Annotated in this window: 65 protein-coding genes and 2 tRNA genes (1 of these 67 running past the window's edge); 45 read left to right on the top strand and 22 right to left on the bottom strand. The window is 60.4% G+C overall.

Translation table 11 applies throughout. The features are described from left to right. Positions 1-40: 40 nt before the first annotated feature. Positions 41-418: a 30S ribosomal protein S8e gene (locus BW974_RS10305; protein WP_076430338.1), complete on the bottom strand. Its 378-nt coding sequence runs from the start codon at positions 416-418 to the stop codon at positions 41-43. Between the two features lie 91 nt (positions 419-509). Here BW974_RS10305 and BW974_RS10300 point away from each other — a divergent pair, with 91 nt between their 5' ends. Together BW974_RS10300 and BW974_RS10295 are read left to right on the top strand one after the other, a co-directional pair. Next, positions 510-956, top strand: coding sequence for a DUF2240 family protein (locus tag BW974_RS10300; protein WP_076430031.1), 447 nt, complete (start codon positions 510-512; stop codon positions 954-956). A 25-nt stretch (positions 957-981) separates the two neighbouring features. Beyond that, positions 982-1371, top strand: coding sequence for a DUF7993 family protein (locus BW974_RS10295; RefSeq protein ID WP_076430030.1), 390 nt, complete (start codon positions 982-984; stop codon positions 1369-1371). A 4-nt stretch (positions 1372-1375) separates the two neighbouring features. Here the strand turns inward: BW974_RS10295 and BW974_RS10290 are convergent, their stop codons facing one another. Then, entirely contained in the window at positions 1376-2032 is a 657-nt protein-coding gene (locus tag BW974_RS10290) for an HAD family hydrolase (RefSeq protein ID WP_076430029.1), read from the bottom strand. Positions 2033-2104: 72 nt separating this feature from the next. Here BW974_RS10290 and pyrF point away from each other — a divergent pair, with 72 nt between their 5' ends. Beyond that, positions 2105-2902 (top strand): orotidine-5'-phosphate decarboxylase, encoded by a 798-nt coding sequence (pyrF, locus tag BW974_RS10285; RefSeq protein WP_076430028.1) that lies wholly within the window; start codon positions 2105-2107, stop codon positions 2900-2902. 31 nt (positions 2903-2933) lie between these two features. Here the strand turns inward: pyrF and BW974_RS10280 are convergent, their stop codons facing one another. Continuing rightward, the gene (locus BW974_RS10280; RefSeq protein ID WP_076430027.1) at positions 2934-3164 is read right to left on the bottom strand and encodes a hypothetical protein; all 231 of its coding nucleotides are present in this window, start codon (positions 3162-3164) and stop codon (positions 2934-2936) included. A 78-nt stretch (positions 3165-3242) separates the two neighbouring features. On the opposite strand from BW974_RS10280, the gene BW974_RS10275 reads away from it, so the two are divergent. From BW974_RS10275 to BW974_RS10255, 5 genes are all read left to right on the top strand, one after another. Beyond that, positions 3243-3806: a J domain-containing protein gene (locus BW974_RS10275; protein ID WP_245799990.1), complete on the top strand. Its 564-nt coding sequence runs from the start codon at positions 3243-3245 to the stop codon at positions 3804-3806. Between the two features lie 183 nt (positions 3807-3989). After that, on the top strand, positions 3990-5423 hold the full coding sequence (locus BW974_RS10270) for a BGTF surface domain-containing protein (RefSeq protein WP_076430026.1): 1434 nt from the start codon (positions 3990-3992) through the stop codon (positions 5421-5423). 85 nt (positions 5424-5508) lie between these two features. Beyond that, positions 5509-6522: a restriction endonuclease gene (locus BW974_RS10265; protein WP_245799988.1), complete on the top strand. Its 1014-nt coding sequence runs from the start codon at positions 5509-5511 to the stop codon at positions 6520-6522. 90 nt (positions 6523-6612) lie between these two features. Next, positions 6613-8256 (top strand): GTPBP1 family GTP-binding protein, encoded by a 1644-nt coding sequence (locus BW974_RS10260; protein WP_076430024.1) that lies wholly within the window; start codon positions 6613-6615, stop codon positions 8254-8256. 31 nt (positions 8257-8287) lie between these two features. Continuing rightward, positions 8288-8632, top strand: a complete 345-nt coding sequence (locus tag BW974_RS10255) for a hypothetical protein (protein ID WP_076430023.1) — start codon at positions 8288-8290, stop codon at positions 8630-8632. Between the two features lie 87 nt (positions 8633-8719). Here BW974_RS10255 and BW974_RS10250 read toward each other — a convergent pair whose 3' ends face one another. The 3 genes from BW974_RS10250 to mch form a co-directional block, all read right to left on the bottom strand. Next, positions 8720-9397 (bottom strand): HAD family hydrolase, encoded by a 678-nt coding sequence (locus BW974_RS10250; protein ID WP_076430022.1) that lies wholly within the window; start codon positions 9395-9397, stop codon positions 8720-8722. A 136-nt stretch (positions 9398-9533) separates the two neighbouring features. Next, positions 9534-10019 (bottom strand): double winged helix-containing putative transcriptional regulator, encoded by a 486-nt coding sequence (locus tag BW974_RS10245; RefSeq protein WP_076430021.1) that lies wholly within the window; start codon positions 10017-10019, stop codon positions 9534-9536. Further along, positions 10016-10948: a methenyltetrahydromethanopterin cyclohydrolase gene (mch, locus tag BW974_RS10240; protein ID WP_076430020.1), complete on the bottom strand. Its 933-nt coding sequence runs from the start codon at positions 10946-10948 to the stop codon at positions 10016-10018. The genes BW974_RS10245 and mch overlap by 4 nt, the downstream gene beginning before the upstream one ends. 105 nt (positions 10949-11053) lie before the next feature. Here mch and BW974_RS10235 point away from each other — a divergent pair, with 105 nt between their 5' ends. Beyond that, positions 11054-12553, top strand: coding sequence for a TrkH family potassium uptake protein (locus tag BW974_RS10235; RefSeq protein WP_076430019.1), 1500 nt, complete (start codon positions 11054-11056; stop codon positions 12551-12553). A 103-nt stretch (positions 12554-12656) separates the two neighbouring features. On the opposite strand, the gene BW974_RS10230 is transcribed toward BW974_RS10235, so the two are convergent. The 6 genes from BW974_RS10230 to BW974_RS10205 all read right to left on the bottom strand — a co-directional run bounded on the left by BW974_RS10230 (position 12657) and on the right by BW974_RS10205 (position 16249). Further along, a complete protein-coding gene (locus BW974_RS10230) occupies positions 12657-12968 on the bottom strand; it encodes an MTH1187 family thiamine-binding protein (RefSeq protein ID WP_076430018.1) in 312 nt (103 codons plus the stop codon). A 54-nt stretch (positions 12969-13022) separates the two neighbouring features. Next, positions 13023-13691, bottom strand: a complete 669-nt coding sequence (gene dps, locus BW974_RS10225) for a DNA starvation/stationary phase protection protein Dps (protein WP_084186228.1) — start codon at positions 13689-13691, stop codon at positions 13023-13025. A 91-nt stretch (positions 13692-13782) separates the two neighbouring features. After that, positions 13783-14790, bottom strand: coding sequence for an alpha/beta hydrolase (locus tag BW974_RS10220; protein WP_076430017.1), 1008 nt, complete (start codon positions 14788-14790; stop codon positions 13783-13785). A 56-nt stretch (positions 14791-14846) separates the two neighbouring features. Next, positions 14847-15296 carry a pyridoxamine 5'-phosphate oxidase family protein gene (locus BW974_RS10215; RefSeq protein WP_076430016.1) on the bottom strand — a complete coding sequence of 150 codons (450 nt, stop codon included), beginning with the start codon at positions 15294-15296 and terminating at the stop codon, positions 14847-14849. A 306-nt stretch (positions 15297-15602) separates the two neighbouring features. Next, positions 15603-15673, bottom strand: a tRNA-Gly gene (locus BW974_RS10210). A 505-nt stretch (positions 15674-16178) separates the two neighbouring features. Continuing rightward, positions 16179-16249 (bottom strand) — tRNA-Gly (locus BW974_RS10205). 212 nt (positions 16250-16461) lie between these two features. Between BW974_RS10205 and BW974_RS10200 the strand changes: the two genes are divergently transcribed. From BW974_RS10200 to BW974_RS10070, 27 genes are all read left to right on the top strand, one after another. After that, the gene (locus tag BW974_RS10200; protein WP_076430015.1) at positions 16462-17304 is read left to right on the top strand and encodes a putative RNA uridine N3 methyltransferase; all 843 of its coding nucleotides are present in this window, start codon (positions 16462-16464) and stop codon (positions 17302-17304) included. Between the two features lie 4 nt (positions 17305-17308). After that, positions 17309-18325: a 50S ribosomal protein L3 gene (locus tag BW974_RS10195; RefSeq protein ID WP_076430014.1), complete on the top strand. Its 1017-nt coding sequence runs from the start codon at positions 17309-17311 to the stop codon at positions 18323-18325. A 3-nt stretch (positions 18326-18328) separates the two neighbouring features. Continuing rightward, the gene (rpl4p, locus tag BW974_RS10190; RefSeq protein ID WP_076430013.1) at positions 18329-19075 is read left to right on the top strand and encodes a 50S ribosomal protein L4; all 747 of its coding nucleotides are present in this window, start codon (positions 18329-18331) and stop codon (positions 19073-19075) included. Continuing rightward, positions 19072-19323: a 50S ribosomal protein L23 gene (locus BW974_RS10185; protein ID WP_076430012.1), complete on the top strand. Its 252-nt coding sequence runs from the start codon at positions 19072-19074 to the stop codon at positions 19321-19323. Before rpl4p ends, BW974_RS10185 begins: the two co-directional genes overlap by 4 nt. A 2-nt stretch (positions 19324-19325) precedes the next feature. Next, positions 19326-20048 (top strand): 50S ribosomal protein L2, encoded by a 723-nt coding sequence (locus tag BW974_RS10180; RefSeq protein ID WP_049969842.1) that lies wholly within the window; start codon positions 19326-19328, stop codon positions 20046-20048. Beyond that, positions 20045-20470, top strand: coding sequence for a 30S ribosomal protein S19 (locus BW974_RS10175; RefSeq protein ID WP_049969843.1), 426 nt, complete (start codon positions 20045-20047; stop codon positions 20468-20470). The genes BW974_RS10180 and BW974_RS10175 overlap by 4 nt, the downstream gene beginning before the upstream one ends. A gap of 3 nt (positions 20471-20473) precedes the next feature. Beyond that, on the top strand, positions 20474-20935 hold the full coding sequence (locus BW974_RS10170; RefSeq protein WP_076430011.1) for a 50S ribosomal protein L22: 462 nt from the start codon (positions 20474-20476) through the stop codon (positions 20933-20935). Next, positions 20935-21825: a 30S ribosomal protein S3 gene (locus BW974_RS10165; protein ID WP_076430010.1), complete on the top strand. Its 891-nt coding sequence runs from the start codon at positions 20935-20937 to the stop codon at positions 21823-21825. The genes BW974_RS10170 and BW974_RS10165 overlap by 1 nt, the downstream gene beginning before the upstream one ends. Continuing rightward, positions 21825-22037, top strand: coding sequence for a 50S ribosomal protein L29 (gene rpmC / locus BW974_RS10160; RefSeq protein ID WP_076430009.1), 213 nt, complete (start codon positions 21825-21827; stop codon positions 22035-22037). Before BW974_RS10165 ends, rpmC begins: the two co-directional genes overlap by 1 nt. Positions 22038-22039: 2 nt before the next feature. Beyond that, a complete protein-coding gene (locus tag BW974_RS10155; protein WP_076430008.1) occupies positions 22040-22423 on the top strand; it encodes a ribonuclease P protein component 1 in 384 nt (127 codons plus the stop codon). Further along, positions 22414-22758: a 30S ribosomal protein S17 gene (locus BW974_RS10150; protein ID WP_076430007.1), complete on the top strand. Its 345-nt coding sequence runs from the start codon at positions 22414-22416 to the stop codon at positions 22756-22758. The genes BW974_RS10155 and BW974_RS10150 overlap by 10 nt, the downstream gene beginning before the upstream one ends. Next, on the top strand, positions 22758-23156 hold the full coding sequence (locus BW974_RS10145; RefSeq protein WP_049969849.1) for a 50S ribosomal protein L14: 399 nt from the start codon (positions 22758-22760) through the stop codon (positions 23154-23156). Before BW974_RS10150 ends, BW974_RS10145 begins: the two co-directional genes overlap by 1 nt. Further along, positions 23153-23509: a 50S ribosomal protein L24 gene (gene rplX / locus BW974_RS10140; RefSeq protein WP_076430006.1), complete on the top strand. Its 357-nt coding sequence runs from the start codon at positions 23153-23155 to the stop codon at positions 23507-23509. The genes BW974_RS10145 and rplX overlap by 4 nt, the downstream gene beginning before the upstream one ends. Further along, a complete protein-coding gene (locus BW974_RS10135; protein ID WP_076430005.1) occupies positions 23506-24210 on the top strand; it encodes a 30S ribosomal protein S4e in 705 nt (234 codons plus the stop codon). Before rplX ends, BW974_RS10135 begins: the two co-directional genes overlap by 4 nt. Then, positions 24207-24731, top strand: coding sequence for a 50S ribosomal protein L5 (locus tag BW974_RS10130; protein WP_076430004.1), 525 nt, complete (start codon positions 24207-24209; stop codon positions 24729-24731). Before BW974_RS10135 ends, BW974_RS10130 begins: the two co-directional genes overlap by 4 nt. Beyond that, the gene (locus BW974_RS10125) at positions 24728-24904 is read left to right on the top strand and encodes a 30S ribosomal protein S14 (protein ID WP_049969853.1); all 177 of its coding nucleotides are present in this window, start codon (positions 24728-24730) and stop codon (positions 24902-24904) included. The genes BW974_RS10130 and BW974_RS10125 overlap by 4 nt, the downstream gene beginning before the upstream one ends. A gap of 2 nt (positions 24905-24906) precedes the next feature. Beyond that, complete coding sequence (locus BW974_RS10120) at positions 24907-25299, top strand: 30S ribosomal protein S8 (protein WP_076430003.1); 393 nt, start codon at positions 24907-24909, stop codon at positions 25297-25299. Positions 25300-25303: 4 nt separating this feature from the next. Further along, complete coding sequence (locus tag BW974_RS10115; RefSeq protein WP_076430002.1) at positions 25304-25840, top strand: 50S ribosomal protein L6; 537 nt, start codon at positions 25304-25306, stop codon at positions 25838-25840. A gap of 3 nt (positions 25841-25843) precedes the next feature. Next, positions 25844-26545, top strand: coding sequence for a 50S ribosomal protein L32e (locus BW974_RS10110; protein WP_076430001.1), 702 nt, complete (start codon positions 25844-25846; stop codon positions 26543-26545). Continuing rightward, positions 26542-26982, top strand: coding sequence for a 50S ribosomal protein L19e (locus BW974_RS10105; RefSeq protein WP_076430000.1), 441 nt, complete (start codon positions 26542-26544; stop codon positions 26980-26982). Before BW974_RS10110 ends, BW974_RS10105 begins: the two co-directional genes overlap by 4 nt. Before the next feature lie 2 nt (positions 26983-26984). Further along, the gene (locus tag BW974_RS10100) at positions 26985-27539 is read left to right on the top strand and encodes a 50S ribosomal protein L18 (RefSeq protein ID WP_076429999.1); all 555 of its coding nucleotides are present in this window, start codon (positions 26985-26987) and stop codon (positions 27537-27539) included. A gap of 1 nt (position 27540) precedes the next feature. After that, the gene (locus BW974_RS10095) at positions 27541-28188 is read left to right on the top strand and encodes a 30S ribosomal protein S5 (protein ID WP_076429998.1); all 648 of its coding nucleotides are present in this window, start codon (positions 27541-27543) and stop codon (positions 28186-28188) included. Next, positions 28188-28652 (top strand): 50S ribosomal protein L30, encoded by a 465-nt coding sequence (gene rpmD, locus BW974_RS10090; protein WP_076429997.1) that lies wholly within the window; start codon positions 28188-28190, stop codon positions 28650-28652. Before BW974_RS10095 ends, rpmD begins: the two co-directional genes overlap by 1 nt. 2 nt (positions 28653-28654) lie before the next feature. Then, a complete protein-coding gene (locus BW974_RS10085; protein WP_076429996.1) occupies positions 28655-29140 on the top strand; it encodes an uL15m family ribosomal protein in 486 nt (161 codons plus the stop codon). A 313-nt stretch (positions 29141-29453) separates the two neighbouring features. Next, positions 29454-30917 carry a preprotein translocase subunit SecY gene (gene secY / locus BW974_RS10080; protein WP_076429995.1) on the top strand — a complete coding sequence of 488 codons (1464 nt, stop codon included), beginning with the start codon at positions 29454-29456 and terminating at the stop codon, positions 30915-30917. 86 nt (positions 30918-31003) lie between these two features. Next, positions 31004-33874, top strand: a complete 2871-nt coding sequence (locus BW974_RS10075; RefSeq protein ID WP_076429994.1) for an HsdM family class I SAM-dependent methyltransferase — start codon at positions 31004-31006, stop codon at positions 33872-33874. A gap of 55 nt (positions 33875-33929) precedes the next feature. Further along, a complete protein-coding gene (locus BW974_RS10070; RefSeq protein WP_076429993.1) occupies positions 33930-34931 on the top strand; it encodes an AI-2E family transporter in 1002 nt (333 codons plus the stop codon). Positions 34932-34950: 19 nt separating this feature from the next. On the opposite strand, the gene BW974_RS10065 is transcribed toward BW974_RS10070, so the two are convergent. Together BW974_RS10065 and BW974_RS10060 are read right to left on the bottom strand one after the other, a co-directional pair. After that, positions 34951-36006 (bottom strand): right-handed parallel beta-helix repeat-containing protein, encoded by a 1056-nt coding sequence (locus BW974_RS10065; RefSeq protein WP_084186226.1) that lies wholly within the window; start codon positions 36004-36006, stop codon positions 34951-34953. Between the two features lie 118 nt (positions 36007-36124). Beyond that, entirely contained in the window at positions 36125-36829 is a 705-nt protein-coding gene (locus BW974_RS10060) for a 5-formyltetrahydrofolate cyclo-ligase (protein ID WP_076429992.1), read from the bottom strand. Between the two features lie 108 nt (positions 36830-36937). Here BW974_RS10060 and BW974_RS10055 point away from each other — a divergent pair, with 108 nt between their 5' ends. Further along, complete coding sequence (locus tag BW974_RS10055; RefSeq protein ID WP_076429991.1) at positions 36938-37219, top strand: GYD domain-containing protein; 282 nt, start codon at positions 36938-36940, stop codon at positions 37217-37219. Between the two features lie 834 nt (positions 37220-38053). Here the strand turns inward: BW974_RS10055 and BW974_RS10045 are convergent. Further along, entirely contained in the window at positions 38054-39019 is a 966-nt protein-coding gene (locus BW974_RS10045; protein WP_076429990.1) for a succinylglutamate desuccinylase/aspartoacylase family protein, read from the bottom strand. 205 nt (positions 39020-39224) lie between these two features. On the opposite strand from BW974_RS10045, the gene BW974_RS10040 reads away from it, so the two are divergent. Further along, a complete protein-coding gene (locus tag BW974_RS10040; RefSeq protein WP_076429989.1) occupies positions 39225-39638 on the top strand; it encodes a hypothetical protein in 414 nt (137 codons plus the stop codon). A gap of 90 nt (positions 39639-39728) precedes the next feature. Here the strand turns inward: BW974_RS10040 and BW974_RS10035 are convergent, their stop codons facing one another. Next, positions 39729-39977: a hypothetical protein gene (locus BW974_RS10035; protein WP_076429988.1), complete on the bottom strand. Its 249-nt coding sequence runs from the start codon at positions 39975-39977 to the stop codon at positions 39729-39731. A gap of 101 nt (positions 39978-40078) precedes the next feature. On the opposite strand from BW974_RS10035, the gene BW974_RS10030 reads away from it, so the two are divergent. Then, positions 40079-40285 carry a hypothetical protein gene (locus BW974_RS10030; protein ID WP_076430334.1) on the top strand — a complete coding sequence of 69 codons (207 nt, stop codon included), beginning with the start codon at positions 40079-40081 and terminating at the stop codon, positions 40283-40285. 74 nt (positions 40286-40359) lie between these two features. Here BW974_RS10030 and BW974_RS10025 read toward each other — a convergent pair whose 3' ends face one another. Further along, the gene (locus BW974_RS10025) at positions 40360-42720 is read right to left on the bottom strand and encodes an amino acid permease (RefSeq protein ID WP_076429987.1); all 2361 of its coding nucleotides are present in this window, start codon (positions 42718-42720) and stop codon (positions 40360-40362) included. A gap of 211 nt (positions 42721-42931) precedes the next feature. Between BW974_RS10025 and trkA the strand changes: the two genes are divergently transcribed. After that, entirely contained in the window at positions 42932-44272 is a 1341-nt protein-coding gene (trkA, locus tag BW974_RS10020) for a Trk system potassium transporter TrkA (protein WP_076429986.1), read from the top strand. Continuing rightward, positions 44269-45876 carry a TrkH family potassium uptake protein gene (locus BW974_RS10015; RefSeq protein ID WP_076429985.1) on the top strand — a complete coding sequence of 536 codons (1608 nt, stop codon included), beginning with the start codon at positions 44269-44271 and terminating at the stop codon, positions 45874-45876. Before trkA ends, BW974_RS10015 begins: the two co-directional genes overlap by 4 nt. 35 nt (positions 45877-45911) lie before the next feature. Here BW974_RS10015 and BW974_RS10010 read toward each other — a convergent pair whose 3' ends face one another. The 3 genes from BW974_RS10010 to BW974_RS10000 form a co-directional block, all read right to left on the bottom strand. Continuing rightward, positions 45912-48146, bottom strand: a complete 2235-nt coding sequence (locus BW974_RS10010; RefSeq protein ID WP_076429984.1) for an amino acid permease — start codon at positions 48144-48146, stop codon at positions 45912-45914. Then, positions 48146-48577, bottom strand: coding sequence for a universal stress protein (locus BW974_RS10005; RefSeq protein ID WP_076429983.1), 432 nt, complete (start codon positions 48575-48577; stop codon positions 48146-48148). The genes BW974_RS10010 and BW974_RS10005 overlap by 1 nt, the downstream gene beginning before the upstream one ends. 160 nt (positions 48578-48737) lie before the next feature. Beyond that, entirely contained in the window at positions 48738-49187 is a 450-nt protein-coding gene (locus BW974_RS10000) for a DUF7975 family protein (protein WP_076429982.1), read from the bottom strand. An 87-nt stretch (positions 49188-49274) separates the two neighbouring features. Between BW974_RS10000 and BW974_RS09995 the strand changes: the two genes are divergently transcribed. Then, positions 49275-49892, top strand: a complete 618-nt coding sequence (locus BW974_RS09995; protein WP_076429981.1) for an adenylate kinase — start codon at positions 49275-49277, stop codon at positions 49890-49892. A 16-nt stretch (positions 49893-49908) separates the two neighbouring features. Here BW974_RS09995 and BW974_RS09990 read toward each other — a convergent pair whose 3' ends face one another. Beyond that, positions 49909-50262 (bottom strand): SHOCT domain-containing protein, encoded by a 354-nt coding sequence (locus BW974_RS09990; RefSeq protein ID WP_076429980.1) that lies wholly within the window; start codon positions 50260-50262, stop codon positions 49909-49911. Positions 50263-50387: 125 nt separating this feature from the next. Beyond that, positions 50388-50936, bottom strand: coding sequence for a hypothetical protein (locus BW974_RS09985; RefSeq protein WP_076429979.1), 549 nt, complete (start codon positions 50934-50936; stop codon positions 50388-50390). Between the two features lie 310 nt (positions 50937-51246). Here BW974_RS09985 and BW974_RS09980 point away from each other — a divergent pair, with 310 nt between their 5' ends. The 3 genes in view from BW974_RS09980 to BW974_RS09970 are tightly spaced (at most 39 nt apart) and all read left to right on the top strand, a layout consistent with a single transcriptional unit that may run on beyond the window. Further along, the gene (locus BW974_RS09980) at positions 51247-52158 is read left to right on the top strand and encodes a DUF106 domain-containing protein (protein WP_076430333.1); all 912 of its coding nucleotides are present in this window, start codon (positions 51247-51249) and stop codon (positions 52156-52158) included. 39 nt (positions 52159-52197) lie between these two features. Then, a complete protein-coding gene (gene cmk / locus BW974_RS09975) occupies positions 52198-52776 on the top strand; it encodes a (d)CMP kinase (RefSeq protein WP_076429978.1) in 579 nt (192 codons plus the stop codon). Continuing rightward, positions 52776-52914, top strand: the beginning of a protein-coding gene (locus tag BW974_RS09970; protein ID WP_076429977.1) for an RNA-guided pseudouridylation complex pseudouridine synthase subunit Cbf5. Its footprint extends 734 nt past the window's final position; only the first 139 of its 873 coding nucleotides appear in the window; the start codon lies at positions 52776-52778; the stop codon falls past the right edge of the window. The genes cmk and BW974_RS09970 overlap by 1 nt, the downstream gene beginning before the upstream one ends.

Genomic DNA, 52914 nt, shown 5'->3' with positions numbered 1-52914 from the left:
GTCGCTCCGCAAAATCGGCGAATCGAAAAGTGAGATTCGATTACTCGTCGTCCACGAGGACGGCGTTGACCTGACCGGTCTGGCCCGGACGCGAGGTCACGCGCGCTTTGCCTTCGGTCGTGACGATGACCGCGCCCTTCGTGATGATGTTTCGGCGGGCGTAGTTCGGGTTCGCGCCGTTTTCGAGCACGTCCTGAATCGTCGCGCTGACGGTTTCGTCGCCCGTCGTCACGTTGGCGGCGTCGGTGGTGAGCGCGCGAATCTTCGTGTTGCGGCCACGGGCGTCCGTGGTGCGGAAGCGCGGTTCGCCGACCTGCGTTTCGGTCGGTTGACGGCCGAGTTCGTGCTTCTTCTTCTTTCGGAGGGGCTTCAGTCGGCCACCGGTTCGCTTTCGGGTGGAGCGTCCTTGGTCTTTCATATCGTGAGGGTCGCCCACGAAATACTTCAATGGCTCGATTCGTGGCTCGACATCGGCAGATTTAGGCCGCAATATCCAGTTCTGCTTGACCATGAGTTTGCGGATAGCCGTCGCCGCGCCGTTCCAGCAAAACGGGCGCGAGCGGATGCGTGAAAGCGAGTTCGTCGTCGCGCTGTCGCTCGACCGAGACTGGTTTTCCCCCGACCAAGCGAAGCGTCTCGTCGATGTCGCCAGCGGACAGGGACTTCTCTCGCACGAAGACGAAACGCTCGTCGCGGAGTTCGACCCCGCCGACATCGAGATTCCGGACGAGTTCCAACCGGACGAAAGTCTGCTACAGGAGCAATCGACGTTCGAGAAGGTGCTCGACAAACTTGTCGCGCACGGAACAACGAAACAGACCGCGGTCGCCGAAATCAACGAACTGCAACAGGAAGTGGGCATCTCCGTCGAAGCCGCCGCTATCGTCTACGCGCGCCGGAAGGGAATCGACGTCAGCGGTGAAGCGGACGAAGCACTCGAAGACCTCAAAGCGTAAACCCGCGCTTCGCCAAAATCCGGATATGGTCGAGGACAGAACCACCGACGGCGTGCGCATCGCACAACTTCTCTCTTCGGAACTCGACGGGCGAGAAGACCCGCCGCTCGATTCGCTTGTCGTGGTAAACGCGAACCGCGACGTGGAACCGAGCGAAGACGGGACACTGGCCTACGAAGTCGAACAAAATAGTGGACCGAACGGCAAGCATGTGGTGAGCGTGTTCGTCCACCCCGACAGGATTCGGATGGAACTGACGGAGGGAATCGAATCGGCGGAGAAAACCGCACGCGAAGCTGACTTGCTGGTTCGCCCGAAAGCGGTCGAACCGCCGCGGGTGCTGATTTTCGTGGAACAAGGCGCGCACGTCAAACGCGCCGTTGACGCACTGATTGCCGGACTCGACGCTAATTAGACGGTTAGAGCGAGGAAAGCAAATCGGGGAGTCCCAGCACGAGTTCGTCGCGGTCGATGTGCGCGTCGGCAGCCGGTTCGGCTTCCGGGCCGCCGGGATACAGTACTTGAACGGTCATCATTCCGGCATCGTTCGCACCCAAAACGTCCATTTTGGGATTGTCGCCGACGTAGACGGTTTCTTCCGGTGACGATTCGAGTTCGGAACAGAGCGCGTCGAACGCCCGACTGTCGGGTTTTCCCGCGTCGAGTTCCCCCGTGACGATGGTCGTATCGAAGTACGGCTCCCAGCCGAGTTGCGCGATTTTCCCGCGTTGAGCGACGACCGGGCCGTTCGTGAGCAGGCCGACGCGGTAGTTCTGCCGGAGCGTATCGAGCATGTTCGGGATGCCAGTGAGCGGCGTGAGCGCGTCGAGAATCGCGTTTCGGTAGGCCTCCGTGAGCGTCTCGGACGAAATTTTGCTTTCCTCCGGAAGCAGGTCGGCGAAAATCGGCTCCCGCGTTTCGGTCGCGAGATGCCGACTGTGGGCATCGAGGTAGTCATCGCGCGAGAGCGACGGGGCGCTCACTGCTTCTGTCGCGTCCGAGAGAAGCGTCGCTCGCGGTCGGTCGGTTACCGCAAGCGTATCATCGAGGTCAAAACCCACAGCGGTCACGCGCATTTGATACGTCTACGAGCCGAGTGCTCTTTATCAGTTCGATACATCCATGACCCATCGCGAAAAGTTCGGAGTATGAACTTCTTCGACCGCCTCGGGGAACGAATTTCGGCCATCGACAGCATCGTCTCGGTCGGACTGGACGCCGACGTAGACCGAATCCCCGACCACCTCCACGACCACGACCTGCCGCGCTGGGCGTTCAATCGCCGAATCATCGACGCGACCCACGAGCACGCCGCGGCGTACAAGCCGAACGTCGCGTTTTACGAGGATAGGAATGGCTGGGCCGCACTCGAAGAAACCATCGCGTATGCGCGCGGAAAAAACGTTCCCGTTCTGCTGGACGCAAAGCGCGGCGACATCGGCAACACGGCTCGGAAGTACGCGAACCTACTCGACATGGCCGACGCGATTACGGTCAATCCGTACATGGGCCGCGATTCGCTCGACCCATTCCTCTCGCGCCAAGACAAGGGCGTGTTCGTGCTCTGTCGAACCTCGAACCCCGGCGGCACGGACATCCAAGACCTCGAACTGGCCTCCGGTGAATCGCTGTACGAGTGGGTCGCTTCGCTTGCAGACCTCTGGAATGCGAACGGAAACGTCGGACTCGTCGTCGGCGCGACGACGCCCGACGAACTGGAGGAAGTTCGTGAACGCGTTCCCGACCTCCCGTTCCTCGTCCCCGGCGTCGGCGCGCAGGGCGGCGACGCGGAAGCGGCGGCGACCTACGCCACCGCACGCGGTGCCGGACTGGTGAACTCCTCGCGGGGAATCATCTTCGCGGGCGAGGATGCTGGCGAGGATTTCCACAAAGCCTCCGGACAGGCGGCGAAGCAACTCAAAAAGCAGTTGAATCAGTATCGGTAGGGCGAAATCGTTTCCGGACAGCAGTTGTGGCCTACAACTGATGCGTCTCGTCGTCGGTGTCCGGCGGCCGAATATCCTCGCTTCCCGGGCCCTCCGGCGTTCGTTTTCCGCCGCCGCTCCCGCCACCGATTTCCGCCGCACATTCGACGCAGAAACCGGTGTCCCGATTCCAGTCGTCGTCGCAGACGAGGGCACCACAGCGGTCGCAGTCGTGCGTCGCTTTCGCCGTCTCACAGATTTGACACAGACCAGTGACGCTCATGTCTTCTCGTTTATCGCCGACGGCTATCAGTCTGTGGGCGGCGAGAGGCTTAACACCCATCCTCCCGTACCGCAGAACGTGCTCAGGTCGCGCCTCTTGCTCGGTCTTTCCGCGGTTTTCGCTGGGATTACGGTTTCCCTCACCATTCTCGGGCTCTGGTACAACCTGTTTCTGGTGATTTTCGCGATACCGTTCGGTATCACGACGGCTATCCTCTGGTACCACGCGACGGGCAGACTCCAGAAGAAAGTCGAGCGAGAGGCCGCCTACCGCGACCCGAATCGTGGATTCGGGTCGCCTCGCGGCGGGGGCCGACGGCGGACGCGACAGCGAACCCGTGGTCAGTCGCGCGCGCGAACGAGTTCACGTGCCCGAGAGCGAGCGCGATGGCAGGCGCGCGAACAGGCCCGGTGGGAAGCCCGAGAGGGCGACCGCAGACGAGCGACCGTCAACGGTTCGTCCGGCCCGAGTCCGGCGGAGGCATACCGAATCCTCGGCCTCGATGTCGATGCTGACGACGAGGCGGTTCGGGAGGCGTACCGCGAGAAGGTGAAAGACGTTCACCCAGACCGGGCCAACGGAAACGAAGAGGCGTTCAAACGCGTCAATCGCGCATACGAACGGGTTCGGAGCGACCGCTGAGAAGCAGTTCCAACTCCGATTATCAACTCCGGTACTGACGGACGAATTTATTACAGTCGGTTCATAACATTCTTCTTAGTAACTCATGCCGACAGTATCGTCCCCGGCTATCGACGCCCAGATAGCGGGGAATATTCGTTTTCAGGAATTGGGCCTCCAATACTATCAGAGATGTGTCAGTAAATGAGCAGTGGAAGGAAATCGACCGTGGTGTTCGTTGCGGTTCTCCTCTGTTCGGCCGTTGCCACGCCGATTATTTCGGGAGGTATCGCAAGTGGAAAGAGCGCTACGTTCGAGGACGCGACGGTGAGCGACCACCGCGGCGACGTTATCGAGATAACGGTGAAGACGAACGACGCCGCGACGGTCAACATCGGGTCGGAAGCCAACGGATTCTGGGTGCAGGCGAACGTGACGAAAGGAACGACGACCCTCGCCGTCAACACCTACCGGGCCGACGAGAACGACTCGGTTTCGCTGGTCGGGGGAAGTCTCAGAGGAACTCCAAACGCAATCGTTCCGTCGAGCACTGGCCCGCTCCAAACCGGCGAGTACGAAATGAACGTCACGGTCGATGGCGTCAGGCAGGACGTAGGGACGTTCACGGTGAAAGAGCGCGAGACGCGCGATGCACGCACGATGGTTCTCCCGGCCAACACTGACCTCTCGGAAATCCAATCGGCGGACAACCCGGCGGCCGACCTGCGGGAGGCCGCGTCGATGACCGACGCTAACGGAACGATTGCGCACGGCGACCAGTTCGTCTTCGCACTCAACGCCTCCGGACTCGGCGGTTTCGTCGAAAGCGCAAATCTGGCAGGTGATGCCGAGGGGGTATCCGTCACGTTCCGGGAGTCGAACAACGGCCGGAACACGACCCCGAAAGAGTTCACCGGTGAGGACGTAACTGCGGGCGACGAAGACCGTCTACTGCTCGACGAAGAGACGGACACGCTCTACCTGATTGCCGATACGGCGAGCCACGACATCGAAGTCGGCGAGGAGTACGACGCGACGTTCGAAGTCGGCGCAGACAATCCGATGGTTGCGGAATCCGAAGTCGCGGAAACGAGCGTTTCGGTGGTCGAACGCCGGGTGTCAGTCGATTACACCGGCGACGTGATGGTCGTGGCGAACGAGACGACTATCGGCGGCGACACGACGCTCGCGCCGGGAACGACCATCAACGTGAGCGTGTTCGACAAGGGAACGAATCCGTTCATCTGGCACGCAGACCCCGCGCCGGTCGTCACGGACAACCGAACGTTCGGCGCAACGTTCGATTTCAGCGACCTCGCGTCGGGCACCGAGTTCATGGTCGAACTCCGTGACCAAGAAAAGGAAATTCGCGGTATCGTCGCACCGACGCTCGAACCGGAAACGCCGGAGACGACGACCACCACTACGACTACGACGACAACCACAACCACGATCACAACAACCACCACGACAACAACGACGACAACGACCACGACAGCGCCGCCGACACCGATTCCGACCGAACAGCCGATTTCAGCGCAGACCGTCTCGGAGGGCGGTCTGCCCGGATTCAACGTAATCGTCTCGCTCGTGGCGCTTCTCGCCACCGCGCTCCTCGTCGCCCGCCGCTCACGATGAACATGTGTGATAATTTTTATAGGATGAGTGAAGATACCAGCACGAACGGATTGCCCTCTCCCCCACACAGACCATGATACGAAAAATGGAACAGTCCCAGTTCGCCGAGTTCGTCGCCGCCCTCTGGACGAAACAGGGCTGGCAAACACAGGTGACGACGAAGAAAGGAAAATCGTTCGTCACGCTTCAGCGAGAGGGCGCTGAGGGGTTAATTTGGGCGCGACCAGCGACGGGTGAGGGCGTCAGTGGCAAGGAACTCCAGCAGTTCGTCATGCTGTGCAAGCAGTACGGCGTCGGCGAGGGTGCCGTCGTCACCTCGGGGACGTTTTCGGAGGACGCGGCAAAAATCGGCTCGCAGGCGGGCGTGCAGTTGGTCGATGGCGAGAAACTGAAAACCATCATCGAAGCGCGCGAACTCCACGACCTCGTCGGACAGTACGCGAATGGCGACGGCGATGGAGATGGAACAGCCGCGTCGGAACCGGGTGATTCCGACGACGGCGTTTCCCTCCCGTTTTCGCTTTCGGATTCGGTGCCGGATTCACTGCCCGTCCAGCCGAAACTCGTGGCCGGTGTCGTCGTGCTCCTCCTCGGACTCGTCGGGGCGACCGTGGTCGCCCCGATGATTCTCGGAACCGGCGGGCAGGTCGAAACGCAGGACTGGAACGTGACCGCACAGTCCACGGCCGCGAACAACTCCACCGACTCGCTTTCCGTGCAGTGGAACGCAAAGCGCGTCTCTGAACTCGATTCGGATTCGCTCGACTCCGGCGACCCCGGCGTCTACAAACCGGACGAGGGCAAACAGTTCCTCCTCGTTACGATGAACGTCACGAACGAGGGCAGCGACTCGGTCGGACTCAGACCAGGCAATTTCGGCGTCCTCTCGAATGGAACGCTCTACGGCTATCAACCGCTGACAAACGTGACTGATTTCAGCCCGATGGTCATCGAAGAGGGTCAGACGGAAACCTTCAGTACGCTGGTTTCGGTCGATGCTGACGCCACCGACGCAACTCTCGTCGTGAGTGACCGGGCGAAACACGGCGGGATTTCGATTACGTTCCAGAAGGATTCAAATTTGGCCGTAGAACCGTAAATAGTAGTCCGGAGATCACTATATCTGACCGCTGTCAACGGTCTTGTAACGCGGGCAAACCTTTTGACTGACCGTCCCTAACTCGCGTTTATGAGCGCTGACCGCGCCGCCTTACAGCGGGCTCTCGACCGGGGAGAGCAGGAAGGCGGTAGCGTGGAGTTCAAGGAACGACTGACGAGGGAAATCCACCTTGCCGAAGGGCGAATGGAGAGTCTGGCCGCGCAGTTACGCCACCGTGTCCTCTCGGGGGATGGGGAAGCGACATACGTAGTCGGCGTCACCGACGACGGCGGACTGGCGGGAATCAACCCCGAACTCTTTTCGGAGTCGATGGACGTGCTTTCGTTCCTCGCCGAGGAAGCGGGTGCGCACATCGAAGACGTACAAACGTGGGGTATCGACGCCACAGAGACGAGCACACGCGCTTCGACCCGAAACGGAAACGGCGGCATCGTCGGCGTCGCCACCATCCGCGAAGGTGCCGTCCTCGAAACCGACAGCGAACACATCGTGGTCGGAACCGCAGGACACGTAGACCACGGGAAGAGCACGCTCGTCGGCAGTCTCGTCACCGGCCAGTCCGACGACGGCGAGGGCGGAACGCGGGGCTATCTGGACGTGCAACCACACGAGGTTCAGCGCGGACTCAGTGCCGACCTTTCCTACGCGGTGTACGGATTCGACGACGACGGCCCGGTTCACATGGACAATCCACACCGGAAATCTGACCGGGCGCGAATCGTGGAGGAGAGCGACCGACTCGTCTCGTTCGTGGACACCGTCGGCCACGAACCGTGGCTTCGGACGACGATTCGCGGCCTCGTCGGGCAGAAACTCGACTACGGCCTGCTGACCGTCGCCGCGGACGACGGCCCGACGAGGACGACGCGCGAACACCTGGGCATCCTGCTCGCGACCGAACTGCCGACCATCGTCGCCATCACGAAAACCGACATGGTGGACGAAGCGCGCGCCATGGAGGTCGAACGCGAAGTCGAACAACTGCTCCGCGAAGTCGGCAAAACGCCGCTCCGGGTCGAACGCCACGGCGTCGAAGTCGCAATCGAGGAAGTGGACACGAACGTCGTTCCCATCCTCATGACCAGCGCGGTCACCATGGAAGGGTTGGACGCCTTGGATACGATGTTCGAGCAGTTGCCGAAAACCACCGCCGACAGCGGCGAGTTCCGGATGTACATCGATCGGAGTTACAGCGTGACCGGCGTCGGCCCGGTCGCCAGCGGGACGATAAATTCGGGCGAGGTGGAGGCTGGCGACGAACTTCTCCTCGGGCCGATGCCGGACGGCGAGTTCCGCGAGGTGGAAGTCCGCTCCATCGAGATGCACTACCACCGCGTCGATGAGGCGAAGGCGGGGCGAATCGTCGGTATCGCGCTGAAAGGCGTCCGAGAAGCGGACATCGAACGCGGTATGGTTCTGGTTCCACCGGAAGCGGAACCGAACGCGGTCTGGGAGTTCGACGCCGAAGTGATGGTGCTGAACCATCCGACCAACATCGGCACCGGCTACGAACCCGTCGTCCACCTCGAAACGATGAGCGAAACTGCCATCTTCGAACCCGAAGGTGGCCGTCTCCTGCCCGGCGACAAAGGGACGACGAGTGTCCGATTCAAGTTTCGGCCATACCTCGTCGAAGAAGGCCAGCGATTCGTCTTCCGCGAGGGCCAGAGCAAAGGCGTGGGCACCGTCACCGACGTAACGTCAGTCGAGTAGGTTTATTTTCCCCTCGCCCGCAGTTTCGCCCATGTCGAAACTGCGATTCGATGCGACCACCGCGACGAAAGCGTTCACCGCGATTCTCCTGGTGGTTGCACTCGTCTCGGTCGTTGGGCTGGTTTCCGAACAGGGCGTGGGTGGGATGTTGGAAGGCCTTGCTATCCTATACCTCGTCGGTGTCCTCTTTATTGGCGTCTTCCGCGATATTACGCAGATTGCTCGGTGGCGGGCGGCCTTTTTCGGCGGCGTCGTCGTCTGGTCGCTGACCAACTACTTTGTTGCTGGCGGCGACCAGTTTTCCCTGCTGCTGGGCGTGGCGGGGTCGGTGATGCTCGTTCTGCTCGGCTATCGGTACATGCAGGCAGGAAAGTGAGCGGAAACACAGGTTGAAAGCCAAGCGAACAATCGAGGCGACGAGTTCACGCATCGCACCGAACTGGTTTCTCTTCGACGTATAAACCTACGCGCTCCGCCACGGATGCTCGGCGAGCGGATGGAGCGTTTCGAAGGCGAAATCCGGGGTCGGGTCGGGCGTGATTTCGGGATTTGCGGGCACCCACACCGCACCGAGTCCCGCGGCCTTCGCACCGGGAACGTCGGTGCTGAGCGAATTACCGACGTGAATCGCTCGTTCAGGTGTCGAGTCGAGTTCCGCCAACGCCGATTCGAACAGTTCCGGGTGTGGTTTGGCGCGCGCGTCGTGGCCCGCGAAGACGATTGCATCGACGTACTCGTCGATTCCGAGCGCCGTCATCTTCGTTCGCTGCATCTCCGGCGACCCATTCGTGACGATTCCGAGCGCGTAGTCGCGCGCGAGGGTTTCGAGCATCACGGGTGCGCCCAGCAGGTAGCGCACCCGCGACTGGTCACGAATATCGGCGAACGCCTCTGCGACCGTCCGACCTACGTTTGGGTCGTACTCCGCGTCGCGCGCAATCGCCGCGAAGCAGTTCGACCGCTGTTCGTCCACGCTTTTCCCCCGCTCCAGAAACTCGTCGTATCGGGCGTGGTACGCCGGGATGTCGAAGAACGGTTCGACGCCGACCCGGTCGAACGACGAGGAAAGCACGTCTCGCGAATCCTGTTCGTACTCCAAGAGTGTGTCGTCCAAATCGAAGAGAACCGTGTCGATGTCCATCACGCGAAAAAGAGGAGTTGTGCTGACAAAAATCATGCGTCGGCGAACATTTATATTCGAAGACGGAACCAGTTCGGTTCGATGCGCTCTGCCACTCCGATCGGTCGGTTTCGCCGACCAGTCGTACCTGACAGTACTACACCCGCCGATAATTCCCATCCACCCGCTCTGCCAGTCCCAACAGCACCGCCCAGTCCAGCATATTTCCGACTCGTTCGCGCCACACTTCCTCGACCCTACTCGGGTCTTTGTGGCGCTCCCACGTCGGAATCTCCTCGCGGAACTTCTCGAACACGGCCCGCTCGGAAAGTGGGCCGTGTTCGTCCAGTACGGACAGGACAATCGAAACGCCGTACACCCGCGATTGGAACGATTCGGCCAGTTTCTCCCGATCCGGGTCACGACGCAGTCGGGCGAACCCCGACTGCGTCTCTTCGGCCAGTTCGAGCGCCCGAAGGAAGGTGAGCCACGTCCGGGCCACGTCCCGACTCTGAAAGCCGAGTCGGTTCATCAGGCGGGCACAGCAGTCGTCCTCTGTGCCGGGAACCAGCGGCACCGCCTTCTGTGCGTCCGCCACGAAATCGAACTCCGCGGGTGCAGAGGGAACGAGTTTGAATTTCACAGGTCGAAGCTGTCCGCCAGTAGGTCGTGGTTCGTCTCGCCGAGGACGTGCGTCGGTCCGTTTACGACATCCACGGTCACCTGCGCCGGAGCGAAAACGCTCTCGGGAATCGCCTCGAAATCCCACTCTGCGTCGTCGAAGAACGTCTGGAACGTCGTGCCGTACTCGTCGCTCGCGGTCGATGGTAGTTCGTCGAATCGGTCGAACTCCTCGCGGACGGTGAGATGCACCCGACCGCCGTAGGCTAGCGCATCGTTCGTCCGCCCGATGGCGGTTGCTTCGTCGTGACTGACCGGTGCAACCGGGGCCGACCCTCTTACGGAGAGGATGTCCAACGGGTCGTATCCGAGTTCGCTGAGTCGGAAAGCGGCGAGTTCGGCGGCGCGGGAGGCGACGCTGACGCTCCCGGTGATGCTTCCCGTGGCGAACGTCGGGAGGAACACCGCGTTCGGTTCGACGCCCGCGAGATCGGCGACGTGTTCCGCGACCTTCTCGTCCGGAAGTCGGTCGGATTCGACTGCGAGGACGGCGAACTCGAACGAGTCGGCGTAACCGACGCGCTGATATTCGTCTTCCTCCGCGACCAGCGCGCGCGCAGGGCCGCTTCCCAGTCCGTCGAACTCATCGACGGTGAGTTCCCATCCCGCCTTCTGCGAACAGAGCAGTGCGAGCGCGGGTTGGTCGGTCGAGAGTTCGACGTAAGGAAACGGTGCGCCCGCAACGTCGCCCATCTGGGTTTGTACCGTGGCTAATCCGGCGGTCTGAAGTTCCGCGAGGAGGAGTCCGGCCTCCGTTCCGCCGTCCGCGTCGATACCGAAATCGAGGACGGTCGCTTCGTTGTCCAGTTCGTAGGCGGCGACGTTCAGTTCGCCCGCGAAGTCGATGGCCTCGTCAACGAGTTCAAGGGCCATTCGATTGAGGCTGTCCATGCTCCGAAATTGGTCGGCATCCGGTAAACCGTTTATCGGTTCACCGCCCGCTCGTTCGGACGCATCTCGGATTACTTTTCATGGTGGGTTGATAAGGCAAACTTGATGGTACGGGTGCGGGTCGATTGGCGGTCGAGCTGCAGTTTCGTCGGGACGATACTAAAATGGTTGTCGGTGCCGCTCTGTCTTCCCGCCGTCGTCGCGCTCTTGTACGCCGAACCGCTCGTCCCGTTCGCGGTCACTATTGCGGTCACGTTCGTCCTCGGCCTTGGACTCGAAAACCTCACCGAGGAGCGCACACTCGGCCACCGAGAAGCGTTTTTGATGGTCGCGTTGACGTGGTTTTCCATCGCGCTCATCGGGGCGATTCCGTTCGTTACGGCAGGAAGAGGTGCTGTTGCCTATCCGGTGAACGCGCTATTCGAGAGTACCAGCGGAATTACGACGACGGGAGCGACGGTTATCACCGACTTCGAGATTCACGCACAGTCGATTATGCTCTGGCGGCAACTAATCCAGTGGCTCGGCGGATTAGGAATCCTCGTCCTTGCGACTGCGGTGCTGTCGGAACTCGGCGTCGGTGGCGCGCAGTTGATGGAAACCGAGACGCGAACCCGCGACGTTCACAAGTTGACCCCTCGAATTGAGGAAACCGCCCGTCTGCTGTCGTCGCTGTACGTGGGACTGACCGTCCTCCAGATGGCGCTATTTTACGGTCTTCATCACGCAGGTTTCGCGCCGAACATGACGCTTTTTGACGCGGTCGCCCATCCGCTGACGACGGTATCCACGAGCGGGTTTTCGCCGCAACCGCTGAGTATCGGCGCGTTTTCACCAGCGATTCAGTGGGTGACGATTCCGTTCATGGCGCTCGGTGCGACCAGTTTCATTCTGCTGTATTTCACCCTACAGGGCGACACCAGTCGTCTCCGCCAAAGTGAGGAGTTCCGATTTTACGTCTCCTTGCTCGCCCTTTTCACGATTGTCGTCAGCATCCTCCTCGTCAACGACCCCGACTTCGACGGTACTATCGAAGCAACGCTTCGCCACGCCGCGTTTCAGGTCGTCTCCATCATGACCACGACCGGATACGCGACGGTGGATTTCAACGTGTGGTCTGCCGCCGCGAAACACATGCTGTTCATCTGCATGTTCATCGGGGGCATGGCCGGGAGTACCACCTGTTCCATCAAGACGTTGCGCTGGCTAGTCGTCATAAAGGCGTTCCGTCGGGACTTGTTCACTGCGACGCATCCATCCGTGATTCGTCCCGTATGGCTCAGCGGCGATGCAGTCGACGAGGAGTCGGTTCGCAGTATCTACGCCTACACGCTCATCTCCCTCGTCATCTTCGCCGCCGCGACGGTTTTCTTGGTGCTGGACGCCTCCCGCGTCGGTCCCGACATCGGCGAGTTCGACGCGATGGGCGCGGCGGCGGCCACCTTCCTCAACATTGGCCCTGGATTCGGCGTCGCCGGGCCGTTCGGGAGTTACGAACCGTTCTCGGATTCCGCAAAACTCGCGATGGTCGTGTTGATGTGGGTCGGGCGAATCGAGATTCTGCCGGTGCTCGTGTTGCTCACCCCTGCCTACTGGCGAACGTGAAGACGGTCGGTTGGGTCGGGTGGGTCGGTTGTCGCAGACAACCGACCATTCCGGGCCGACTGTCACAGGAAGACCCTCACAGGCCGACCTAGCCCGTCTCTACTCACTGCTCGCGTTTCGCTTCCCGGCCCAGTACGTCCTCGACGGCATCGACTTTTTCCTGCGCGCGCTGGTCGCTCGTTCGCTTGTCGTCGATTTTCAGCACCGTACTCACCCGGTCGCCATCGACCGCTTCGTGGGCGGCCTGCGCGGCCGCGAACAGGTCGTCAACCGACTCCGCTTCGATGACCGTCCCCATCGGATTCGTCTCGTAGGAGACGTCGAACTCGTCCAGTGCTTCCACCGCCTTTGCGACTTCGCCCGCCATGCTGTCCTCGGTGACCGGCGCGACGGAAAGGAGCGCGATTACTGTCATACTCCCCTCGTCGGTTGTCGGCTACCTAAGCGTGGGTGGTTTCTGTCAGATTGTTCACTGCTGTCGCGTCGGCGCTGTTCCCTGCTGATACCGTTGCGGTCGTTCTCCGTGGCCCTGTTCTTGCTCCCCTTCCGACCTCCCGCCACGTTCTTCCATCGCAGGTTGAATCGGTTCCCGCTGGAGGTGTGCTTCGAGGAACCAGAGGTATTGGTCCACTTCGCGGGATAACTCCGTGAGCAGGTCGGCCGTGTCTTGGTCGTTGTGTGCCTCCGCGGCGTCGATGCCCCCACGCAAGTTCGCGGCGTGAATCGACACGTTGTTGGCCAACGCTTCGACGTACTGCGGGCCGATGACCACGTCGGTTCGAATCTCGGGAATCCGCGAGTTCTCCGCCGTCATTCGAACCGTTCCCCGGGCTTCCCCGCCGAGTGCGGCCACTCGTTCGCCGAGTTCGTCGCCGTGTTCGAACAGCACGTCTGCGAACTCGTCGAACAGCAGATGCAGTTGGTAAAATTGCATCCCCTTGACGTTCCAGTGTGCGTACTTCGTCTGGGTCAGCAGGTCGGTCGTATCCGCGAGTTCCTGATTCAGCAGTTCCACGAGCGCCCGTCTATCGTCGTCGGGAACGTCGTTCTGCGTGAAAAACATCCGGGCGGTCTGGTTGTCTGGTCGATTCTCGTGTCGATTCGATCTTCTCTCCGGTCGGTTTTCTGGTCGGCTCATTTTCCCCACCTCATGCTCTGGACGGCGGATTCCGGCAAGAGGATTTCGGCGGATGAATCGCGCCGCCACTCCTCGCCGTCGTCCTTCGTCTTCACTCCTCGAACGCCTCGCGCAGTGCTTCCCCCGCCCGGTCGAGCGCGTCGTCCGCCCGTTCGACGTCGGGAAACGGGTCGTCCAACTGCCGCATGTTGAGGAAGTCGTGAATCATTGCGCCGTAGTTCACGTGTTCGATTGAGACACCCGCCTCGTTCAATCGACTCGCGTATGCGGTTCCCTCGTCGCGCAAGGGGTCGTATCCCGCGGTCAACACGAATGCGGGCGGCAAGTTCGACAAATCACGAGCGAGGAGCGGCGAAGCACGCACGTTGTTTCCATCCACATCCTCTCGCAGATAGTGGTTCCAGAACCAGATCATGAGCGGTCGGGTGAGGAAGTAGCCCGACCCATTCTGGCTGTAGGATTCCGTCCCGTAATCGTGGTTCGTTACCGGATAGGCGAGCAGTTGGAAGTCGATGTCAGGCGCGCCGAGTTCCTTTTCGTCTGCCATCTGCGCCACAATGGCCGCGAGGTTCCCGCCCGCACTCTCCCCGCCAACGGCCAATTTGTCGGGGTCTGCGCCGATTTCCTCGGCGTGCGTCGCCGTCCACTTCGTCGCCCCGTAGGCGTCTTCGACCGCCGCCGGAAACGGATTTTCGGGTGCCTTCCGGTATTCGACCGAAACGACTACGCAGTCGCCTCGGTTCGCCAGCGACCGTGCGACCGAATCGTGGGTGTCGAGATTGCCCAGCACCCACCCGCCGCCGTGGAAGTAGACGAGCGCGGGGTGTTGGCCGTCCTCACTCCCCTCGGGCGTGTAGATTCGAACCGGGATGTTCTTGCCGAACGTTCCGATGATTCTCTCTTCGACCGCCGCGACTGATTCGGGCTCTGCCTCGGGCGTGAACGCATCGGTGTGCAGGGCGCGGGCCTGTTCGACGCTCAGCGTCTCGACCTGTGGAACGCCCTCCGATTCGAGCGTTTCGAGGAACGATTCGGCGTCCGGGTCGAGTTCCTTTGCTCGCTTTGCGGTTATCTCGGTTTCAGAGTTTTCTGACGACATGGTTTTGCCAGAAACGAGTCGTGGGGGAGGTAGGTAAGCGTAATTGCCGATAAAACTCAGTCGTCTGAATGCACTTCCTTCCGCCCACTCAACTCCTCCGGTATGAGTCGGAAGTGCCGAAACGGAACGTCTTCCGGCGGTTGGTCGAAAATATCCACTACCGGAATTTGAACGCCCCACAACCGCTGCGCGGCGGCGGAGTCGTATGGCAACTCGTCTACCGATTCAAGGTGGCCACTCGCCACGACGCTCCGATAGCCCGCGCCCGTTTTTTCGTGCACGACGAACGAAACCGGGTCGTCGAGTAGGGTTTCCTTCCCGCTTCCCTCCGGGAACGCGAGTCGGAAGTAGAAACTGCTCGTATCTTCGTAGTAGCCATACGACACCGGGAGCGTAAACGGCGGGTCGTCCGCGGGCGTCGAAAATGAGATGACGCCCGTGCCGCCCTCTCCGAGAAAGTCGTTCATCTCTCCGTCCGTCATCCCCACCCACCGAAGTCCCTGCATAAACGGCTGTACGACGTGCCGATAGAAAACGAATCGGTGCGTTTCTGGGGTGTTTTGGATGACGTTGAATGTCTTTCGTGTGGCAAAAACCGTTTCGTGAGCGACGCCGACCGGCGTCGCTCACGGGTTTGCGTCAGTGAGAAGTGCGCTGGCTGGGATTTGAACTCGTCAAGACATTCCTGCTCGGCTCACTCCGTTCGCCTGTGCGGGCTGTGACTTGTCTGCTCAAATCTCCGGGCGATTTCATCACTCGCGGTAGAGCGAGCACACGCTACGCGGTGCTCACGGGTTTGCTCGTGATAGAAGTGCGCTGGCTGGGATTTGAACCCAGGTTGTGACCATGGCAAGGTCACGTGATACCACTACACTACCAGCGCGTGGTGTTTTTCGACAGTACAATCTTGCTACGGCTAGGTATAAATGTATTACGCAAGCGGGATAGCGAGAGCAAGCCGAGAATAATCTTAATTGTTCTCGCGCGCGGGCGAGCGCAGGACGATTATCCACTGACACGAGCAGCGAGCGACGCCCAGCGACGTCGCTCACGGGTTTGCTCGTGATAGAAATGCAGCTGACTGGAATTTGAACTCGCCGAGACGTTCCGGGATGCTCACTTCCCTCCGGTCGTTGCGCTTCCGGGCGTGCGACTCGTCTGCTCAAATCCAGTGGCATTTTGCTCACAGACGACTCGCTCCGCTCGTCGTTGTGAGTTCGCAAAAGTGCGCTGGCTGGGATTTGAACTCGTCAAGACATTCCTGCTCGGCTCACTCCGTTCGCCTGTGCGGGCTGTGACTTGTCTGCTCAAATCTCCGGGCGATTTCATCACTCGCGGTAGAGCGAGCACACGCTACGCGGTGCTCACGGGTTTGCTCGTGATAGAAATGCGCTGGCTGGGATTTGAACCCAGGTTGTGACCATGGCAAGGTCACGTGATACCACTACACTACCAGCGCAGTGTTGCTTGCACTTCCTCGTATTCCCGACTACAGTATAAGACTTGCGAGTCGGGATGCCCTCGTGTGGCAATCACTCTCTTACTCCTCTTGATTCGGAGGGTTTCGGGCGTGTGAATACGTCACGCTCCCGAATCGGAAGCGTCACCCTTTTAACCATCACTGAGAAAATTTCGCTACAGTCTAGTGATGAGGCGTCGAAGCGTCACGGTATGACCGTCAACATACTCGTGCCGTCGTCCCTCGTCCGGGAAGCCGAAGACAAACGCGAGGCAACTCGCAAGATCGGCTACGTCGCCCGCGCGGCGACCATCTTCCGGGCAGATAACCTCATCGTCTTCCCCGATTCGGAAGGCGAGCGAAAATGGGGCGGCGGATTCGTCGAAACCGTACTCCGGTACGCCGCAACCCCGCCATACCTCCGAAAGGAGGCGTTCGGGAAGCAAGACGAGTTGGAGTATGTGGGCGTCCTACCGCCGCTCCGCGCACCATCGCAGACCGGCTCCGAATCCGACGATTCGGGGTCGTTAAGACAGGGAATCGTGACCGAGGTCGGACCTGAAGGGCGCGTCCGGGTCAATTGCGGATTGCAACACCCGATTTCGCTCGTCGTACCGTCGCAAATGACGGTCGGCGAGGGGGAGCGCGTTACCGTCAGGATCTCTTCGAGAAGACCGGTTCGTGCGAAACTCGTGGACGCCCCGCAGTCGGGCTACACAGTGATGCGCATGAACCTCTCGGCGGCCCTCGACCGCGACGATGCTGGCGTTCGAATCGCCACGTCCCGCTTCGGAGAATCGCTCTCCGTGGCGCGGCTCGACGAAATCGTTGCGCAAACCGAACGCGACGGCATGTCTGTCGTGTTCGGCTCGCCCGGTCGGGGACTGCCGGAGATACTCGGGGTTGAACCCGAGCGTATCTCCGCGGTCGAATCCGGCGTACCAGCCCGGTTCGACCTCTGGCTGAATACGGTTCCGAACCAAGGCAGCGAGGTCATACGAACTGAAGAAGCGATGTTCGCTTCCCTCGCCTGCCTCAACCTCAACAGCGAGTGATACGATGCCACAAACAAGCAGACCACGAAAAGGTTCGCTGGGCTTCGGCCCCCGTAAGCGTGCAACCAGCGAGGTTCCGCGCTTCAACTCATGGCCCGATAGCGACGGTCAGCCGTCGCTCCAAGGCTTTGCGGGCTACAAGGCAGGAATGACCCACGTGGTGATGGTCAACGACGAAGCAAACTCCCCCCGCGAAGGGATGGAGGAAACCGTTCCCGTCACCATCGTCGAGACGCCCCCAATGCGGGCCGTCGCTCTCCGAGCCTACGAAGACACGCCATACGGGAAGAAGCCGCTGACGGAAGTGTGGGGTAGCGAGTTCCACGACGAACTCGACCGCACGCTCAACGTGCCGGAAAACCACGACGCCGAATCCGCGGAGGACGAACTCCGCACCGCCATCGAGGCAGGCGACGTGGCAGACCTCCGGGTCATCACCCACACCGTCCCAAGCGAGCTGAAGAACGTACCGAAGAAACGACCGGACGTCATGGAAACGCGCGTCGGCGGCGGCTCCCTCACGGAGCGCGCCGACTTCGCGCTCGACGTACTCGAAGACGGCGGAGAACACGACATCACTGACGTGTTCCGCGCAGGCGAGTACCTCGACATCGGTGGCGTCACGAAAGGTAAAGGAACGCAGGGTCCCGTCAAACGATGGGGCGTCCAGAAGCGGAAGGGCAAACACGCCCGCCAAGGCTGGAGACGCCGCATCGGGAACCTCGGCCCGTGGAATCCGTCGCGCGTTCGCTCGACGGTTCCACAGCTGGGTCAGATGGGCTACCACCAGCGCACCGAACTCAACAAGCGCCTCATTTCCCTCGGCGACGACGACGAAGCCTCCGTCGACGGCGGATTCGTCAACTACGGCGAGGTCGATGGCTCGTACGCGCTCATCAAGGGTTCGGTTCCGGGGCCGAACAAACGCCTCGTGCGCTTCCGCCCTGCAGTTCGACCGACTGACCAACCGCGCCTCGACCCCGAGGTGCGCTACGTAAGTACGGAGTCTAACCAGGGATAACCCATGCAGGCAACAGTACGTGACCTGAATGGCGAGGAAGCTGACACGGTTGACCTTCCGGACGTGTTCGACACGACTGTCCGGACGGACCTCATCAAGCGTGCAGTGCTCGCCGCACAGGCAAACCGGAAACAAGACTACGGCACCGACCCGCACGCCGGAATGCGGACCTCCGCCGAGTCGCCGGGCAGTGGCCGCGGTATGGCCCACGTCCCGCGAACGAACGGAAAGGCCGCTCGCGTTCCATTCACCGTGGGCGGGCGTGTCGCACACCCGCCGAAGGCGGAGAAAGACCGAACGCTCTCCATCAACAAGAAAGAGCGAAAGCAGGCAATCCGAAGCGCCATCGCGGCGACGACGGATGCAGAGCGCGTCTCCGAGCGCGGACACCGCTTCGACGAGGACACCGAACTGCCGCTCGTCGTGAGCGACGAGTTCGAAGACCTCGTCAAGACGCAGGAAGTCGTTTCCTTCCTCGAAGCGGTCGGCATCGACGCCGACGTCACGCGCGCGGAGGAAAACAAGACGATTCGCGCAGGGCGCGGGACGACCCGTGGCCGCAAGTACAAGACGCCGAAGTCGATCCTGTTCGTCACCAGCGAAGAACCATCGCGCGCGGCGCGCAACCTCGCTGGCGCTGACGTTGCGACGGCGCGCGAGGTCAACGCAGAAGACCTCGCCCCCGGGACGCAGGCAGGACGACTGACCGTCTGGACGGAGAGCGCACTCGAAGAGGTGGCAGACCGATGAGCGTCATCGAATATCCGTGGGTTACGGAGAAGGCGATGAACGAGATGGACTTCGACAACAAGCTCCAGTTCATCGTTTCGCTCGACGCCACGAAGCCAGAGATTCGAGACGAAGTCGAAGAGCGCTACGAAGTCACCATCGAGAAGATCAACACCCAAGTGACGATGAAAGGGAAAAAGAAGGCGACCGTCGCGCTGTCGGACGATGACGACGCGCAGGACGTCGCCTCCCGAATCGGGGTGTTCTAACAATGGGACGAAGGATTCAGGGACAGCGACGTGGTCGCGGTGGACCGACTTTCCGCGCACCGTCGCACCGATACAAGGCTGAACTGAGCCACAAGCAGAACGAAGACAACGACTTGGTCACTGGCACGGTCGTCGGCATCGAACACGACCCTGCTCGCAGTGCCCCAGTCGCAGCCATCGAATTCGACGATGGCGACCAGCGACTCGTCCTCGCGCCGGAAGGCGTCGGAGTGGGCGAGGAGATTCAGGTCGGCGTCTCCGCCGAAATCAAGCCCGGCAACACGCTCCCGCTCGCCGAAATCCCGGAAGGGGTTCCGGTGTGCAACGTCGAGCGCCAGCCCGGTGACGGCGGAAAGTTCGCGCGCGCCTCCGGCGTCAGCGCGGACCTCATCACGCACGACCGAGAGGCCGCAGTTGTCGAACTCCCGAGCGGCGAAATCAAGCGATTGTCGCCTGATTGCCGCGCCACCATCGGCGTCGTCGCCGGTGGCGGACGAACGGAGAAACCGATGGTCAAGGCCGGTAACAAACATCACAAGATGCGAGCACGCGGCACGAAGTGGCCGAACGTGCGTGGTGTGGCGATGAACGCCGTCGACCACCCGTTCGGTGGCGGTGGCCGCCAGCACCCCGGCCGACCGAAAAGCGTTTCGCGGGATGCCCCGCCGGGACGAAAGGTCGGAGACATCGCGTCCAAACGAACTGGACGTGGAGGTAACAAATGAGCGGAAACGAATACCGAACCGGACGCGAGGGTGAGTTCACCTATCGCGGCTACGACCTGGACGAACTGCAGGACATGAGCCTGGAGGAAGTCGCAGAACTGCTCCCCGCACGCAAGCGGCGAAGCATCCTTCGCGGGTTGACCGTCGAGCAAGAGAAACTGCTCGAAAAGGCCCGGAACAAAACCGAGGAAGAATCGGCAAACAGCCCGATTCGGACGCACCTGCGCGACATGCCGGTGCTTCCATCGTTCGTTGACAAGACGTTCGCCGTCTACAACGGCAGTGAGTTCGAACGTGTCCGCATCGAGCCGGAGATGTTGGGCCACTACCTCGGCGAGTTCCAGCTGACCCGCAATTCAGTTGAACACGGACAAGCAGGAATCGGTGCGACCCGCTCCTCGAAGTTCGTGCCACTCAAATAAACCATGGGAATCAGCTACAGCGTCGATGCCGACCCGGACACCACCGCGAAAGGGATGCTTCGGGAGCGGCATATGAGCCACAAGCACAGCAAGGCGATTGCCCGCGAAATCAAGGGCAAAACTGCCGGGGACGCGAAAGCGTACCTCCAGCAGGTCGTGAACGAGGAGCGGTCGGTGCCGTTTAAGCAGCACAACAGCGGCGTCGGCCATCGCTCGGACATCGACGGCTGGGACGCAGGTCGCTACCCAGAGAAGGCGAGCAAGGCGTTCATCGAACTCCTCGACAACGTCACCGCCAACGCGGATGCGCAAGGCTTCGACGGCGAGTCGATGGAAATCATGCACGTCGCCGCCCACAAGGTCGGCGAAGTGCAGGGTCGAAAGCCGCGCGCATTCGGCCGCGCAAGCGCCTGGAACACCCCTGAAGTGGATGTCGAACTCATCCTTGAGGAGGTCGAAGAATAATGGCAGACGAACATCAATTCATCGAAGACGGGCTTCAGCGCTCGCAGATAGACGAGTTCTTCTCGGAAGAACTCGGTCGAGCGGGCTACGGCGGCATGGACGTCGCCAAGACGCCGATGGGGACACAGATCGTCCTCAAGGCCGAAAAGCCCGGTATGGTTATCGGAAAGGGCGGGAAGAACATCCGGAAAATCACCCGAGAACTCGGTGAGCGGTTCAATCTCGACGACCCGCAGATCGACGTTCAAGAGGTCGATGAACCGGATCTGAACGCCCGAATCGTCGCCGACCGACTCGCCAACGCGCTCGAGCGCGGTTGGTACTTCCGGAAGGCAGGTCACACGACCATCGACCGTATCATGGACTCCGGCGCACTCGGCGCCGAAATCGTCCTGTCCGGGAAAGTCACGGGCGCACGTTCACGCGTGGAGAAGTTCAACCGTGGCTACATCAAGCACAACGGTGAACCCGCACAGGAAATCGTCGACCACGGTCAGGGCGTCGCAGTGATGAAGCTCGGCACCATCGGCGTGGACGTCAAAATCATCCCGCCGGGAGCCAATCTGCCCGACGACTTCCACATCGAGGAGGGTGCGAACCCAGAAGAACTCGTTCCGGAAGCCGTCGAGGCAAACGAGCAAGCGGCCCTCATCGAGGAACCCGACGAGGAAACCCTCGAAGAGCTCGAAGCCGACGAGGAATCGCCGGAACCCGGCGAAACCGAAGTTGACGAAGAAATCGTCGAAGAAGTCATCGAGGAAGAGTCGGCAGAGGCAGACGACTCCGAACCCGAGTCCGTCGAAGAAGAACTCGACGAACTCGAAGAGGAAGTCGAAGCCGAAGCCGAGGAACTGCTCGAAGAGATGGAAGACGAGGAGAGTGAAGAATAATGGCGATCCTTCACAACGGAGAAATCCGCGACATGACGCCTGCCGAGCGTGAAGCAGAACTCGAAGAACTCGAGACGGAACTGCTCAACACGAAGGCAGTCAAGGCCGCGGGTGGTGCACCCGAAAATCCGGGCCGCATCAAGGAACTTCGCCGAACCATCGCTCGAATCAAGACGATTCAGCAAGAAGAAGGGGACTCTACGGAAGAGTAACCATGCCACTGACACCCGAGACGCTCACGAAACACGAACTCGCCGGTCTGCCCGTGCGAGTCGTTTCAGCCACGAATCCCGCCCTCGAAGGTATCGATGGTCGGGTCGTGTCCGAAACGATGCGCACGCTTACTGTCGAGTCCGCGTCTCGGTCGTGGCAGGTACCAAAGCAGGGCACGAGATTCGAGTTTAGACTCACAGATGAAGCCGCCGTTTCCCGCGAGGGAACGGGGACTCCGTCCAAACGGGAGTCGGAAACTGCCGGAGAACAATCCGGTCAGTCTGGCTTCTGCGAGGGCGGAGCCTACGTTACGGTGGATGGAGTCACACTGCTCTCACGACCCGCATTGCGTACCGAAGTAGGAGGTAATTCGAAATGGCGTTAGGATTGAACGTACCAGAACCGGAGGAGACATGCTCCGACGAGGACTGCCCGTTCCACGGAACGCTTTCCGTGCGCGGACAGATTCTCGAAGGAGAGGTCGCCTCCACCGACATGGAAAAGACCGTTGTCGTCGAGCGAGAGTACGACGTTACAGTGCCGAAATACGACCGGCAGATGAAACGTCGCTCCCGCGTTCCGGCCCACGCGCCGGAGTGCCTGACTCTCGAAGTCGGCGAAACGGTTCGTATCGCAGAAACCCGACCGCTCTCGAAGACGAAATCACACGTCGTCGTCGAGACCGTGGCGGACGACGCCACGGAGGGAGGTGACAACTAATGGAAGCGCTGAAAGCTGACGTGACGCAGGGCGTCGAGAAAGGCTCCCTGCTCAACTGTGCCGACAACACCGGCGCACGCGAGCTGAAAGTCATCAGCGTCTCCGGCTACCACGGCACGAAGAGCCGCCACCCGAAGGCGGGCATCGGTGACAAAATCACCGTGTCCGTAACGAAGGGGACGCCCGAAATGCGGCGTCAGGTGCTGGAAGCCGTCATCATTCGACAGCGCAAATCCATCCGCCGACCGGACGGCACGCGTGTCAAATTCGAAGACAACGCGGCCGTCGTTATCGACGACGTCGAAGAGCCGCGAGGGACGGAGATTAAAGGTCCCATCGCGCAAGAAGTCGCCGAGCGGTTTGGAAGTATTGCAAGCACAGCTACGATGATAGTATGACCCGACAACCACGCAAACAGCGAAACCAGACCGAACGCGCCCCGCTTCACCAGCGGCACCAGCAGGTCAAAGCGACGCTGTCCGACGACCTCCGCGAGGAGTACGGTCAGCGAAGCGTCCGCGTCAACGCGGGCGACACGGTCGAGGTCATGCGCGGCGATTTCGCCGGCGAAGAGGGCGAAGTGCTCGAAGTGGATATGAAAAACGCAGTCATCCACGTCGAGGAAGTCACCCTCGAAAAAGCAGACGGCGAGGACGTTCCGCGTCCGCTCGACACGAGCAACGTTCGCGTGACCGACCTCAACCTCGAAGACGACCGCCGCGAGGCGCGTCTGGAAGGTGATACCGAATGAGCAACCATCAGAAACGACTCTCCGTTCCGAACTCCTGGCCGGTCGAGCGAAAGACCGCCACGTTCACCGTGAAGGCCGGCGCTGGCCCGCACGGGCGTGACGGTGTCCCGCTCCTCATCATCCTGCGGGACGTGCTGGGCTACACGAACTCGAAGAAGGAAGCCCGCTACGCGCTCAACCAGGATTCTATCCTCGTGAACGGCGAGGCAATCAGCGACGAACAGCGACCCATCGGCATGTTCGACATCATCGCGTTCATCGAACGCGAAGAGTACTACCGCGTCTTCCCCGACGAAGGTGGACGCCTCGCGCTGACCCCCATCGACGCAGATGCGGCGGACGGCCGACTGGCGAAAATCGAAGACAAGACGCAGGTCACCGGTGGCGAAACGCAACTCAACCTCCACGACGGAAGCAATCTCCGCGTGGACGACGCCGACGACTACAGCACGAAAGACTCCATCGTCGTGGGTACCGAAGAGAAGGACATTCTCGCTCACTTCCCATACGAGGAAGGCTGTCTCGTCACTGCCGTCCGCGGTCAGCACGCGGGCGAAATCGGCGAAGTCGCCGACATCACGGTGACGCCCGGAAGCGGTTCGAACACCGTCACCGTCGAAGGTGACGACACCACGTTCGAAACCGTCGAAGAGTACCTCGTCGTCATCGACGAGAACTTTGCAGGAGGTGACGACGAATGAGCGAAGCCGAGGCCGATTTCCACGAGATGCGAGAGCCGAAAGTGGAGAAGGTCGTCGTCCACATGGGCGTCGGTGAAGGTGGTCGAGAACTCGCCAACGCCGAGGAAATCTTAGAGGACGTAACCGAGCAGGAGAGCGTCCGCACGCTGGCGAAGTCCACGCTTCCGGACTTCGGCATCCGTCAGGGCGACCCAATCGGTGCGAAGGTCACACTTCGCGGCGAGGCCGCCCACGAGTTCCTCGACACTGCGCTGCCGCTTTCCAGTCTCTCGAAATCGCAGTTCGACGAGACGGGGAACTTCAGCTTCGGTGTCGATGAACACACCGAGTTCCCGAGTCAGGAATACGACCCGAACGTCGGAATCTACGGGCTTGACGTGACCGTCAATCTCGTCCGGCCGGGCTACCGCGTCGCAAAGCGCGACAAGGTGTCCCGCCAGATTCCGTCGAACCACCGACTGACGGCCGAGGACGCAACGGCGTTCATCGAAGCCAACTTCGACGTTGAGGTGGACGAATGAGCGAAAGTGAGAACGACGCGACCGGCGAGCAGACGGCCAAACGCACTGGACAAATCGAAACGTGCCAGCGCTGTGGTCGAAAGCAAGGTCTGGTCGGAAAATACGACATCAATCTGTGTCGCCAGTGCTTCCGCGAGATTGCACGCGACATGGGATTCAAGAAGTACCGATAACCATGGCAGGAAACGACCCACTCAGCAACGCACTCTCAGGCGTGGACAATGCCGAGAGTGTCGGTCATCTGTCCCACACGGTACAGCCCGCCTCGAACGAGATTGGCAGCGTACTTGAGGTCTTTTACGACCACGGGTACATCGACGGCTTCGAGTTCGTCGACGACGGCAAAGCCGGTCACTTCGAGGTCGAACTAAAAGGCGCAATCAACGAATGTGGCGCGGTCAAGCCCCGGTACTCCGTGGGCAAAGACGACTTCGAGAAATGGGAGAAACGATTCCTCCCGGCCCAAGATTACGGGTCACTCGTCGTCACGACCAGCCACGGCGTCATGAGCCACTACGAGGCCCGCGAACAGGGAATCGGTGGCCAAGTCATCGCCTACGTCTACTAGAACCATGCCACGAGTAGAAATCGAAATTCCGGACGAGGTGACCGCTGACGTAGACCACCTCGACCTGACTGTTGATGGACCGGAAGGAACCGTTACGCGACGGCTCTGGTACCCAGACGTCACTGTCAGCGTTGAGGACAACGCAGTAGTCATCGAGAGCGATTCCACCGACGCCAAAACGAAGGCGACGATGGGAACGTTCGAGAGCCACGCACGAAACATGATTCACGGCGTGTCCGAGGAGTGGGAGTACAAGATGGAAGTCTTCTACTCTCACTTCCCGATGCAGGTTCGTTCCGAGGGCGACGCAGTCGTCATCGAGAACTTCCTCGGTGAGAAAGCGCCCCGTAAGACGAACATCCACGGGGACACCACCGTCGAAGTCAGCGACGAGGAACTGTTCCTGCGCGGCCCCAGTATCGAAGACGTGGGCCAGACCGCTGCGGACATCGAACAACTCACTCGCGTGAGCGGCAAAGACACGCGTGTGTTCCAAGACGGCGTCTACATCACGGAAAAGCCGTCTACAGGAGGTGCCTGATAGATGGCAGACGAACCAGAACAGATAGAAGACATCAGCGGTGTTGGCGATAGCAAGGCCGAGTCGCTCCGCGACGCGGGCTACGAGTCCGTCGAGGACATTGCCAGCGCCAGTCAGGACGACCTCGCCGAAGTCGATGGAATCGGCAACGCACTCGCCGCCCGTATCAAAGCGGACGTCGGTGCCCTCGAAGTCGAAGAGGAAACCGAAGCCGAAATCGAGGACGACGAGGCAGAAGAAGAGGAACCGGACGAAGATGTCGAAACCGAACTGCAACCACGCGGCCTGTCCGAGAAGACGCCTGACCTCGAAGACGAGGAAGCGCGACTTCTCCAACAGCGCAAACGCGAGGGCAAACCGCAGTTCAATCGACAGGACTACCACAAGAAAAAGCGGACGCCCAAATCGTGGCGCAAGCCCCGCGGTGCGCTGAGCAAGCAACGCCGCGGCATCAAGGGCAAAGGCGACATGGTCGAGGCGGGCTACCGCACGCCGAAATCCGTCCGAGGTAAACACCCGAGCGGATTCGACGAGGTTCACGTCCACAACGTCGACGACTTAGACGGCGTGGACGGCGACACGGAAGCGGTCCGTATCGCCTCGAAAGTCGGTGCTCGCAAACGCGAGCGTATCGAGGAAGTCGCCGAGGAAGAGGGCATTCGTGTCCTCAACCCGACCTACGTTGAAGTGGAGGTAGAAGAATGAGTGACCTGAGTGCACAGAAGCGACTCGCCGCCGACGTGCTCGACGTCGGGAAGAACCGCGTTTGGTTCGACCCCGACGCGCAGGGTGCCATCGCGGACGCGATTACCCGCGAAGACATCCGCGAACTCGTCGACGACGGGTCGATTCAGGCGAAAGACGCAAAGAGCAACTCCCGCGGCCGAGCCCGCGAGCGCAAAGCGAAGCGCAAATACGGTCACCGCAAGGGGCCGGGCACCCGGAAGGGGAAGAAGGGCGGCCGCAAAAACTCCAAAGAGGAGTGGCAGAACCAAATCCGCGCGCAGAGACGCAAACTGCGTGAACTCCGTTCCGAGGGCGAGATTACGAAGTCGCAGTACCGCGACCTCTACGACAAGTCCAAGGGTGGCGAGTTCCGTAGCGTGCAGTATCTGCTCAACTACATCGAGAACAACTACTAACAATGGCAACTGGACCACGATACAAGGTGCCGATGCGCCGACGCCGCGAGGTCCGAACTGACTACCATCAGAGGTTGCGCCTGCTGAAATCGGGCAAGCCCCGCCTGGTCGCTCGGAAGAGCAACCAGCACGTCAGGGCGCAGCTGGTCACGATGGGTCCCGACGGCGACAATACGGTTGCAAGTGCGTTCTCCGGCGATCTGGAGGAGTACGGCTGGGAAGCCCCGACGGGCAATCTCCCTAGCGCGTACCTCACCGGATACCTGCTCGGCAAACGCGCACTTGACGCCGATTACGAGGAAGCAGTCCTCGACATCGGCCTCAACACGGCAACCCCCGGTAGCAAGGCATTCGCAGTACAGGAAGGTGCAATCGACGCTGGCCTCGACATCCCGCACAACGACAGCGTGCTGGCTGACTGGTCGCGTAACCGCGGCGAACACATCGCCGAGTACGCAGAGCAGTTAGACGAGCCGCTTTACAGCGGCGATTTCGACGCCACCGAACTACCCGAGCACTTCGACGAAGTGCTCTCAACCCTCCAGGAGGACGAATAATATGTGTGCAAACTACAACGACGGCTGGGAACCCCAGACCCGTCTCGGCCGCAAGGTCGTCGAGGGCGAAATCGACACGATGGAAGACGCCCTCAACTCCGGACTCCCACTGAAGGAGCCGGAGCTCGTTGACCAACTCCTTCCCGGACTCGAAGACGAAGTGCTGGACATCAACATGGTTCAGCGCATGACCGACTCCGGGCGGCGTGTCAAGTTCCGCTGTGTCTGCGCCATCGGCAACCGCGACGGGTTCGTCGGCTACGCAGAAGGACGAGACGACCAAGTTGGCGGTGCGATTCAGAAAGCAATCGAGATTGCGAAGCTGAACATCGTCAACGTTCCCCGCGGCGCAGGGTCGTGGGAAGACCGCAGCGACCGACCGCACTCGCTCACCCACCGGACGACCGGTAAGGCGGGCAGTGTGGAAGTCGAACTCATTCCAGCACCCGCTGGACTGGGGCTTGCGGCGACCGACACCGTGCGTAAAATCCTCGAACTCTCGGGTATCGAGAACGCATGGACGAAGAGCCACGGCAACACGCGAACGACGCTCAACCTCGCCAAGGCGACGTACAACGCCTTGGAGAACGCATCGCAGGCACGCGGTCCGCGCGCCCGCCCCGACGAAGAGCCGGAGGTGGCTGACTGATGCGAGCAGTCGTTCAAGTTCGCGGTGAGGTTGACATGACGCAGGGTGTCCGTGACACGCTGAGCATGCTCAACCTCCACAAGGTCAACCACTGCGCGCTGGTTCCGGAGACGGAAACCTACCGCGGCATGGTGACGAAGGTCAACGACTGGGTCGCCCACGGCGAACCAGAGCAGGACGTTCTTGAGACGGTTCTGTCGAAGCGCGCACAAGTGCTCGACGGAAACGAGGACGTTGACGAGGAATGGCTCGCAGAGAACACAGAGTACGCCGACTTCGCCGAACTCGCGGAGGCGCTCCTCGACGAGGAGACGACGCTCCGAGAACAGGGACTGACGCCCGTCCTTCGACTCCACCCACCACGCGGTGGTCACGACGGCATCAAACACCCCACGAAAGAGGGCGGCCAACTCGGCAAACACACGACTGAGGAAATCAACGAACTCCTCAAGTCGATGCGATAACCATGAGTAAGAAACGACGCCAACGTGGCTCGCGCACGCACGGCGGCGGGACGCACAAGAACCGCCGCGGTGCGGGTAACCGCGGTGGACGCGGACGCGCAGGCCGCGCCAAACACGAGTTCCACAACTACGAACCGCTCGGAAAGCACGGGTTCAAACGACCCGAAGACGCAAAGGAGACGGTGCTCACCGTGTCCGTGCAGAAACTCGACGAAGACGCCATGCTCTTCGCAGCAGAGGGCATCGCCGAGGAAACCGACGACGGCTACGAAATCGACGCACGCGACGTCGTCGATGACGCCTGGGACGCCGACGCCGTCAAGGTGCTCGGCGGCGGTCAGGTTCGCAACAGCCTCGACGTGACCGCGGACGCCTTCTCGGCATCCGCAGTCGAACTCATCGAGGAAGCGGACGGCGACGCCGTCCTTAGCGACCGCGCCGAAGCAGAAGAAGAGGAGTCGGACGACGACGAAGACGAAGCCCAGTAATCTTCACCGAACATATTCCGTTTCTTGACGCCATTTCCTTGCTACCGACTGGTTTGTTTAGTGTGCTGCCCTGTTCGAACTGACGAATTGTACTGTCATTGAAAAGGATAGTATGTGACTCCCGGACACATATCGATTCGACGGTTACCCTCGGCTGGTCGAGGACGACTGAAACGTTCCCGTGATTCCGATTTTGATTTTCCGTTCCCGGTTGGACAACGTTCGCTCGACGCGAGAAAACGGGGGAAACTCCACGGACTGTCACATTGCGAAGTCGAAGGAGATACGTGTGATGAAGTCGGAGGCATAGTCAATGGGTTGGAAAGAAACCGCAGAACCGGTTTTGACACGGATGCCCACCGTCCAGCGCCCGGAGGGGCACGTCCCCTTCAAGCGCAAGCTAACGTGGACGGCAGGCGTTCTCGTGTTGTATTTCTTCTTGACGAACGTCACTCTGTACGGAGTGAATACGAGTACAGACCTCTTTGGTCAGTTCCGCTCGCTACTCGCGGGCGCACAGGGGTCTGTGTTACACCTCGGTATCGGGCCGATAGTCACCGCGAGCATCGTCCTCCAACTGCTCGGCGGTGCCGACCTCCTCGGACTCGATACGAACGATCCGCGCGACCAAGTGTTGTATCAGGGCCTCCAGAAGCTGCTGGTGGTCGTGATGATCTGCCTGACCGGCCTGCCGATGGTGTTCGTCGGTGGGTTCTTCCAGCCGGAGCAGGCGCTCGCCGCCGCGCTCGGCTCCACGATGGCCGTGCAGTGGCTCATCTTCGGGCAGATATTCGTCGGCGCGATTCTCATCCTGTTCATGGACGAAATCGTGAGCAAATGGGGTGTCGGGAGCGGTATCGGACTGTTCATTATCGCCGGTGTCAGCCAGAGCCTCGTCGGCGGGTTCATCTCGCCCGGAATGGAGGGACAGACGGGTATCATCCCGCAGTGGATTGCTATCATCACCGGCAGCGCGCAGAACGTTCCGTCGCTGCTGACGGGTGAAGGAATTCAGTTCCTCTTGTTCGACGGCGGCAGTTTGCTCGCCCTCGCGACGACGCTGTTCATCTTCGCCATCGTCGTGTACGCGGAAAGCGTGCGTGTCGAGATTCCGCTTAGCCACGCGCGAGTGAAGGGTGCCCGCGGTCGCTTCCCCGTGAAGCTCATCTACGCGAGCGTCCTGCCGATGATCCTCGTCCGCGCCCTGCAAGCGAACATCCAGTTCCTCGGGCGCATCCTCGACAGCCAACTCGGCGGTCTTCCAGCGTGGCTCGGTAATTACAGTGGTGGACAACCCACGAGTGGGTTCTTCTACTATCTCGCACCCATCCAGCAACCGGGAGACTGGATGTGGTGGGCCGGTGGTCCCGCGGCGACACACGAAGCGTGGCAAGTGCTCCTCCGCGTTGCGGTTGACCTCGGCTTCATGGTCGTCGGTGGCGCAATCTTCGCCATCTTCTGGGTCGAGACGACGGACATGGGGCCGGAGGCGACGGCGAAACAGATTCAGAACTCCGGGATGCAGATACCCGGCTTCCGCCAGAACACCGGCGTCATCGAGAAAGTGATGGAGCGGTACATCCCGCAGGTCACCGTCCTCGGCGGCGCGCTGGTCGGCCTGTTGGCCGTCATGGCGAACATGCTCGGCACCATCGGGGCAGTGTCCGGAACCGGACTCCTGCTGACGGTGTCCATCACGTACAAGCTCTACGAGGAAATCGCAGAAGAGCAGTTGATGGAGATGCATCCGATGATGCGCGAGATGTTCGGCGGATAATCTCCACGGAACACACTCGTTCTTTTTCGCGGTCGTGCTATCCGAATCACAGAAGGGTCTTGAGTTAGACCTTTGAGTCACGGAATATGCCGCCGAAGTCCTCCTTCCACGCACGTCTTTGTTCGGCGATAGAGCGACACCTCTCTACGCACGACGCCGACTTCGAGACACTCGGCAGAAACGACGCAACCAGCATCCTCGTTCCCTCCACCTCGCGCGATGGCATTCCCATCGAGATCACTGACAAAACCGTAGACCCGCACTCTGCGGACGTGCGCCGACAGGGTGAGCGGTACGCCCGAAAGAAAGATGCGAGCCTGTTCGTCACGGCGAACGAACACGACGCGTTCCTGTTCGGGCGAACCGAATCCACGACGGACGGTGTCGAATCCCCCACCGACGAAACAGAATTTGCGCGACGCCATTACGACCTTCGCACTCAGACTGTCGAGGAGTTCGTCGGGAAACTCGTTGCAGACGGTGTCGAATTGCAGGACGGTTCCGAAGTTTCCACCACATTCGACGACATCGTCGTCCCCCGTCTCCGGAGTTTTCACACCAGCATCTTTCCGCTGTACGAGTCACTCATCCGCGAGAAATTCGATGACTGCGACCGATTTCGAGAGTTGTTGGTTGAGTGGGCGCGGAAAAACGACTATCCGTTCGAATTTCCCGACCTGAAAGGGACGTTTCGAATCGCTGCCCAGCAGTACGCATATCTGCTGTTGAACCGAACCGTGTTCGCCGAACTCGGCCGCGCGGCCGAGTTCGGCGATGACCAGCCGTCGGATGAATCGGTGTACCCCTTCGACCAACAGCTTTCAGGGTACGTTCAGTCGGTGGGTGGCGACGGCTTCGCTCCGCTTTTCGAGGCCGATAGCGAATTTTTCGCCGCGATTCCGAACGACGACCGAACGCGGGAGCGGTTGTCCGACTTCGTCAGCAGTATCGAAGAAGAGCCGTTTTCGGCCATCGACACTGACGCAGTCGGGCAGTTGTATCAGAAGCTCATTCCAGTCGAAGAGCGCAAGGAACTCGGGCAGTTCTACACGCCGGATGCCATCGGACGACTTCTTTCTCGGTGGGCGATTCGGTCGCCAGACGACCGATTTCTCGACCCGGCCAGCGGTTCCGGAGCGATTGCGATAGAGGCGTACAAACGACTGGATGAGTTGGGGGAACTTTCCCACCGGGAAATCCTCCGACGAATCACAGCGGTCGATATAAACGAGTTTCCGCTCCATCTCACCGCGCTCAATCTCGCGACCCGGAACGTCCGCGAACCGACGACGAAGCGATTTGCGTACCACGCCGACTTCTTCGACCTCGAACCGGGGACGGGACGGCCGAATACGGAAGCAAACGAGGAGGAATCCACAACGGGCGACGCAATCGGGACGTTCGACGCGACGGTGGCAAATCCACCCTACGTCCGACAGGAGTTTCTGTACCCGAACCGCGACCATTTCCGCGAACACCTACGGCGGTTCGAACCTTCGCCGCGGAACTACTACGACGGCGGGAAAGCAATCGACGGACGAAGCGACCTCTACTGTTACTTCCTCACGAACGTCACCCGATTTCTCCGAGAGGGGGCGCGATTGGCGTGGGTCGTTCCGACGAAGTGGATGGCAACGGATTACGGCCCGTCGCTCCGCCGATTTCTCTACGACCAGTACAAAGTCGAAGCGGTGGTCGGTTTCCGAAATCGCCTCTTCGAGGATGCATTGGTCGATACGGTGTTGTTGTTGATGGAACGAACCGACGACGCGGCGGCGCGCGAGAACACGCAGACGAAGTTCGTTCGTCTCAACGAACGGATGGACGACGACGACGTGTTGGCACTCATCGACCGAACCGAGGACGTTCCGGACGGGAGTTACATGACGATTCGAGGGGGTTCGGCGTATCGAACGATTACTATCTCGCAATCGTATCTGGCGAACAATTCCGAAGCGAAACTCCAGCAGTACATCACTGCTCCGACACTTTACACGGCGGTTTTGGAACACGAAAATACGGTTACGCTGTCCGACATCGCCACGATAACGCGGGGGAAGAAAACGGGGGCGAATCCGATTTTCGTCCTCGATAGGGAAACAGTCCACTCTCACGCCATCGACGACCGATTCCTGCGACCCGCGGTAAAGAGCGTGAGGGAAGTCGATGGGTACGAGCAGACGGCACCGGACGCGGAACGGTGGATGCTCGACATGGACGAGTACGTTTCGGCGGTCGCATCAGACGCTGAAGCTACGGCCGAATCGGCGGGAGAGACCAGGAACGACCCCGCAGACAACGTCACGTCTGCACTACAGCGCGACGGCTACGAGGGCGTGCTGTCGTATCTTCGCTGGGCGGAGACACACTCCGCTCGGTCGAACAAGTCGGTGAAACTCAACGAACCGTGGTTCGATATGGGTCGGTTGGACGACAACACTGCCCCAATCATCTGTCCGCAGGCGATGGACACGCACCGGTTTTTCGCCCGAACCGACGAGAAAATCGTCGCCAGCAACCGGTTTCTGTTGGTACGACCGACGACGGTCGATTCCGCGCTCCTGCTCGGACTGCTGAACTCCAGCCTCTCGAAAATCGTCATCGAAAGCCACGGGAGAGTCACCGGCGGCGGGGCGATAAACCTCTCAAGTTCCGACCTTCGAACGCTCCACGTCGTTGACCCGGATAGCTTGACCGACGAGCAAAAGGAAACCGTCCGGAACGGATTCGAAACGTTGGCCGATGGCGACGAACGCGGACGCGACGACATCGACGACGTCGTCGCGTCCGTTCTCGGTTTCGACCTCGACGTCGGTGAAATACGAGAGATTGCACGAACGCTCAAACTGGTGCGGCGGAAGAAAGGACAGGAAGTGGCCGCACTGATTCGGAGCGTAGACGAGTTAGAGAGCGGTATCGAGGTGGCGTTCGGCGACACTCGGGGACGGAACGAGTAGGTCACATCAAAATTCAGGGGCGTCGATTTATGCGTCATCGCGCTGTCGTACTCTCATGAACAGGGAACGTGGGTTTTTGGTGTTCCTCATCGCCGTGTTCGGCCTCCTCGCCGGACTGTTAGTCAAGCCGTTTCTCCAGTTCGTACTGGCCGCAATTCTGCTGAGCTACGTCCTCTATCCGCTTCAAAAACGGCTCGCGCCGCGAATCGGCCCGCGGATTTCGGCGCTGTTGCTTCTCGTCACGACCACGCTCGTGATACTCGTCCCCATCGCGACGTTCTTGGTCATCGCCGTCGAGCAGGCGGCGACGATTCTTCAGGCAGTCCTCCGCGGCGACCCGCAGTTCCTCGAACTGCTCGACCTCGTCGAACGCTACACCGGAATCACCATCGAGGGGCGAAACATTCGGGAGTTCATTCCGGAGGACATCACCTCCCAAATCGTGGACAACGCGATGAGCATCTTCGGTGGGATTTCCGACGCCCTCATCGGAATCACGATTCTGGCGTTTCTCCTGTACTACCTCCTCGTGGACGGCGAAACCTTGCTCCGCTGGATTCGACGAAGCACGCCCCTTCCGACGTCGGTACAGGACGAACTGTACGGCGAGATGAATCAGGTCATGTGGGGCGTGCTGGTCGGCAACGTCCTCGTAGCGGTCGTACAAGGCGTATTGACGGGTATAGGCCTCGCCATCGCGGGCGTTCCAGGCGTCGTGTTCTGGACAGTCGTCACCACACTCCTCTCGCTCCTTCCGATTATCGGGGCCTCCGTCGTCTGGCTTCCGGCGTCAGCGTATCTGTTCGTCGTGAACCGTCCGATACCCGCCCTGTTTCTGTTCGTCTACGGAACGCTCGTCATCAGCCTCTCGGACAACTATCTGCGCCCCGTGGTCAGCGGCCGCGAGGCACGACTGAATCCCGGCCTGCTCGTCGTCGGCATTTTCGGCGGCGTCTACGCGTTCGGTTTCATGGGACTCTTTTTCGGCCCCATCGTCCTCGGCGTATTTCGCTCGCTCGTCACGGTGTTCGCCCGCGAATACGCCCCTCGGGTGTGAGTTACATTTCCGCGATTACTCACCCTCGCTCCCCCACCGAATTGTTCGACAGGGTGTTTCCTTGCGAGGATGCTGAGACGATGATGTCCCGTCGGTTGTCCGCGCCGGTGTTGCCAGCGACGCGATTGTCGTTGCTCGAAATGAGCAGGATTCCGGTGTCACTGCTATTCGAAACGCGGTTGCGGAGGACGGCGTTTTCGTCGCTCGCCCGGAGGCGAACGCCCACGGGGTTCCCCAGTGCGGTGTTCGATTCGACCGTGTTGTTTCGCGCATTGTCCGCGAGATAAATCCCGTAAAATCGGTTCGTCACTCGATTGTCACGGATGCGGTTGTCGTTGGCAGCGGAGAGCCACAGTCCCGCGATTTCGTTCTCGCTCGCCACGCTTCCGCGGACCGTGTTATCACTCGCACCGAGCAGGGCGACCCCGAACTCGTTGCCGCGGGCGACCGTATCGACAAGGCTGTTCCCCCGCGCTTCGACGAGTTGCACGCCCACCAGCGCGTTTTCACTTGCCGTCGTGTTCCGGAGCGTGTTGTTTTCGCTCGCGCCGACGAGGAAGACGCCCGCCACCGCGTTCTCCCGGGCGGTGTTGTTCACGACGGTTCCGCCGCGGAGCGAGACGAGCGAGAGGCCGACGCGGTTTCGAGCCGTCGTGGTATCTCTGACGGTTGCGTTCTGTACGCCCGTGAATCGAATTCCGTCGTCCCAGTCAGTTGCGGCCGCGTTCCGAACTGTGACGTTTTGTCCCCCCGTGACGAGGACGCCAGCGGAACCGAACGCGCTGACGCCGTCGATGTCGTTTCCTCGCCCGTCGAACACCACGTTGTCCGCCGTGATGCGGATGCAGGTGTCCTCCGAGGCATTCGTCACGTCGCTCGTCAGGGCGTAGCGACCCGGATTCGAAATCGTCGTGCAGGAATCAACCGAGGTGACGGAATCACCGGTCTGCGCTCCGTGCTCGCTCACGGAAGCGGCGTGTTGCGGGACAGCGGCCTGTTGGCCCGCTGTCCCGCCGACACCTGGAACCAGTGTGAACGCCAGTGCAACCGACAGTACGACCCAAACTGTTCGCATGCTCCGGTTCTCGTGCCCCTCGAAGTTCGTTATTCGCCCCAATCGTGCCGGTATCCCTGATTGTCGGGGGATACGTTCGCGTTTCCGCGGTTGTCGCTTCGAAGTAGTCGTCGTCTGCTTACGGCTGCAGCCGCCCGAGAAGCGGAATCTCTTCGATTTTTGCTACGGGCAGTTCCTCCCAATCGATTCCCGACGGGCGCGAAAACGGCGTTTTCGTGCGTATCTCTCGGTCGGGAGTAACGAGTACGTCCATCGGAACGTCGTAGGGTTCGAGTCGAATATCGTCTTCGACCACCTGCATCTCGTGAACCGTCGAGGCAATCGTCGTTTGCTCGTCCACCAGTCCCATCTCGTGTAACACCGCGTATTCGAGGTCGCTGTACCCTTCTCCCTTCCCGACTCGCGCGCCGTCGTCCGTCACCGCTACGCTCCCCGAGACGACGAAATCGACAGAGGCCATCTCGTCCGGCGCGACTGGTTCGGCGTAGTCGTCCATCTTCGAAACCGTGGCGGCAGCGTCCGTATCCTCGATTTCCGCCGGGTCGAGTTTCATGAACGGTTTTTCGTCCCGCAGTCGCGGCTGAGCCATGTAGACGACTTTCCCCTCGCGGAGCGCACGCCGCCGGACGGGGAGTTGCGGCGAATCCGGATTCGCTTTTATCACGTTCGCCTTGTTCCACCCTGGCAGCCCAGCGAGTCGTTCCGCCGCCTCCTTCGCGCCCGCGAAATTGGGGATTCGTCCGTGTGGCGGAAACGGAAATCGGGCGACACCCTCGTCTTCCAACCGCGTCCAGATTCGTTCGCGGAGGTCGTCTTTGGTCATACCGGGACTGATTCGTCTTCGTATAAAAATCGATGGTGTGTCAATTCTCCATTCGGGGTAACAATAATTGCCACAACGGCTTTGCCGGTGACAGTCGTCACTCGTTCGATGGCAAAATACGTTTCACTGGTGAAAATCCGCGGTTCCGTACAGAACGCCCAAAAATTGGCGTCGTCGCTTGGAAATCTCGCCAGCGAAGTCGAGGAGTACGATGCCGAAATCGACGCGAGTTACGCGATTCTCGGCGAGTACGACTTCATGGTCGTCTTCGACGCACCGGACAGAAACGCCGCGTTCCGGGCGTCGATAGCCATCGAGAATCAGGGCCTCGACACGCAGACGATGGAAATCGTCCCCGTAGAGGAGTTCGCAGGTCTCGTAGAGGATTAGTCGGTTGGCGTTTCTAGTCGTGGTAGATTCGTCTCTCGGAGTTCTGCTTGCTTTGCTAGGCAGGGATGTCTCTACGGGTTCGTCTGTAACCCTCTTGTCTTGAACGATGGGCGTACCAACCGTTCGGTACGACCCGCACGATTCGCTGGAAAGCGGCGCTTGACACCCAGCAAGCAGTCGATAACAAAGCCAACACGCTCCGTTTCGATGGGTCGTGTTCAGGTTCCGAAGATTGGTCGCACATACGATTACCGTCGTCCTCGTCGTTAGCCTGCTCTTCGTGGCGATGATGGGCGTCTGGCCGCCAGCCTACACGGTTATCAGCGGGAGCATGGCCCCGAACATCGAGCAGACGGATGTCGTCGTCGTCATGGAGGAACATCGGGTGACGCCGCCCGGGAGTCGCTCCGGCGTCGTCTCCGCCCGCACTGGCAGAAATCAGAGCTATCGGTCGCTCGGCGATTCGGGGGACGTACTCGTCTTCCAACCGAACGGCGACGATTCTGCGATACCGGTTCTCCATCGTGCCCGATTTTGGGTCGAGAAGGGAGAAAACTGGTACGGGAAGGCGAATCCGGCGTATCTCGCGAAGGCGGACAACTGCGCCGAACTACGGAACTGCCCGGCCCCACATTCCGGATTCATCACGAAAGGCGACGCCAACGGCTACTACGACCAAGCGGTGACGATTTCGGAACCGGTGCGCCCCGGATGGATTGTCGGCGTCGCCGTCACCCGCATTCCCGGACTCGGGAAAGTCAAACAGGTTACGCCGGACTTCGCCGTGCCTGGATTTCTTTCTCCGAAATCCCCGGAACACCCAGCGCTCGCCACTCAGTCCCGGAGCAAGGCGACGCTCAGCAGTTTGCCGCCGCCGCAAACCGTCGCTTCGCGGGTCAGCGCGTACAACACGCCAGCGCGGTCGGTTTCGACTTCCTGTAACACCTCGTACGTTGCGGGGTCGTAGAGGGTTCCGATTCGTTCACCGGCGGCGACTTCGTCGCCGAGTTCGTGATTCGATTCGACCACGAACAGGCCCGAATCGGTGGCATCCACCCGACCAAGGTGATTTCGTGCGAGTTCCCAATCGCCGTTTTCGACGGGCGACCGCTGGAGCATATCGAGTTCTCGGCAGACGTTCAGCAGGCCGGTCAGGCCGGTTTCGACCGCATTCTCCACGATTTCCTTGTTGTGCGCGAGTTCCGGTGTAATCGAGGGGATTCCTTCGCGGGTGGCCGCGACGCGGAACTTTCCGCCGAAATCGCGCTCGCTCCACTCCACGTCAGCGTCGTCGCCCGCCTGTTCCGACAGGAGGAGGTCGGTGCCGAACGCTTCCGCCAGCGCGCGGGATTCCGCGTTGTTCTCCATGAACACGACGTGGGTCATCATGTTCGGACTGCCCGTGTGGAGGTCGACGATGGCGTCCGCGTCCGTCGCGTACTCCCAGAGGGTCGCCGCCATGCGCTCGTGGAGGGTGCCCTCCTCGTCGCCGGGCCAAACCCGGTTCATGTTCGGGTTGATGCTGTCCAACTGCTCGGGCGTGGTGTAGGACACTCGGTCGAACGTGAGGGGGTCTGCGACCGGCACCGCGACGATTTTTCCGGCGAGTTCGTCCGGGTCGATTTCCTCGTGGAAGCGCCGAAGCACTTCGCTCCCGTTGATTTCCCGCCCGTGCTGTGCGGCCTGCACGTACAGGGTCGGGCCGTCGTCCGCGCCATCGTAGGTGTGAACCGTCGTTTCGAGTTCGACGCCGGAGGGGAGTCGAGCGAGCGGTACGCGTTCCGCGCTGTGTCCTGCCATCGGGTAAATCACTGCGGTGGAGACAGTATGAACGTACCGAACTCAGAAAGTGATTCACACGCAAAGTGTTCGGGTTGACGAACGAATCGAGAGATTTAGTATAAAAAGACGAGCCATCTAGTGAAAGTGAAACGGAGGGGATGACGGATTCGGCTCTGCCGCAGGACGCTACCTTTTACTCCCGTCGCCGTATCGGATTCGATAGATGTACTCGCGGGAGCATTTCCTCATCGGCGTGGTCGTCTCGGGCCTCCTCCTCGTGCCGCTTTCGGAGCGGTTCGGAACCCTCCTCCTTGCCGGGTTGTTCGTCTACGGCGTCCTTCTCTCCGTCTTCATCGACTTAGACCACTTCGTCCTCACCCGGATTCGAACCGGGAGTTGGCGACATCTCACGGCCTGTCTGAAAAATCCGGTTGCTGCTTTCGGCGACCAAGACTGGGTGTTCGAAGACGTGGATAGCGAGGATTTGGAGCACGAACGTATTTTGTCGCACGTCTTCCTCGGGGGTGTACTGGTGGCACTCTCGGTGTTCGTCTCGCCAGCAGTCGCGGTGTTTACTGCTGTCGTTCTTTATTTTCACGTTCTTGCTGATTTACTGCGGGATACTGATGTGTTGTAGGAATCTGATGGAAACGGGTGTCTCTCGAAACTAACCAAAACTCGTGGCGCGTGCATCGGCAGGCCTGAGGCAGTTCCGAAGGCCTGCCGATTATCGCGCGAGGGATGAGTGAACGAGCGTCAGCGAGTGAGCGAATCGGTTGGGGAGGGAGTGGTCGGTTGCGGTGCGGTCGCGGTTTTCATTGTTGTCGTGATTTGCTTCCTCCCGTTTGAGTAGATTGTGTTTCAGCAAATCACGGCTCCAAACGAAGCCCTCGCACGCTGTCAGTGCAAGCCTCCGGGCGAGATGCCCTTCCGCTCGCACCAGCGCGTGCCGAATTGTTTTTGTCCCACTCGTCAAGCATGACTGTATTCTTCCCAGTTGAACCATCTCGTTTCTCCATTCTCCGTATCTCGTTGGCAACAAAATATTTCGTGGTTCCCGCTGTCGGTTTCACTGGAATGACTGAAATCTACCAGCGGTTGGAGTCAGAGCTAGAAGAGAAGGGCGAAATCATGGTGAAGACGGCTGGTGGGGAGGAACTCGAACTCCACACCCACAACGTCGAGTTCGAGGAAGACCCGTACATCAAAATCGAGGCCGACGACGAGGTTCACTGGGTAGACGCGAACCACATCGCTCACTATTGGATTCACGAGGAAATTTAAGCCGAATCCCGTCTCGATTCGATCGAATCGTGACGAAAATCGGTTCGAACTCTAATTCGGTTCGAACCCTGCTTTCAGTTCGAACTCGGATTCGGCACGTGACCGCGGCGGAATTTTTTGAGCGTTCGATAAACCGGGAACAGCGCGTCCTCCAGTCGTCCCGAAACGCCCGTCGGGTGGGAACAAACGATGACCGGAACGCCGGCGAGTTTAGCGTAGGAAACAACGCGGTCGGGCGTACTGCCGAACACCCAGCGCTTCAGCAGGCGGGTTCGGGACGCGCCGATGACCAACACGCTGTCGTGTTCGTCGGCGGCGGCGACCAACCCCTCGGCGACTGTGTCGGCCTGCCTGTCGTGCGTCTGCACATTCGGTACGTCCCCGAGTTCCGACAGCGTCCCGTCGAGGTCTTCCGCCGTGCCGCCTCTACCTCCCGGAGTCACGTTGGCGACGTGAACCTCGGAACCGCTTCGTCCGAGTGCGTTCGCGAGCGAGAGTGCGGACTGATGGTGTGGGCCGCCGCCGGTTCCAACCGTGACGCTGTCGAGGGTCGGTGACTCCTCGCCGAATCCGTCCACGAACAGCACGTCGCAGGGCGAGTCGTACTCCACCGCCTCCGCGATGTCTTCGTGTTCTTTGGGGTAGCCCATCAGAATGAGGTCAGCTTCGTCCTCACGAGCGGTGTTCAGAATGTCGAAGGAAACGCTCCGACAGATGTGTCCTTCGACGGTGTAGTCCACATCCAAATCCGCCTCGGCGAGGGTGTCGAGCAGGCGGTCTGCTCGCGCCTCGGCGGTCTCGGCCATGTCGTCGCTGGATGTCTGTTCGGGAATCTGGGTGACGTTGACGACCTGCACGAGTGGATTTTCCTCCCGCATTGCCCCTATTTTCCCGGCCAGACGAACGTGCTCCTCCGCATTGTACATCCTGGCGACCGGCACGAGAACGCGGTATCTGTCCTCGTCTGCTCGTTCTGTATTCCCTGCGCCCGCTTCCTCGACGACCGACTCTCCGCCATCTACGGCGCTCGGTTCTCCGCCGTTCGTCGCGGGGGAGCGTGCGGCGACGGTTCGCGTCATCATTTCGTCGGTATCGGGTGCGCCGCCCCACAGGAGATACGCTCCGACCAGTGTGACCTCCGCCGCGATTCCGGCGACGATGCCGCGAGGTGGCAAGTTCGTGATGAGCGCGAGGTTCGCCAGCACGCCGACTATCGGAAGCCACGGAACGAGCGGGACTTTCAGCGGGCGCTCCATCTCCGGGAACCGCCGCCGGGAGAGGATGAGCGCGACGTTGACTACGGCGAGTGGCGCGAGCAAGTTCAGATTTGCAAATCCGGTGAGCGCTCCCAAACCGAGATGAATCGGGGTGATTCCGCCCTCCGCCGGAAACAGCGCGATGAACGCCACGACGAGTGCGACGATGGTTCCGGTGCAGGCCACCACGCTCCAAAACGGCGTGCCGTATTCCGAATGAATGCGCGAGAATCGTCGCGGTGCCTGTCCCTGTTTTCCCATCAGCGACCCGATGCCGCTAGCCGCGAGAATCGAGGCGTTCGAGGCGCTCACCATGCTGAAGATGGCTCCGGCGACGATGAGCCACTTTCCGAAACTCCCGAGGAAATCGGAGGCGACTTTCCCCATCGCGGTTTCACCTTGCTGTTGGATGATTTGCGGGTCGGTCGGCGAGTTCATCATCGCCACGATGACGAAGATGTACAGCACGGTGACCGTGATGATGCTCGCGCCGATGGCTTTCGGCACCGTCTCTTTCGGATTGATGATTTCGCCCGCACTCGCCGCGATGGCCGAGAAGCCGAAGAACGTGATGAACGCGACGGCGGCGATGGAGATGATACCCGTCGGGCCACCTTTTGCGAATCCGCCGACGAACGTGTCCACCGTCGCGGACGGCGCTTGGTACGCGAGCGCGCCGCCGATGAACGCCAGCAAGACGGCGACTTTCGCGCCCGTGACGAACACCTGAAACGTTCCGCTCTCTTCGGTTCCGCGGGCGTTCAGCACGCCGAGGAGGATTGCGGTCGCCACCGCGACGGTGCCGTGGGGTATCGAGATGCCGTGCGGAATGATGAACTGGTGGAACCACTCGCCCATCGTGGCGAGGTAGAACGCGGTCGTCGCGGAGTAGCCGAGAAACAGCGAGGCACCGACCGCGAAGAGCAGTCGGTCGTCCTCGAACGTTCGCGAGGAAAAGAGGTAGCCGCCGCCGTTTTCCGCGTAAATCGACGCGAATTCGGAGTAGGAAGCCGCAGTTACGCCTGCAATCGCCGCCGCGATGACGAACGAGATAACTGCGTTACTGCCGACTTGGGCGATTGCGGTTCCCGAGAGCGAGAAGATACCCGCGGCAATCATCGTCCCTAATCCTATCGCGAACGCGACGCGAAATCCCAACGTACGGGTATGCTCTGCCATATCCGGAATCGTACCGTACCGAAGTGGAGAAGGGTTGGGGCTGAATGTGCAAGCAACCGTGTCCAATACCATTACTTCATAAACGGTAGAATACAACTACCGCCGTGCTATGGGTCGAATTTCTGCAGAACAACTCGGGCTCCTTCCAAAGAGAAATATCCTTACGCTGTGGGTGAAAACACCCCGACAAGAATGATACGGAGGGTAACGCATGCGCGTCATCATCGTCGGCGCTGGTGAGGTCGGTTCGTCCATCGCTCAAAGTCTCGCCGACTCCCACGAAGTCGTGGTTGTAGACCGAGACGGAGAGCGCGTGGACTCGCTCACGTACTCCATCGACGTGCTCGCAATCGAGGGCGACGGCACCTCGCTCGCCACGCTCCAAGAGGCAGGCATCGAAGAAGCGGATATGGTCATCGCCAGCACCGACGACGACGAGACGAACCTCGTCATCTGCGGGACGGCGAAAACCATAGACGACCCGTTCACCATCGCGCGGGTGAAGAAGGTCGATTACCTCGATACATGGGAACACGCAGAACAGGCCGCGTTCGGCGTCGATTTCATGGTCTGTACGAACCTGCTCACTGCGATGGATATCGTTCGCGTCATCGGTCTTCCCGCCGCGCGCGACGTTGACCCCTTCGCAGGTGGCGAAGTACAGATGGCCGAGTTCGAAGTTCGGGCCGACAGTCCGGTGGCAAATCAGACGGTTCGACAGGCAGACCGCTTCGAATCGCTCACGTTCGCCGCGATTCTCCGAAACGGCGACGTGGACATTCCGGGCGGAGAAACCGTGATTCAAGCCGACGACAAGGTGGTCGTCATCGGCAGTCCGGAAAGCGTCCAGCAGTTCGCACTCGAAGTCGCACCCGACGAAACGCCGGACGCGGACAAGGAATTGGTCGTCATCGGCGGAAGCGAAATCGGCTTTCACACGGCTCGACTGCTCGAAGACCGGGATTTGCGTCCGAGGCTCATCGAGCAAGACCATGAGCGCGCGCGGGAACTGGCCGAAGACCTCCCGAAAACCATGGTCATGGCGAGCGACGCGACCGACGCGGAGTTCCTCGCCCGTGAACACGTGGACGAAGCGGACGTGGTCGTCGCCGCCTTGGAAAACGATGAGAAGAACCTCCTCGTCTCGGTGCTGGCCAAACAACTCGGCGCGGAACGCTCGATTGCAATCGTCGAGGACGCCGAATACGTCTCGCTGTTCGAGGCGGTCGGTATCGACGTGGCAATCAACCCACGCGAGGTGACAGCCGAGGAAATCACGCGTTTCACCCGCGAAGACCGCGCCGAGAACATCGCGCTCATCGAGAACGACCGCGCGGAGGTGTTGGAAATCGAAATCGACGCCGACAGCGTCCTCACCGACCGCCCCATCCACGAGGCGGTCGCAGACCTTCCCCCGGGCGTCGTTATCGGCGCGATTACGCGGAACGGGAAGTTCGTCGTTCCGCGCGGTGAGACGGTCGTGAAGGAACACGACCATATCGTACTATTCGTCGATACGAACGTCTTGAGCGAAGTGAACGACGTGATATGAACCTCCACGTCGAGTGGCGGGCCAGCGTGAGTCTCGTCGGTACCGTCGTCAAATGGCTCTCTGTCCCGCTTCTGTTTCCGCTCATCATCGCGGCCTACTACGGCGAGTTGGGCGCTATTCGAACCTTCGTTACGACCATCGTCATCGCGCTGGTGGTCGGCAGTTCGCTCGAACGTCTCGACCCCGACCCCGACCTCGGCGCACGCGAGGGGTTCCTGATGGTCGCACTGACGTGGTTCGCGGTGTCGATAGTCGGCGGTTTGCCCTACGTCATCGCTGGAAACCAAATCACCCTTCTCGGGCAGTTTCCGTTCATCAACGTCGTCTCCAGCCCCTCGACGCTCGCAGACCCGGTCAACGCGCTGTTCGAGAGCATGAGTGGTTTCACGACGACGGGAGCGACAGTCATGGGCGACATTTCGTTCGACACGCACTCCCGCGCACTGCTGATGTGGCGGCAGTTGACCCAGTGGCTCGGCGGCATGGGTATCGTCGTTCTCGCCGTCGCTATCTTGCCGGAACTGTCGGTGGGTGGCGCACAGTTGATGGACGCGGAAGCGCCCGGCCCGGGCATCCAGAAGCTCACGCCGAAAATCGCGGAAACCGCGCGCGCCCTCTGGAAAGCGTATCTCGGCATTACGGCGCTGGAAATCGTCCTGCTTTACGGACTGTTCCGTCTCGGCCCACTCGTCGGGCAACCCCTCGCGCCCAATATGACCCTGTACAACGCCGTCGCGCACGGCTTTACGACGATGTCAACCGGCGGCTTCTCGCCGGAGGCGAGAAGCATCGAAGCGTTCTCCGCGGTGGTGCAGTGGCTCCTTATCCCCTTCATGGTCGCCGCGGGGACGAACTTCGCGCTGTTCTGGCACGTTTTGAGCGGCGACCCGCGAAAATTGACTCGCGACGCGGAGTTCAGATTTTACGTCGGCGTGATGGCCGTCCTCTCCGCGATTTTGACCGCCCTGCTCTTTACGCATCAGGGACTGGTCTTCGTCCCCGGCGGCGCACCTATCGCGGGCAACTTCGAATCGTCGCTTCGACACGCCGCCTTCCAAGTCGCTTCCATCGTCACGACGACGGGGTACGCGAGCATGGACTTCAACACGTGGAACAGTTCCGCGCAGTATCTCTTGTTCGCGGCGATGCTCATCGGCGGGAGCGCCGGTTCGACTGGCGGTGCAATCAAAATCGTTCGCTGGTACGTCATCCTGAAATCGCTTCGCCGGGAACTGTTCACGACGGTTCACCCCGAAGCGGTTCGACCGCTCCGTCTCGGCGGGCGCGCACTTGACGAACGCGCAGTCCGCGGCATTTACGTCTTCACCCTGCTCTATCTCGTCATCTTCCTCGTCAGTGCGCTCCTCCTCTTCCTCGATGCGGAGCGCGCTGGTGGCCCGAATCTGAACACGTTGGAGGCACTCTCCGCAGTTGCCGCCACGCTCGGCAACGTCGGCCCGGGCTTCCAACTGCTCGGCCCGATGAACAGCTATCTCCCGTTTTCGGACACCTCGAAACTGTTCATGGTCGCACTGATGTGGATCGGCCGACTCGAAATCCTGCCAGTGTTGGTTCTGCTGACGCCCGCCTACTGGCGGTCGTAGCACATTCTGTTTTCAAAAAAGAAATCGACAGACAGCTACCCGAACAGTCGCTCTCGGAGCGACCGCGAGTGTGCTTTCTCGGCGAGGAGAACGGAACAGTCCACGTCGTTCACCACGTCGAGCGCGAGCGACCCACGGACGAGGCGCGAAAGCAGCCCTTTCTCTGTTGCGCCGATGATGAGCATCGAACAGTCCCGCGCGGCCCGTTCGATTGCCGTTTCCACGTCGCCGTTTTCGACGATGAGGTTCGCGTCGGCCAACTCGTGTTCGTCGGCCCAGTCGGCGAGGAACTGCTCGCCGTCTTCTTCACCATCGTCGGCGACGTAGAGGAGCGACACCTCGGAGTCGTACTCCGACTGGAGCATCCGCGCGATTGCGGCGCTGAGGGCGGAGTCCGGTCCACCGGCGGTCGGAACGAGCACCCTGCTGGGGTCGAAGCCGCGGTCGCGGTAGACGACCACGTCGCAGGGCAGGTCGTTCGTCAGTTCGTCCATGGCGCTTTCTGCGCGTCCGGGCGACCCGTGGCTATCTTTGCCCCAACCCATCACCACGAGGTCTGCATCGTGGCTTCGGGCCGCGTCGAAGATTTCCTCGAACGAGCGGTGAGAGAGGATGGTGTGGGTTTCGACCGGAACGCCGAACGTTTCGGCGTCCTCGCGGGCGCTTTGGAGCAGTTCCTTGGACTCCGAATCGAGTTTCTCGACGTGTTTGGCACCACTCGCGAGCGGCGTCTGGTCTGGCACCTGCACGATGTGGGTTGCGACGACGGTGCCGCCACGTTGACTCGCAACCGCGCTGGCGAGCGAAATCAGGTCTTTTTCGTTTTCCGGGTTCGCCAGCGGAACCATCACGCGGTAGTCGCCGCCATCCGGTTTGACCGACGCTGCCGCAGACACCGCGGGTTCGGGCATCTGTTCGGAACGGCTAAGGATGTACTTGCTAAGGATGCCCTGCTTGTCGGTTTTCTCTCTGGCGTAGAAGAAGTACCAGAGCATCCCGACCGGAATCGACGCGAGTGCGAGGATGATAACGTCCATCGGGTTGAACGCGATGAGCGCGAACGAGAGGATGGCGCCCAGAATCGGCGTTATCGGATAGAGGGGCACCCGGAAAGAGGGTTGGTACTCGTCCACGTCCGCCTCGCGCATCACGATGAGTGCGATGTTGAGCAGGCCGTAGACGATGAGATGCAGGATGCTCCCGATGTTCGCAAGCAGAGTCACGTCCCCGATGAGGATGAGCGCGAGGATGATGCCGCCCGTCACCGCGATGGAACGGTACGGCGTCCCGAAGTTTTCGTGAATCTCGTTCAGCCACGGAGTGACGAGTTTGTCACGACCCATAGCGAAGTTGATGCGCGAGGACGCCAGAATCGAAGCGTTCGCGCTGGATGCCGTTGCCAACAGGCCACCGAACGTGATGAGTCCGGCACCGAGGGCGGCAAGCCCGACGGTTCCGAAGGCGATTTCGGCCACGTCGATAACCGGTGTTCCGGTCACGGACGGAACCAGTTCCGTCCAGTTGACGACGCTCATCAGCACCACCATCACGATGGCGTAGATGATTGTCACGATGACGACACTCCCTACGACGGCGAGCGGAAGGTTTCGTCCCGGATTTTTAATTTCCTCACCGACGGTCGTAATCTGGACGAAGCCGAGATACGAGACGAAGATGAGCGCAGTCGCGGGCATGATTTGGTCGGTTCCCTGTGGGGCGAACGGTCGAAGCGTCGAGAGATCACCCTGCGTGAAACCGAGTATCGAGAACACGGTCAGGATACCGACGAGTGTGATGACGATGACGTTCTGGAGTCGTCCCGTCTCTTTCGCGCCGACGTAGTTGACGAGGACGAACAGCGCGCCAGCGATAAGTGCACCTACCTGGTCGGGGGTGAGAATCCACAGCGATGGCACTGCAACGAGCGTTTTCACGTAGCCGCCGAACCCGAGCATGTAGAACGCCGAGGCGAAGGCGAGTCCTATCCAGTTGCCGAGTCCGGCGATTGAACCGAACAGCGGGCCGAGCGCGTGGTTGATGTAGTAGTACGCACCACCGGCTTTCGGCATCGCCGTCCCGAGTTCGCTGGCCGAGAGTGCCGTAAACAGCGAGATGACGCCGCCGATGACGAACGACAAGGCGACGGCAGGCCCGGCCATCTGCGCGGCCTCGCCGGGAAGGACGAAAATCCCCGCACCAATCATCGTCCCGATACCAATTGTCAAGGCGGCCAGCGGGCCGAGGTCTTTGGCGAGTTCCTCGTCCGCCATCAGTCGTCCTCCCCGTCCGGAAGAATAACGACTGGCCGATTCGTCTTCGTGGCGAGCGAGAGCGCCACGTCCCCGGTGAGGAGTTTCATCCAGCGACTGCCGCCGCGGGGCGTGAACGCGATTGCCGTGGCATCGGCCTCGTCGGCGGTTTCGAAAATAGCGTCCGCCACGTCAGTGCTGTATGCGATTTTCGTCTCGACCGGAACGCCGAGCGCATCGCAGCGTTCCCTGACGATTTCGAAAATCTCGTCCGCCTGTTCTTCGCGCTGTTCGACGGACGCCTTGTCCGGTGCACCGCCCGCTTTTTCGACGACGTGGAGGGCGATGACCCGACCACCCACCGACTCGATTCGTTTCAGTGCGGCGTCGCAGGTCGATTCGGCGTCTTTCTCGCTGGCGACCGGGAGAACGACGCGCTCTAGCAGGCTCATGTGACGTACCACCCGGTGTCGATTACCTGTCCTGTATGCCGTCGAACCGTGTTCGTCCATCGTTCTCTGTCAGAGGTATCTCTAATGGCGTGTCTGTGCGTCATGTGGCGCAGTAGTTGCGTCCGATATTCATAACAGCTACGAAAATCGTGGCGGTTCGTTACACCTCGACGGCCCAAACCGTCGTTGATTTTGGACATTCGTACACCGTTTGGAGTGTTCGTTCTACGAACTGTGCAATTCTGTTCACGTCGGCCTTCGCGCTGATTCGGACGTTCGTTCCCTCTGCCTCTTCCGGACTCTCCAACTGCTCGATTTTGAACGCTGGGAACTCACGAAGGAGGTTTTTGAGACGGTCGAGTTCCTCGTCGGTGCAGTCGAGATTGAGCGTTTGGTCGCCGAACTGTATCCACGGCGGGGCCTCCTCGACTTCGGCGTCTTCGCCTCCCGATTCGCCTTCTCTTTCGGATTCGTCTTCCATTTCGGCGGGTTCGAAATCGTATTCGACCAGCAGCGTGCAGAACGGACTACCGCGCTCGCGGTGGGCGGTGATGGCATCCATAACGAGCTTTCGTCGTCCTTTCGGCGTGTCGGCGCTGAATCTGCTCATACGGGGAAATTGGTGACCCGACACCAAAAACCCGAACGCTCGGACGGTTTCTTTAAGCCTTTATGCGATGGCGATGGAGGTGTGAGCATGAACCCGAACATCTTGATTCTGGGTGCGCCCGGTGCCGGAAAAGGAACTCAGAGCGCGCGAATCGCCGACGAGTTCGACGTCGAACACGTCACGACGGGCGATGCACTCCGCGCGAACAAACACATGGAGACGGAGCACGGAACGCCCGCGAGTTTCATGGACGCCGGGGAACTCGTCCCCGACCCAGTGGTCAACGAAATCGTCAACGCCGCCCTCTCGGAGGCCGACGGCTACGTCCTCGACGGCTACCCGCGAAACCTCTCGCAGGCGGAGTATCTGGACGACATCACAGACCTCGATGTCGTGCTCTACCTCGACGTAGACGAAGAGGAACTCGTTCACCGACTGACGGGGCGCCGACTCGACCCCGAAACGGGTGACATCTATCACGTCGAGTACAATCCGCCGGAAGACGAGGAAGTCGAAGCGCGACTCGAACAGCGCGACGACGACGATGAGGAGACGGTTCGAGAACGACTGCGCGTCTACCGCGAAAACACCGAATCCGTCATCGACCACTACGAGGAGACGGGCGAACTCGTCCGTATCGACGGCGAGCAGACGCCTGACGAAGTGTGGGGCGACATCAAGGAAACGGTCGAACGCGAAGCCTGACGAGGCAGAAACGACCCTATTCGAACGACAGTTCTTTTTCGCGCGGCGCAGGGGATTCCGTTTCGAGGAGTCTATCCAGTCGGTGTTCGAACTCGGTTTCGCCGATGTCGCCGTTGGCGTAGCGTTTCCGCAGTGTTTCGAGTGCGTCCAACTCCTGTTCGTCTTCGATTTGGATCGTTTCGTCGGCGGATTCACTCCACTGACTGACTACCCACGCGACGAACGTGAGAAAGACGCCTAAAACGAGTGCTTCCGGTGCCAAGGCACCTGTAATCGCAACGAGGGGGACGAGAAAGACGAGGATGATGCAGAACGTAGCCGTCCGCCAGAAGTCGTCTTCGGGAAGCAGTTGGTTCAACGTACCGCTCATGTCGTGTGATTCATGTGAGTACGACAATAGTTTTTGGTTGCCCACGATTTGAGTTTGCTCGAAAATAGTATTTTGAGGTGGTTTTCGAAGACCGTTCCTCGGTTCACCGTAAAGCGGTTGTCCGACTAACAGTCGTCCTGTTCGTCCGAGTCGCCTTCCTGCCCGCCGTCACCGTTCGCTCCATCGCCCTGTTCAGTATCGTCTTCCGTTCCGTCGTTCGACGGGCCGAAGTCGTAGGACGTGTCCGTGTCGCTCTGGACTTCCTCGACAGGTTCGCCGTCGTAGTAGAACTGAACCGTCACCGAACCGTCGTCGCTGGTGCTGACTGTCACCAGTCCGCTTCCGGCGGTTCCGGACTCGCCTTCGCTCGTCTCGTATGTTACGTTGTCACCGAGAGAACCTCCATGTCCGTCGTTTCGAATGACGAACCCGGCGAGGTTGTCCTCCGTATCCACGCCGAGAGAGACGATGGTAATGGATACCTCACAATTCCCGGGTAACTCATAGTCCTCGCCGCTATCACAAGCAGATTCAGGCTCGTTCGTCGAGTCCATCACGTCGTCTCCGCTCGTCTGAACGCCGGAGACGCCTCCGGCGAACGCGACTGTGCTGGCGATGAGGGCCAGTGCGATAAACAGAACCGATAGCGTTCTGGATTCGTGCGTTGATTTCATGGTGTTGTCACCGTCATAGTGGTAGTCCGCATCACGACCTCGACCGTAGGGGTAACCTCTTGCCGAGCCGTTGCGGTGATTTGACGTTTGGAGTAAGATACAATAATTAACTGCCTGTTAAAATAACAGTAATTAAATAAGTCTATTGTATGATGGTCTTTCACTCACCCGACGTCTCCCGTCTTTATGTATCCGCTAACCGTCATCGACACGCCAAATTTCGGTGAGCGAATCAAACCCTCCAACTGTTCACCTCTCTCCTCGTGTCGATGGCGAAGGTTGATTAATGGCGAACGTCAAATCCGACGTAATGGCACGGACAGCGCAGAAAGTGGAATCGCTTATCGCCGAGGATTCGGCGATGGCCGACGCTCTCTCGGTCGTCTACGAACGAACCGACGAAGGGTCGGACGAAGTCGAGTGGGGTGACGTGAGCGACGACATCACGAGCGGTCAGTGGGGTCGCATGATAGAGAAGGGTATCCTCGTGGACGGGATTCACGGATTCGAACTCGCCAATCCCGACGCAGTGGAAAGCGCGCTCGACGGTTCGACGGGGTCCACTGCCGCCACCGCCTCGTCCCCCGACGTGGACGACGTGGAAGGCACGACGTGGTCGAAATGGGACAAACTCGCGGCGGTGGCCAGCATCGGCCTGTTCGCGGGGTACTCCATCAAATCGGTTCGCGGCGTCGTCGGCGGGGCCGTCGACGTATTTATCGGCCCGATAGAATCGGCGGTTCCGTTTTACGTCGTCATCATGATTCTCGCGATGCTGACGGGACTGTACTCCACGCTCTTGCAGGACAACCTAATGGATATGGACAAAATGGGTGCGTACCAACAGCGGATGAAGGACATTCAGAAGCGCCAGAAGGAAGCCCGCGAGAAGGGCGACGAGCAGGAGATGGAGCGCATCCGCGAAGAACAGATGGAAGCGATGGGCGACCAGATGGGCATGTTCAAAGAGCAGTTCCGGCCGATGGTCTGGACGATGTTCCTGACCATTCCGGTCTTCCTCTGGATGTACTGGCGAATCGGTACGGATACCGGTGCAGTCGTCCCGCAGCAAATCATCATTCCGATGGCGGGTGGCCCGATTCCATGGCAAGAGGGCATCCTCGGACCGATGCAAGCGTGGATCATCTGGTATTTCCTCTGCTCGATGGCGTTCACACAACTCATCCGCAAAGCACTGAACATCCAGACGACGCCGACGTAAGTTCAAAACCTCTTTCTTGGTGCCCGTTCGAGAGGGAATATGTTACTGACAGTCTCCGGCCCGCCGGGGAGTGGGAAGAGCACGACTGCCGAGGGACTCGCCGAGATTTTCGGATTGGAACACGTGAGCGGCGGCGACATCTTCCGCGAACTCGCCGCGGAGCGCGATTTGACGCCGCTTGAGTTCAACAAACTCGCCGAGGAAGACGAGGAAATCGACCGCGATTTGGATAGGCGACTCCGCGAAATCGCCGTCGAACGCGACGGTCTCGTCCTCGAATCCCGCCTCGCGGGATGGCTCGCGGGTGAACACGCCGATTTCAAAATTTGGTTAGACGCTCCCCTCGAAGTTCGTGCGGCCCGAATCGCCGACCGCGAGGAAAAGACGGTAAAACAGGCCGCGACGGAAACCCGCGCCCGCGCAGGCAGTGAGGCCCAGCGCTACGAGGAGTACTACGGCATCGACATCACCGACCTCACTATCTACGACCTGAGCGTCAACACGGCACGGTGGAATCCCGAGGACGTACTCGACATGCTGACGACGGCCGTCGAGGATTACGACCCGGAAGCCGACGAGGGCAAGTATCCAATCACCGGCGTCTCATACGATTTCTGATGACGCTTCGCGGCCCACCAGACGAGCGTTCGCCCGACGAACTACTCGAATTTGGCGTCATCAATCTCGACAAATCGCCCGGCCCGTCGGCCCATCAGGTCGCGGCGTGGGTTCGTGACCTCTGTGGTGTCGAGCAGG

Source organism: Haladaptatus litoreus (assembly GCF_900156425.1).
GTDB classification, from domain to species: domain Archaea; phylum Halobacteriota; class Halobacteria; order Halobacteriales; family Haladaptataceae; genus Haladaptatus; species Haladaptatus litoreus.
Note: the sequence above shows the minus strand (reverse complement) of the source record. Positions and strands in the feature narration are given on the sequence as shown.

What these genes read in the sequence shown, in the direction of transcription:
- BW974_RS09995 (WP_076429981.1), top strand. Translation starts at nt 49,275, where the DNA reads ATGAACCCGAACATCTTGATTCTGGGTGCGCCCGGTGCCGGAAAAGGA.
- BW974_RS10005 (WP_076429983.1), bottom strand. Translation starts at nt 48,577, where the DNA reads ATGAGCCTGCTAGAGCGCGTCGTTCTCCCGGTCGCCAGCGAGAAAGAC.
- mch (WP_076430020.1), bottom strand. Translation starts at nt 10,948, where the DNA reads ATGGACAGCCTCAATCGAATGGCCCTTGAACTCGTTGACGAGGCCATC.
- BW974_RS10150 (WP_076430007.1), top strand. Translation starts at nt 22,414, where the DNA reads ATGGCGTTAGGATTGAACGTACCAGAACCGGAGGAGACATGCTCCGAC.
- BW974_RS10070 (WP_076429993.1), top strand. Translation starts at nt 33,930, where the DNA reads ATGAACAGGGAACGTGGGTTTTTGGTGTTCCTCATCGCCGTGTTCGGC.
- rpmD (WP_076429997.1), top strand. Translation starts at nt 28,188, where the DNA reads ATGCGAGCAGTCGTTCAAGTTCGCGGTGAGGTTGACATGACGCAGGGT.
- BW974_RS10060 (WP_076429992.1), bottom strand. Translation starts at nt 36,829, where the DNA reads ATGACCAAAGACGACCTCCGCGAACGAATCTGGACGCGGTTGGAAGAC.
- pyrF (WP_076430028.1), top strand. Translation starts at nt 2,105, where the DNA reads ATGAACTTCTTCGACCGCCTCGGGGAACGAATTTCGGCCATCGACAGC.
- BW974_RS10260 (WP_076430024.1), top strand. Translation starts at nt 6,613, where the DNA reads ATGAGCGCTGACCGCGCCGCCTTACAGCGGGCTCTCGACCGGGGAGAG.
- BW974_RS10085 (WP_076429996.1), top strand. Translation starts at nt 28,655, where the DNA reads ATGAGTAAGAAACGACGCCAACGTGGCTCGCGCACGCACGGCGGCGGG.
- BW974_RS10030 (WP_076430334.1), top strand. Translation starts at nt 40,079, where the DNA reads ATGACTGAAATCTACCAGCGGTTGGAGTCAGAGCTAGAAGAGAAGGGC.
- BW974_RS09980 (WP_076430333.1), top strand. Translation starts at nt 51,247, where the DNA reads ATGGCACGGACAGCGCAGAAAGTGGAATCGCTTATCGCCGAGGATTCG.
- BW974_RS10305 (WP_076430338.1), bottom strand. Translation starts at nt 418, where the DNA reads ATGAAAGACCAAGGACGCTCCACCCGAAAGCGAACCGGTGGCCGACTG.
- rpmC (WP_076430009.1), top strand. Translation starts at nt 21,825, where the DNA reads ATGGCGATCCTTCACAACGGAGAAATCCGCGACATGACGCCTGCCGAG.
- BW974_RS10220 (WP_076430017.1), bottom strand. Translation starts at nt 14,790, where the DNA reads ATGTCGTCAGAAAACTCTGAAACCGAGATAACCGCAAAGCGAGCAAAG.
- BW974_RS10145 (WP_049969849.1), top strand. Translation starts at nt 22,758, where the DNA reads ATGGAAGCGCTGAAAGCTGACGTGACGCAGGGCGTCGAGAAAGGCTCC.
- BW974_RS10290 (WP_076430029.1), bottom strand. Translation starts at nt 2,032, where the DNA reads ATGCGCGTGACCGCTGTGGGTTTTGACCTCGATGATACGCTTGCGGTA.
- BW974_RS10065 (WP_084186226.1), bottom strand. Translation starts at nt 36,006, where the DNA reads ATGCGAACAGTTTGGGTCGTACTGTCGGTTGCACTGGCGTTCACACTG.
- BW974_RS10235 (WP_076430019.1), top strand. Translation starts at nt 11,054, where the DNA reads ATGGTACGGGTGCGGGTCGATTGGCGGTCGAGCTGCAGTTTCGTCGGG.
- BW974_RS10110 (WP_076430001.1), top strand. Translation starts at nt 25,844, where the DNA reads ATGGCAGACGAACCAGAACAGATAGAAGACATCAGCGGTGTTGGCGAT.
- BW974_RS10130 (WP_076430004.1), top strand. Translation starts at nt 24,207, where the DNA reads ATGAGCGAAGCCGAGGCCGATTTCCACGAGATGCGAGAGCCGAAAGTG.
- BW974_RS10280 (WP_076430027.1), bottom strand. Translation starts at nt 3,164, where the DNA reads ATGAGCGTCACTGGTCTGTGTCAAATCTGTGAGACGGCGAAAGCGACG.
- BW974_RS09985 (WP_076429979.1), bottom strand. Translation starts at nt 50,936, where the DNA reads ATGAAATCAACGCACGAATCCAGAACGCTATCGGTTCTGTTTATCGCA.
- BW974_RS10045 (WP_076429990.1), bottom strand. Translation starts at nt 39,019, where the DNA reads ATGGCAGGACACAGCGCGGAACGCGTACCGCTCGCTCGACTCCCCTCC.
- BW974_RS10025 (WP_076429987.1), bottom strand. Translation starts at nt 42,720, where the DNA reads ATGGCAGAGCATACCCGTACGTTGGGATTTCGCGTCGCGTTCGCGATA.
- BW974_RS10000 (WP_076429982.1), bottom strand. Translation starts at nt 49,187, where the DNA reads ATGAGCAGATTCAGCGCCGACACGCCGAAAGGACGACGAAAGCTCGTT.
- BW974_RS10120 (WP_076430003.1), top strand. Translation starts at nt 24,907, where the DNA reads ATGGCAGGAAACGACCCACTCAGCAACGCACTCTCAGGCGTGGACAAT.
- BW974_RS10180 (WP_049969842.1), top strand. Translation starts at nt 19,326, where the DNA reads ATGGGACGAAGGATTCAGGGACAGCGACGTGGTCGCGGTGGACCGACT.
- BW974_RS10200 (WP_076430015.1), top strand. Translation starts at nt 16,462, where the DNA reads ATGACCGTCAACATACTCGTGCCGTCGTCCCTCGTCCGGGAAGCCGAA.
- BW974_RS10195 (WP_076430014.1), top strand. Translation starts at nt 17,309, where the DNA reads ATGCCACAAACAAGCAGACCACGAAAAGGTTCGCTGGGCTTCGGCCCC.
- BW974_RS10175 (WP_049969843.1), top strand. Translation starts at nt 20,045, where the DNA reads ATGAGCGGAAACGAATACCGAACCGGACGCGAGGGTGAGTTCACCTAT.
- rpl4p (WP_076430013.1), top strand. Translation starts at nt 18,329, where the DNA reads ATGCAGGCAACAGTACGTGACCTGAATGGCGAGGAAGCTGACACGGTT.
- BW974_RS10015 (WP_076429985.1), top strand. Translation starts at nt 44,269, where the DNA reads ATGAACCTCCACGTCGAGTGGCGGGCCAGCGTGAGTCTCGTCGGTACC.
- BW974_RS10095 (WP_076429998.1), top strand. Translation starts at nt 27,541, where the DNA reads ATGTGTGCAAACTACAACGACGGCTGGGAACCCCAGACCCGTCTCGGC.
- secY (WP_076429995.1), top strand. Translation starts at nt 29,454, where the DNA reads ATGGGTTGGAAAGAAACCGCAGAACCGGTTTTGACACGGATGCCCACC.
- BW974_RS10010 (WP_076429984.1), bottom strand. Translation starts at nt 48,146, where the DNA reads ATGGCGGACGAGGAACTCGCCAAAGACCTCGGCCCGCTGGCCGCCTTG.
- BW974_RS10170 (WP_076430011.1), top strand. Translation starts at nt 20,474, where the DNA reads ATGGGAATCAGCTACAGCGTCGATGCCGACCCGGACACCACCGCGAAA.
- BW974_RS10165 (WP_076430010.1), top strand. Translation starts at nt 20,935, where the DNA reads ATGGCAGACGAACATCAATTCATCGAAGACGGGCTTCAGCGCTCGCAG.
- BW974_RS10250 (WP_076430022.1), bottom strand. Translation starts at nt 9,397, where the DNA reads ATGGACATCGACACGGTTCTCTTCGATTTGGACGACACACTCTTGGAG.
- BW974_RS10115 (WP_076430002.1), top strand. Translation starts at nt 25,304, where the DNA reads ATGCCACGAGTAGAAATCGAAATTCCGGACGAGGTGACCGCTGACGTA.
- BW974_RS10055 (WP_076429991.1), top strand. Translation starts at nt 36,938, where the DNA reads ATGGCAAAATACGTTTCACTGGTGAAAATCCGCGGTTCCGTACAGAAC.
- BW974_RS10215 (WP_076430016.1), bottom strand. Translation starts at nt 15,296, where the DNA reads ATGCAGGGACTTCGGTGGGTGGGGATGACGGACGGAGAGATGAACGAC.
- BW974_RS10125 (WP_049969853.1), top strand. Translation starts at nt 24,728, where the DNA reads ATGAGCGAAAGTGAGAACGACGCGACCGGCGAGCAGACGGCCAAACGC.
- BW974_RS10265 (WP_245799988.1), top strand. Translation starts at nt 5,509, where the DNA reads ATGGAACAGTCCCAGTTCGCCGAGTTCGTCGCCGCCCTCTGGACGAAA.
- BW974_RS10100 (WP_076429999.1), top strand. Translation starts at nt 26,985, where the DNA reads ATGGCAACTGGACCACGATACAAGGTGCCGATGCGCCGACGCCGCGAG.
- BW974_RS09990 (WP_076429980.1), bottom strand. Translation starts at nt 50,262, where the DNA reads ATGAGCGGTACGTTGAACCAACTGCTTCCCGAAGACGACTTCTGGCGG.
- cmk (WP_076429978.1), top strand. Translation starts at nt 52,198, where the DNA reads ATGTTACTGACAGTCTCCGGCCCGCCGGGGAGTGGGAAGAGCACGACT.
- rplX (WP_076430006.1), top strand. Translation starts at nt 23,153, where the DNA reads ATGACCCGACAACCACGCAAACAGCGAAACCAGACCGAACGCGCCCCG.
- BW974_RS10075 (WP_076429994.1), top strand. Translation starts at nt 31,004, where the DNA reads ATGCCGCCGAAGTCCTCCTTCCACGCACGTCTTTGTTCGGCGATAGAG.
- BW974_RS10040 (WP_076429989.1), top strand. Translation starts at nt 39,225, where the DNA reads ATGTACTCGCGGGAGCATTTCCTCATCGGCGTGGTCGTCTCGGGCCTC.
- trkA (WP_076429986.1), top strand. Translation starts at nt 42,932, where the DNA reads ATGCGCGTCATCATCGTCGGCGCTGGTGAGGTCGGTTCGTCCATCGCT.
- BW974_RS10185 (WP_076430012.1), top strand. Translation starts at nt 19,072, where the DNA reads ATGAGCGTCATCGAATATCCGTGGGTTACGGAGAAGGCGATGAACGAG.
- BW974_RS10135 (WP_076430005.1), top strand. Translation starts at nt 23,506, where the DNA reads ATGAGCAACCATCAGAAACGACTCTCCGTTCCGAACTCCTGGCCGGTC.
- BW974_RS10105 (WP_076430000.1), top strand. Translation starts at nt 26,542, where the DNA reads ATGAGTGACCTGAGTGCACAGAAGCGACTCGCCGCCGACGTGCTCGAC.
- BW974_RS10300 (WP_076430031.1), top strand. Translation starts at nt 510, where the DNA reads ATGAGTTTGCGGATAGCCGTCGCCGCGCCGTTCCAGCAAAACGGGCGC.
- BW974_RS10155 (WP_076430008.1), top strand. Translation starts at nt 22,040, where the DNA reads ATGCCACTGACACCCGAGACGCTCACGAAACACGAACTCGCCGGTCTG.
- dps (WP_084186228.1), bottom strand. Translation starts at nt 13,691, where the DNA reads ATGAGCCGACCAGAAAACCGACCGGAGAGAAGATCGAATCGACACGAG.
- BW974_RS10255 (WP_076430023.1), top strand. Translation starts at nt 8,288, where the DNA reads ATGTCGAAACTGCGATTCGATGCGACCACCGCGACGAAAGCGTTCACC.
- BW974_RS10270 (WP_076430026.1), top strand. Translation starts at nt 3,990, where the DNA reads ATGAGCAGTGGAAGGAAATCGACCGTGGTGTTCGTTGCGGTTCTCCTC.
- BW974_RS10230 (WP_076430018.1), bottom strand. Translation starts at nt 12,968, where the DNA reads ATGACAGTAATCGCGCTCCTTTCCGTCGCGCCGGTCACCGAGGACAGC.
- BW974_RS10295 (WP_076430030.1), top strand. Translation starts at nt 982, where the DNA reads ATGGTCGAGGACAGAACCACCGACGGCGTGCGCATCGCACAACTTCTC.